A 49,337-nucleotide genomic window follows, 5' to 3' on the forward strand; every position below is an offset into this window, starting at 1 on the left:
GACGGAGTTGCCGTGGCCGGAGGCATCGCCCGAACCGCGCTCGGCCCAGCCGATGGTGGGCAGCACGTTGAGGCCTAGGCCTTTGAGGTATGTGCGCTTTTCATTAGCGGCAAAGCGCACGTATTCGCGGCCCCATTTCGCGCCCCAAAAATCGTGCCGGTCATCCTCGGTCACTGGGTCATAGTCGGCAGAGTTGGCCCAGTCGCGCCAGGCCAATTCTTCGGAGTCCTTGACCCGCATCATCTTCTGCTCGGGGGAGTCGACATAAAACAGCCCGCCGAGGGACCAGAAGGCCTGGCCGCCTAGGTTATTGCGATTTTCTTGTTCCAGGAAGATGACGTGCTTTCCGCCCTTGAGGGCCTCGTAGCCGGCGACCATGCCGGCGAGGCCGCTGCCGACGATGATGACGGAGCCAGTGACCAAGTTAGTTTCTTTCATGACAGTAATGATAAAAGAAACCGGACTCGATTGTGTGACTTGGCTCGCACATTATCATCTTTACGCCGAGGCTGTGCCCTCGGCGTAGGTCGTGTTCACCTTCTCCACGAGGGTCAACACATCGTAGGTCGCCACAATCTCATCCTCCTGGTTGTAGAGCACGGCATCCCAGCAGACCTCGCCGTAGTCATCGGTCACGCGCGGGGTGATGCGTTTGGCGGTCAGTTCCACGCGGATGGAATCGTCATAGGTGACCGGCGTAATGAAGCGCAGGTTCTCCAGGCCATAGTTGGCCAGGACCGGGCCCGGCGCAGGCTCCACGAAGAGGCCCGCAGCCCAGGAGACCAGCAGGTAACCGTGTGCGACGCGGCGCGGGAAGAAGGGATTGGCCGTTGCGGCCTCCTCGTCAGTGTGGGCGTAGAAGGTATCGCCGGTCTTCTCCGCGAACTCGAGGATTTCCTCGAGGGAGACGTGGCGCAGGTCGGAGGCGAACTGGTCACCGATCTGTAGCGTAGCCAGGTCCTTGCGGAAGGGGTGGGTGCCCTGGCCATTCTCCACGTCGGCGCGGGTCACGCGCTGCACGGCCGCGCCGCGGTGCCACTGGCCCGTGATGGCGGTGAGGTGATCCGGGGTGCCCTGAATAGCGGTGCGCTGCATGTAGTGCAGGATGCCACGCACACCACCCAGTTCTTCGCCGCCGCCGGCGCGACCCGGTCCGCCGTGGACGAGGTGCGGGAGGGGAGAGCCGTGGCCGGTCGAGGTCTTCGCATCATCACGGTCAAGGAAATGCAGGCGGCCGTGGTGGGCAGCAATGCCGAGTGCGTACTCGCGTGCCAGCTGCGGGTCATGCGTAATAACGGAGGCAACCAGCGAACCAGAGCCCAGGGCGGCGAGCTCGATGGCCTCGGCGGGGGAGTCGTAACCCAGGAAGGAGACGACGGGGCCGAAGGCTTCGGTGTCGTGGACCGCTGGGGTGCGATTATCGGCAAAGCGCAGGATAGTGGGGTTGAAGAACGCGCCCTCGGCCTCCTCGCCGCCGTAGACTACCTCGCCGCCGCCGGCCTTGAGCTTCTCGACGGCCTCCGCGACGTCCTGCTTCTGATCCGCGGAGACCAACGGACCCATGGTGGCGGAGGCATCGCGCGGATCGCCCACGACGACCTTGTCGCGCAGGCGTGCGCTGAGGGCTTCAATGGTGGCGTCGACAAGCGCATGCGGGACGATGGCGCGGCGGATGGCGGTACACTTCTGACCCGCCTTCGAGGTCATCTCGCCGAAGACTGCCTTGACGAAGGCCTCGAACTCCGGGGAGTCCGCGGTGACATCGGTACCCAGAATGGCAGCGTTGAGGGAGTCAGCCTCCGCGCTGAACTGGATGCCGCCCTCGATGACGTTGTGGTGTGCGCGCAGGGTATTCGCGGTATCGGCAGAGCCGGTAAAGGCCACGTGATCGCGGTAGTCCAGGTGATCCAACATGTCGCGGGCGGAGCCGGAGATGAGCTGCAGGCTGCCTTCCGGCAGGATCCCGGAATCGATCATGAGGCGAACACAAGCCGCGGTGATGTAGCCGGTCGGCGTAGCGGGCTTAACAATCGAGGGCACGCCCGCGATGAAGGCCGGGGCAAATTTCTCCAGCATGCCCCAGACGGGGAAGTTGAAGGCGTTGATCTGTACGGCTACGCCAGGGATGGAGGTGTAGATGTGGCGGCCGATGAAGGAGCCGTCCTTGGAAAAGACCTCTGCCTCGCCGTCCGGCATGACGGTGGAATTAGGCATCTCGCGGCGGCCCTTCGAGGAGAAGGTGAACATGGTGGAAATGCCGCCGTCGATATCGACGAAATTATCGCGCTTGTTGGCGCCGGCCTTGTTGGCCAGTTCGTAGAGCTCTTCGCGGTGATCCTGGAGGTAGATCGCCAGCTCCTTGAGTTTGAGGGCGCGCTCGTGGAAGGTGAGCTTCTGGAGGCCTTCGCGCCCGGTGCTGCGGGCGTAGTCGATGGCGCCGGCGATGTCGAGGCCTTTGGCGCTGACTCGAGCGATGACTTCTCCAGTGGAAGCATCGTGCACGTCAGCGACGCGTGAGGGGTTGTCCGGGGTGAGCCACTGGCCGGAGAGGTAGCTGGGGACGAGGGCTTCAGTCATAGCGAAAAGTTTGGCCTTTCCATTAGTTTCCGAACGGTTGGTCAGTAAATACAGGCTAGTATAGTCTGCGTCACATTTCTAGGATTAAGTAAGGAGTACGGCATGACCGCAGAGGTATGGAAGATTCAGTTGGGTGAGCTGGACAAGAAGATGGGTGTTGAAATCCTGGAAGAGTCGGCCCAGCGAGTGGTGGCCACCATGCCGGTCGAGGGCAATACCCAGTCCTTCGGGCTGCTCCACGGTGGGGCCATGGCGTGCCTAGCGGAGGCCGTTGGTAGCTGGGCGGCGGTGATTCACGCTTCGACGCTGGGCAAGGTCGCCGTCGGCGTGGACATCAACGCAACGCACCACGCTTCCGGGCGCGCGGGTCTGGTCACGGCGACGGCCACCGCCATCAAGCTGGGCAAGACGCTGTGCTCCCACGAGATCATCATTACAGATGACGAGGGGAGGAGGCTGTGTACGGCGCGCATCACTAACGCGCTCGTGGCGTCGAAGGACAAGAAGTAGGAGCGCTAGGAAATAGTGGAGGGGGAGTGCGGCTTATTCGGAGTAGTCGTAGAAGCCCTTGCCGGACTTGCGGCCCAGCTCCCCGCGGGCGACCATGTCGCGCATGAGCTGCGGCGGGCTAAAACGCTCACCTAGCTGGGATTCGAGGTATTCGGCGATGCCGAGGCGCACATCAAGGCCTACGATATCGGTCAGCTCCAGCGGGCCGATGGGGAACTTGTAGCCCAGCACCATGGCGTTGTCGATATCGCGCGGTGAGGCCACGCCTTCCTCCACCATGCGGATGGCCTCCAGCGCGATGGCCACGCCGAGGCGGGAGGAAGCGAAGCCGGGGGCATCCTTGACCACCACCGCGGTCTTGCCCAAGCCCTCGACCCAGTCCTTGGCGGTATCCACGAGCGCCTCCGGCGTGGACTCGGCAACAACCACTTCCACCAGTTTGGAAGCTGGGACCGGGTTGAAGAAGTGCAGACCAATGACGTCGTTGGGGATGCTTTCTGCCAGCTGCGATACCGACAGTGAGGAGGTATTGGTGGCGACGACAGCCTCTGGGGCCGCTTCGGCGATATCCCGGAAGGCGGCCACCTTGAGATCCATCGATTCTGGAACTGCCTCAACCACGAGGTCGAAGCCGGCGAAGGCGGAGGCGGTGGTGGAAAAGCTGAGACGCTGATCCCAGGATTCGAAGGTGCCGTCCGCCCCGCGGTCGAGGGAGCCGCGGATGGCCTTGTGCACGCGCTCGCGAGCGGCGGCCACGGCGTCGTCGTTGATATCCACTACGGTCACGGACGCGCCGGCGGCGAGAAAGGCGTGCGTGATGCCCGCGCCCATACGGCCGCCGCCGAGAACGCCGACCTTGGCAGGAACCTGCAGTTCTGAGGACATGAGTTGATTCTCCTTGTGGGTGGAAGGTTTATTTCTTGCGGTCCAGGAAGGCCTGCATCCGCTCAAACTTGGCGGGGGACTCAAAAAGCACGGCCTGGGCGATGTTGTCCACCGCCGGGTGCGCTGCATCAGGCATAGAGATGAGCTGCTTAGTCAAACGCACGGCCAATGGATCTTGCTGGGCGATGCGCTCGGCTAGTGCCAGGGCGCCGTCGACCAGCGCATCCGGCTCGTGCAGCTCGCTGACCAGGTGATTGGCCAGCGCCTCCTCGCCGTTGAGGATGCGCCCGGCCAGCAGAATCTCCTTCGCCAGCGGGGTGCCCACGCACTCCTTGAGGCGCCAGGTGGCACCCGCGGCGGCAGCGATACCCAGGCCGGCTTCAGGCTGGCCAAACTTGGCAAAAGGAGTGGACACGCGGAAGTCGGCGGCTAAGGCCAACTCCAATCCGCCGCCGAGGGCGTAGCCATCCACCGCTGCGATGACGGGGGCGGGCAGCGAGGCGATGCGGTGGAAGATGCCGGAATTGATGCCGCGGAGGGCGTCCTCGCGGCGGCGCTCACGAAGCTGCGCGATGTCCGCCCCGGAGGCGAAGATCCCGCGGGGGCCCTTCGGGGTATCCACGGTGCAGCCGGTGATGATGAGGATGCGGGGATCGGACTCGAGCTGCGCGCAGAGTTCGTGGAACTCCGCCACCATCTGCTCATCGATGGCATTGCGGACGGCGGGGCGGTTGAGCTTGGCGAGGACAATCTCGTCATTCTCACCGCGCGTCGAAATCTCAATGGCAGTAGTCATTTAGACCCTCTCAATCGCAATTGCGGTGCCCTGGCCCACACCCACGCACATGGTGGCGATGCCGCGGCTCAACCCGTCCGTTTCCAGGCGGTTGAGCAGGGTCAAGGTGATACGGGAACCGGAAGAACCCAGCGGGTGGCCCAGCGCGATGGCGCCGCCCCAGGTATTAACCTTGTTCTCATCCAAGCCCAGCTCGCGGATGCAAGCGATGGACTGGGAGGCAAAAGCTTCGTTGAGTTCGACGGCATCCACGCTGTCCAGCTCCCAGCCGGCGCGCTCCAGCACGTCGCGGGTAGCCGGGATGGGGCCGGTGCCCATGATCTCTGGGCGCACACCGCGTGCGGAGTTGGCCACCACGCGGGCGCGGGCGGTCAGGTTGTGCTTCTTGAGGGCCTCGTCGGAGGCGACAATGACGCAGGAGGCGCCGTCGTTCAGCGAAGAGGCGTTACCTGCTGTGGTGACGTCACCCAGGGAGGTCACCGGGCGCAGCTTGGCCAAGACCTCCATCGTGGTGCCCGGGCGGGGGCCTTCGTCGGTGTCGACGACGGTGACGTTGCCCTTGCGGTCGGTGACCTCGATGGGCACGATTTCCCTGGCAAACTTGCCGGCCTCGATGGCAGCGAGCGCGCGCTCCTGGGAACGCACTGCGAAGGAATCGGCGTCCTCGCGGCTAATACCAAAGACGTTGGCCACCTCCTCGGCGGTCTCCGGCATGGAGTAGGTCATCTTCTCCTGCTCCGCGAACTTCGGGTTGGCAAAGCGCCAGCCAATGGAGGTATCAAAAACCTGGCCTGGCTTAGCAAAAGGCTTGTTTGGCTTCTCCATGACCCAGGGGGCGCGGGACATGGATTCGACGCCACCGGCGATGACAATATCCGCCTGGCCGGACTCCACGAGGGCGGTGGCCAGGGCAATCGAGGACATGCCCGAAGCGCACAGGCGGTTGACCGTGATGCCCGGTACGGTGTCCGGGAACCCGGCGAGCAGCCAGGACATGCGAGCAACGTTGCGGTTCTCTTCGCCGGCGCCGTTAGCGTTGCCGATGATGACTTCATCCACCGCGGAGGGGTCGAGTCCGGCCTCCTCCACCGTCTTCTTGATTGCGGTGGCCATGAGGTCATCTGGGCGCACCGAGGATAGTGTGCCGCCGTAGCGGCCCACGGGGGTGCGGAAGCCGGATACCAGGTATGCAGTCATGTGATTCCTTAACTGTGGTGGGTTAGCTGTCGTGTGTTCTAGAAGGTCTGGAGGTTTTAGCGGCCGTGGAAGACCGGCGGGCGCTTCTCGTTGAAAGCGGCGAAGCCTTCGTAGTAGTCCTCGGTATCGCAGAGCTTTCCCTGAGCGATGTTCTCGGCATCGACGCTGGCCCACAAACCGGTGCCGTTATCGCGGATGTCCTGGACCAGGGTGCGGCTGGTGAGGAAAGCTTGGGTGGCGCCGTGGGCTGCGCGCTGGGCGACGCCCCGGGTAAACTCCAGCAGCTCCTCCGCAGGTACCGCGCGGGAGAAGAGCCCCGCGCGCACTGCCTCCGCGCCGGGGATGAGGTCACCAGTGATGATGAGGTCCATCGCGCGGTGCGTTCCTAGGCGCTCGACGAAGAGGGAGTGCCCACCTGAATCGAGAGTGGCGCCCAGGTTGGCAAATGGGGAGCCGAACTTGGCGTCTTCGGCGACGTAGACGACGTCACAGGCCAAAGCGAGACCGAGGCCGACACCCAGGCAGGGGCCGTGCACGGCGGCGAAGGTGGGGGCAGGAAAGTTGTCGATCTTCTTGAGCACGGGAGTGACAACGTCCGCGAGGTAGGCAGTGGCATCGTCTTCACGCGGGTTGAGCCCCTTGATGTTACGGCCCGCGCAAAAGCCTTTGCCCTCACCGCGCAGGATGAGCGCGCGGGGCCTAAGCTCTGCGGCTTCATCGAGGGTGCGGGAGAGCTCGGCAAGGTCCTCCTCCGCGAGGGAGTTCAAGGCCTTCGGGTTGTTGAGTACGAGTTCGACGACTCCGGCTTCGGCGTCGTGGTGCAGGTCGATCATGTGTGTTTCTCCTAGGCGTCGAAGTCGAGGACGATGTTCGGGGTGGTGGGGCGCGACTGGCAGGTCAGGATGTAGCCGGCCTCGACCTCGTCGGCCTCTAAGGCGTAGTTCTCCGCCATGTCGACCTCACCCTCCACCAGCTTGGCGCGGCAGGTGCCGCACACGCCGCCGGCGCAGGCGAAGGGGACGTCGGAGCGCACGCGCAGGGTGGCGTTGAGCAGGGATTCGTTGGCAGAGACCGGGGACTCAACGGAGCCGGAGAGGCCATCGAGCTGGAAATTAATGCTGACGTTATCGCCTTCCGGATCCACCTCGACGTGGCGCCCAGCCTGGTTCTGGTCTCCGGAGGGCTTGCCGGTGGTGAACAGCTCGTAGCGCACATCCTTCTCACCGACATCACGGCTGGCCAGCTCATCGCGTACCAGCTGCACCAAGTCGAAGGGTCCGCAGAGGAACCACTCGTCGACGTTGTCGGTGCGCACCACGTTATCCAGCAGGGTCTGAAGTTTTTCAGCGTCGATGCGCCCGGAGAATAGCGGATTGACGCGCTGCTCGCGGGAGAGGACGTGGTGCACGGCAAAACGCGTGGGGAACTTGTCCTTGAGGTCACCGATCTCTTCGGCGAACATGACGTCACCGCCGCCTTTGTTGGCGAAGATGAGCTCAAAAGTGGTGTCGGGGGAGCTGTGGAGCACCGTCTGCGCAATCGCCATGATCGGCGTGATGCCGGATCCCGCAGCGATGGCCACGAGGTGCGGATTCTCGAGCTTCTCCAGCTCCTCGCGGACAGCCTCAGGATTGTTCAGACCGGTCAGGTGGGTCTTCGAGGTGAATGCGCCCTGCGGATTCATGACATCCATGGTGTCGCCGGGCTGCAGAGTGTCGTTGGCCCACGTGGAGAACACGCCACCGCGGTCGCGCTTGATGGCGACGCGCAGCACGCCGTCGCGAGGCACATCGCAGATGGAATAGGAGCGGCGGACTTCTTGGCCGTCGATAGTTGCCCGCAGCGCAACGTACTGGCCGGGGATGTAGTCATAGTCGTCCTGGAGCTCCGGAGGAATAGCGAAGGAAACCTCCACGGAGTCTGAAGTCAGGGCGCGCACCTCGGACACGGTCAGGGTGTTGAACGTGGCCTTCTTCTTTGCGGGGGCAGACGGGGTCGTGGTCATTAGTGCACCTTGAAGTAGTCGAAGGGTTCCAAGCAGTCCTGGCAGTTATAGAGAGCTTTGCAGGAGGTGGAACCGAATTGGGCAAGCTTACGTGTGCGGCGGGAGCCACAGTGGGGGCATTCGATGGCCGGCGGCGGTTCGAGCGTGAGCGGGATAGGACCTTCCGGCGTGGCCCGGGTTGTACCGCTGGGCGGGGCAATGCCGTAGTCCTTGAGGTTTTGCCGGCCGGTCTCCGTCATCCAATCGGTGGTCCACGCCGGGTGGAGAACGAGGTCGACACGCACCTTGGCGTAGCCGGCGTCGGTCAGCGCTGTGGTGATGTCCGTCGTGATGTGCTCCATGGCGGGGCAGCCGGAATAGGTTGGGGTAATCGTGACCACCGCAGTATCGCCTTCCAGGCGTGCATCTCGGAGAATACCAAGGTCAGCGATGGAAATAACGGGGATTTCCGGATCGGGCACCTCGGCGGTGACGTCCCACACGTGGGCGTCGTCAGGCTGCGTGGGGCGCAGCGGGTGGGACTTATCTGTGATGGACACGGTGAAACCTTGGTCCTTTCCTTTTCTCTACCAGGTCGCGCCGGGGTGCTGGCGAGCTAGGGACTGCATCTCCGCGAGGATGAAACCGCGGTGCTCGGAGAAGCGTCCGGTGCGCTGCCCGGAACGGGCTTGCTTGACCTCCGGGATAGCCAGACCTGCCTTGTCTAAGACGTAGGCGATGCGCTCATCGAACTGCTCGCGCAGGCTCGACGGCAAGACGGCGATGCCTTCTGCCGCCAGCTTCTCGTGGAGCGGGAGATCCTCGAAGAGCTCGTCAAGGTAGGGCCACATGTACATCAGGCCCTCCGTGATACGGCGGTGAGACTCCTCGGTGCCGAGGCCTAGGCGCAGAACCCATTGGTTGGCGTGGTCGACGTGGTACTCGACTTCCTTGATGGCCTTGGCTGCGATAGCCGCAATGGTTTCATCTTTCGACTCCAGCAAAGCCGTGTAGAGCCCGTATTGGTAATAGGAAAAGAGCAGCTGGCGGGCGATGGTGTAGCCGAAGTCGCCATTCTCCTGCTCGACAAGGCGGGCGGAGCGGAACTCCTCCTCATTGCGGAAGTAGGCCAAGTCATCCTCGGTCTTGCCCCATGCGGTGCCGGCATAGGTGAGGAGGAAGCGGGCATGTCCAATGAGATCGAGAGCGATATTGCCTAGGGCGATATCCTCCTCCATCTCTGGTGCCCGCGAAATCCACCAGCCCAGGCGCTGGGCCAGGATGAGGGCGTCATCGCCCAACGTGAGCGCATAGCGCGCCGTGTCCTCGGGTGCGACTGCGCCGGAGGCGGCGATGTCTTCTGCGGTGATGCCGTTGCCCTGCGATTGCTTGGTCGCAGAATCGGCGGCTGCAAATCCGGTCACAGGTGCGGCACTCCTTCCGACTTGTCGTAGTACGTGGCGTGGCGGTAGCTCTTACCTTGCGGGGACTCGAAGAATCCGCCCTTGGAATCAGGGTCGGAAGAGGCAATGGCCTCGCTGGGTACGACCCAGACGGAGGTGCCTTCGTTGCGGCGGGTGTAGAGGTCACGGGCGTTGCGCAGGGCCATCGTGGCATCCGGTGCGTGGAGCGAGCCGGCGTGGACGTGAGAAAGGCCGCGGGAGGAACGTACGAAGACCTCCCACATGGGCCAGTTAGAGCTAGACATGGAATCTTCCTTAAGGTCTCGAAACTGGTTGGGCAGTGTGCTTAGGCGTTAAGCAATGAGCGAGCTATCAGCCGAGTGGTGCTTCTCGGCGTAGGCTGCGGCAGCCTCACGGACCCAGGCGCCATCGGCATGCGCTTGGCGGCGACGCTGCATCCTCTGCACGTTGCAGGGACCCTCGCCCTTAATGACGGCCTTGAACTCGGACCAGTCAAGCTCACCAAAGTCATAGTGGCCGCGCTCCTCGTTCCACTTCAGGTCTGGGTCCTCGAAGTGCAGGCCAAGGGCCTCGGCCTGTGGAACGATCATGTCCACGAAGCGCTGGCGCAGCTCATCGTTGGAGAAGCGCTTGATGTTCCATGCCATGGACTGCTTGGAGTTGGGTGAGTCATCATCCGGCGGGCCGAACATCTGCAGTGCCGGGCCGTAGAAACGGTTGATGGCTTCCTGAGCCATCTGCTTCTGCTCGGGGGATCCGTGGGACAGCTCGTAGAGGATCTCCCAGCCTTGACGCTGGTGGAAGGACTCTTCCTTACAGATGCGCACCATGGCTCGGCCGTAGGGAGCATAAGAGGCGCGGCAGAGCGGCACTTGGTTGCAGATGGCAGCACCATCCACCAACCAGCCGATGGCTCCGATGTCGGCCCACGTGCGCGCCGGGTAGTTGAAGATCGAGGAGTACTTGGCGGTGCCGTCGAGCAGCTGCTGTACCAGCTCGTCGCGCGAGGTACCCAAGGTCTCCGCAGCGGAGTAGAGGTAAAGACCGTGACCGGCCTCATCCTGCACCTTGGCCATGAGGATGGCCTTGCGCTTGAGTGAAGGCGCGCGGCTGATCCAGTTGGCCTCCGGCTGCATGCCGATAATTTCGGAGTGCGCGTGTTGGGAAATCTGCCGCGTCAAAGTCTTGCGGTAAGCAGCCGGCATCCAGTCGGTGGGCTCGATGCGGGAGTCTTCGGCGATGAGCTCGTCGAAGCGCTGCTGTGCTTGTGCTTCATCCGCGGCCGGAACGGCGGTGAGTGTTTTTTCTGATGGGGTCATGGGAGGAATCGTTCCCTCTCTACTCAGTGTCGGCTGGGTGATACTTACTGACTGGTTGGTCAGTATATGGGCCATGTGTGAGCTATGTCAACCACGTTTGTGAGCTGCGCCCTACTTGTTGCGATTCTGGGGCTTGGCGGGCAGCACGCGGAATGTGCCGCGGAATTCGGCGATGGGCTTTCCCTTGATGCTGAGGGTGACATCGACGACGCCGTTGCGGCCCCAGGCTTGGCGGGTCACCCCAACCCCGTCAACGACGTCACCTTCGAAGGCGGGGGCGATGTAGTGGATTGAGTTGTGCGCGGCAACGGCCAAGTCGCCACCGGAATTGCAGGTGCCGGCGAAGATGGAATCGGCGAACATGTACAAATAGCCGCCTTGTGCCGTACCGTGCCCATTGCACATTTCAGGGCGGATGGTGAAGTGGCCTTCACACCTGCCGAGGTCCAGCGCGGTAATTTTCGCACCAATTTCCGCAGTGGCGCGGTCGTCATCGAACATGGCGCGTACGTGGGTGAACTCGGGGCCTTCGGCGACGCCGGGGGCGAGGATGGGGTGCTCGGTGCTCATGGGAAATCCTCCTTGGGAAGGGTCTTCCGCAGTGCTGCCGAGGGAGCGAAAAGGGGTGTGGTGGCTCACTAGTCTAACGGTGCTCGGGGCTCTCTGCTTGAATGGACTGCGTGAAGAATGAGAAATCCGCTGTCCAGGGCGCGGCCCGTGGCCGCCCCGGCTACTCCCGTGAAGATGTCATTCGTGCAGCCGTTCGTGCTTTTACTGCCCGCGGCTACGACGCCACGTCGATGGATAACGTGGCGAGCGAATTGGGGATTTCCAAGTCTGCGCTGTATCACCACATCTCGTCGAAAGAAGAGATCTTGGAACTGACGGTAGTGCAGGCGCTCAGCCGTTTGGAGGCGGTCGCGGAAGAGATGGCCGCGGCCGATGTGTCGGCGGGGGAGAGGGTCCGCGGGCTATTGCGTGGCTCGATTGAGGTGCTGTGCTCCGACCCGAAGTCTGTCGCGCTCTTGCTCCGTTTGCGTGGAAACTCCGAGGTGGAGCGGAGTGCGTTGGAGCGCCGCCGTACGCTGACGCGTTCCGTGGTTCCGCTGGTGGAGGCTGCTCAGGAGGAGGGGGCTATCCGCTCCGACATTGAGGCTCCGCTGTTGACCCGCATGATTTTCGGAATGATCAACTCGACGTCCGATTGGTACGAACCAGAGGGGCGAATTGATGCCGAAGAACTGGCCAGCACGTTTGAGAGCGTGATCTTTGGTGGTCTAGCACCACAGGCGCTGCAGTAGCCCCGAACGGGTGTTTTGCTCGGGGCGTTATTGCTCAATTCGGGGGTGGGGGCTTCGTTTGCTTGCGAAACCGCCGTGGCCTGCGGAGATGTGTCGCAGTTCAAAAACTTGGCCTAAATGTGTTGTTTATCACCGCGATGGTCTGTAGTGTACGTCACAAGACTTACCCAACCGAACGGTAAGTAAGTTTCGCACATGTTGTGCGTTGTCCCAGCTAACCAACTTCTTGCAGCACTTTCGATGGAGCTTGAGGGGTGTGGAATTTCCCTCTCCTCGAAATGAAAGGCAAATGACGTGACCGCAACGTTTGACATTTTCTCTGACCACCATGGCCCCCAGATGGGCATTGAGTACGCCTCTCGCGATGAAATTATCGCGCTGCAGACCGCACGCGCGAAGAATGAATTGCGCCACGCGTACTACAACGTTCCCCACTACCGCCGTGCATTTGATGAGAAGGGCGTTCATCCGGATGACTTCAAGGAGCTTTCGGACTTTGCGCTGTTTCCATTTACTGACAAGGAAACTCTCCGTGCGGAGTACCCCTTTGGGATGTTTGCCGTAGGACAGAACCAAATTTCCCGCATCCACGCTTCTTCCGGCACCACCGGTCGCCCGACCGTCGTGGGATACACCGAAAATGATGTTCGTATTTGGGCCGAGCTGGTAGCCCGTTCGCTGCGGGCTGGTGGCCTGCGCAAGAGCGATAAGGTTCAGATTACGTTCGGCTATGGACTCTTTACGGGCGGCCTGGGTGCCCACTATGGCGTGGAGGCCTTGGGTGCTACTGCAATCCCGACCTCCGGTGGCCAAACGGAACGCCAGATCCAGATCATGCAGGACTTCCAGCCGGACGCGATTCTGGGTACGCCGTCTTACGTGCTCAACCTTCTTGACCGTATGCGCAAGGAAGGCCTGGACCCGCGCGAATCCTCCCTGCGCGCTGGTGTCTTTGGCGCCGAGCCCTGGAGTGAGGGTATGCGCCGCGAGCTAGAGGAAGGCTTTGGTATTACGGCCACCGATATCTACGGTCTCTCCGAGGTGATGGGTCCGGGTGTGGCCCAAGAATGCGTGGAGACCAAGGATGGCCTGACCGTCTGGGAGGACCACTTCTACCCAGAGATCATCGATCCGGAGACCATGCAGCCGGTTCCGGACGGTGAGTACGGTGAGCTGGTTATCTCCTCCCTGACCAAGGAAGCCTTCCCGATCATCCGCTACCGCACCCATGACATCACCCGCCTGCTCCCAGGCACCGCGCGGTCGATGCGCCGCATCGACCGCATCTCCGCCCGTAACGATGACATGATCATCCTGCGCGGCGTGAACTGCTTCCCGTCGCAGTTCGAGGAGATCATCACCGAGGACCGTCTGCTTCGTCCGCGCTACCAGTGCGTGCTGAGCAAGCGCGGCCGCATGGACCACCTCACCCTAGTGGTTGAGCACTCCTCGGACGCGACCCCCGATCAGATCGACGCTTCTGCCCAGTGGTTGAAGAAACAGATTAAGGAGCGCATCGGCATCAGCGTTGGCGTCGAGATTACTGACCACGTTGATTGCGGTGAGGGCAAGGCCAAGAGGATCGTCGACAACCGCGATCAATAGACCGCTCTCGGTTTTTCGGGCGTGCCCAGCTCACTATTTGTCTCCTTAGTTCACTGGCTTTAACTGTATCCGCCGTGCTTCTGCACCCATAGAGAAAAGACTTCCACTATGTCTGCACCAGTCACCCAACAGCCTGCCCAAGGGCCGGGAATTACCACAGAGCACAAGCGCGTGCTCGCCGGATCGATGGTCGGCACCACCATTGAGTGGTTCGACTTCTTCATCTATGCCCAGGCCGCCGGCCTGATCTTTGCCACCCAGTACTTCGATCCGGTCTCCAATGAAAGCGCTTCGCTCGCGCAGATCATTTCCTGGGCGTCACTGGGTATCTCCTTCCTCTTCCGCCCCCTCGGCGCCATCCTGGCCGGTCACTTGGGTGACAGGCTCGGGCGCAAGCCGGTCCTCGTCGTCACGTTGGTCGGCATGGGCCTGGCCACCATGCTGATGGGTGTGCTGCCCACCTACGCCTCCATTGGCATGGCAGCGCCTATCCTGCTGGTGCTCTTACGTATCCTCCAGGGCCTTTCCGCCGGCGGCGAATGGGGTGGTGCGGCGATGTTGGCCGTTGAGCACGCCCCGCAGGGCAAGCGCGGACTGTTTGGTGCTTTCCCACAGGTAGGAGTGCCCCTCGGCATGTTCCTAGCCACCATCTTTATGCTGGTGCTCTCCGCCGTCCTCACCCCGGAGCAGTTCCTTGCATGGGGCTGGCGTATCCCGTTCCTGTCCTCCGTCGTGCTCATTCTTCTGGGCTACCTGATCCGCCGGGCGGTGGAAGAGTCCCCGGCCTTCGCGGAAATGGAGGAGCTGAAGGAAAAGTCCACCGCACCGCTCGCGGTCCTGTTCAAGGGGCACCTGGGAACCGTCATTAAGTGTGCGCTCATCTTTGCCGCCAACAACGCTATTGGTTACTTCGTCATCGCCTACTTCACCGCTTATGGCACGAAGGTGGTGGGTTATACACGCCCTCAGGCCCTCGCGGTAGCCTTGGTTGCGTCGATAGGCTGGTTCATTGGAACGCTGTACTTTGGCCACTTCTCCGACAAGGTTGGGCGCCGCACGACGTTTATTGGCGGCTACGTTGTCTTGGCGTTGTACATCACCCCGGTGTTCTTGGCGGTAGATTCGGGCAACGTCATGCTTTTCGGTGCAGCTGTGTTCCTGCTGGGCGTCATCTTGGGTGCGAGCTACGGCCCGCAATCGGCGATGTACGCGGAGATGTTCCCGGTTAAAGTGCGCCTGTCGGGCGTGTCCATCGGCTATGCCTTCGGTTCCATTATCGGTGGCGCCTTCGCCCCAATGATTGCGGAGATGCTCTACTCCAAGTTCGAGACTTCCATGGCCATCGCTGCTTATGGCATTGTGATTTCTATCGTCTCCCTTATTGGTGTGCTCGCCGTTCCCAAGGGGATTCAGAACCGCGATCTGCACGTCTAGTCGCGTCACATCCTTTTCTGCCCTTTACCCTTCATCGCTCAGCCTCCTTCCGGATTCATCGTTGCGGACAGGTGCTAGGCGTTGAGGGGTAGTAGTGGTTTTGAGGTCCTAGCCATGGGGTTTCGGAAGGGATAAAGAACTAGAAATAAGTATTCAAAACGGTACCTATAGGTTGGCAGTTAGGCTATGCTTCTCGCTAATACTCGTCGTACGCGGCCCGTATAAACAATTCCTAGGGTCTCGCCGTGCGCGATATTTGCTCAAGAAGAAAGTTCTCTCATGACCACATCAACCCCGCATAAGACTCGCTCGACACGCGATACTTTTAATACGCGCTTTGTCTTCCTCATGGCCGCCATCGGATCCGCCGTCGGCCTAGGTAATATCTGGCGCTTCCCCTACGTTGCCTATGACAACGGTGGCGGCGCCTTCCTCATCCCGTACATGGTTGCCTTGCTCACCGCCGGTATTCCCATCCTGTGGTTCGACTTGGCCATTGGTCACCGCTTCCGCGGTTCTGCACCGCTGGCATTTCGCCGTATCAGCAGCCGCTGGGAGGGAATCGGCTGGTTCAAGGTCGGCGTGAACTTCTTCATCGCCATCTACTACGCCGCCATCATTGCCTGGGCGGCGCTCTACACCATCAAGTCTGTGAACCAGGCGTGGGGCGAGGATCCATCAACGTACTTTATGAGCGACTTCCTCCAAGCAAACCCGGAGGCAACCTACTCGGGCCACGTCGTCCCCGCCATTCTCGGCGTCATGATCCTCGTGTGGATCGTCTGCATAGCCACGTTGGCCACGAGCATCAACAAGGGCATCGGTAAGCTGACCTCCATTTTCCTGCCGGTCCTGGCCGTCATGTTCATCATTCTGGTGATCCGCGCCTTCTTCCTCGACGGCGCCGCCGAGGGTCTCAACGCCTTCTTCACTCCGGATTGGTCCGTGCTGAGCAACCCATCGGTGTGGATCGCCGCCTATGGGCAGATTTTCTTCTCCCTGTCCATTGGTTTCGGCATCATGATCACCTACGCCTCCTACCTCAAGCCGCGCACCAACCTCACCAATACGGGTCTGGTTACCGCCTTTGCAAACTCCTCCTTCGAGGTTCTCGCCGGCATCGGCGTTTTCGCCACCCTGGGCTACATGGCTGCCCAGCAGGGCGTGGCCGTGGATGAGGTGGTGTCCTCCGGTATCGGCCTGGCCTTCATCGCTTTCCCGACGATCATCAACCTCATGCCGCTCGGCGGACTGTTTGGTGTCCTCTTCTTCGGCTCCCTCTTCCTGGCTGGTGTGACCTCGTTGATTTCTATCATGGAGGTCGTCGTCTCTGCTGTGGCAGATAAGTTCAACGTCTCTCGCCGCGTTTCTGCCATCACCGTTGGCGGCACCATGGCGGTCGTGTCCTGCTTCCTGTTCTCCACCTCCTCGGGCCTGGTCACCCTGGACATCATGGATAAGTTCACCAACAACCTGGGCATCGTCTTCGGCGCCATCTGTGCCCTAGTGGTCGTCGGCTGGGTCACCGGTCGCCGCCGCGAGATCCAGCAGCACCTCAACGCCGTCTCGCACTTCAAGGTCGGTGGCTTCTGGCAGTTCCTGACCTTCATCGCCACCCCGCTGCTGCTCGTCTACTTCTTGGTCAACGAGATCATCACGATTGCCCGCGAGGGCTATGAGGGCTACTCCTCCACCCAGATTGGGCTCTTCGGCTGGGCAGCGCTGGGCGTCATCCTGCTCGCCAGCTTCGTCATGCCGCTGGTGGCCTTCCGCGGCAACAAGTACCTGGACGGAATGGAGACCTCGGACTACGGCGTTCCTGTGGGCGGCCGCCCGGCCGGCACACCGAACCCGCTTGCCACGGGTAAGCCTGCCGCACCGATCACGGACGACAAGTAACGGCTATTAAGAAAGGAGAACGACAATGACTACAAGCGCAATCCTGCTCTTCATTCTCTTCGTCGTCGTCATCTGGGGCGGACTGGTGGTGTCTTCCATCTGGCTGGCCCGCAGCGACGATAACACCACGGGCGAGCTGGGTGATACCCCCGGCACTGACGACGAATCCCTGTCGCACCGCGTACACCACTAAAAGGGAGCGGGCGGCACACCGCTGCCCAGCTTAAATCTGTCCCAGCCTATATCTCGACCACCGTGCGCCCATGTCGGGAGCCCGCGCGGAGCTCTTGAGCGGCGGTGGCAACATCAGCCAGCGGAACCGTTTCGGTAATAGAGTTCAGCATGTCGAGGTCGAGGTGTTCGTCGAGAAGCTGCCAGGCCTCCTCGCGCACCTCGCGGGGCGCGTCGACCGAATTGCCGCCGGCCAGCACGATGCCGCGCAAAATGAACGGCAGCACCGAAGCGGGAAGGTCCGGGCCGGCTGCCATGCCGGTGGCCGCAACCACACCACCCCAACGCACCTGCGCCAGCACATTCGCTAGGACGGTGGAGCCGGCGGTGTCAATGGCGCCGTCGTACAGCGCCTTCTGCAGCGGACGGCCGGTCTCAGACAGCGCTGCGCGGTCGAGCACGTGATCCGCGCCGAGTGAGGTGAGGTAGTCCGACTGGGATTCCACGCGGCCGGTGACGGCGGTGACCTCGTAGCCGGAAGACTTGAGCAGCTGGACCGCGATGGAGCCCACGCCTCCGGTGGCGCCGGTCACCAAGACATGGCCCTGCGTGGTGCCGTGCGTGCGCAGCTGGTTCACGCAGATAGCGGCGGTGTATCCGGCCGTGCCGATGGCGGCGGCATCGTGAGCGCTGAAGCGTTGGGGCACGGGGATGGTGGCTTCAGCGTTGACGCGCTGGCGGGTGGTGTAGCCGCCATGGCGGAATTCGCCCAAGCCATCGCCGCAGGAGACGACAAGCTGGCCGGGGTCCAGGCGAGAATCAGAAGTCTCCGACACAGTGCCCACGACATCGATGCCGGGGACGAGGGGATTGATGCGCATGACCCCTTTATCGCCCTCCAAGGCCATGGCGTCCTTGTAATTGAGGGAAGAAAACTGCACATCCACGACCGTGTCGCCTTCCCCGAGCAGGGGCTGTTCTTGGAAGGAATGGGTTACTCCGGAATCCGCGCGGGTGACAATGAGTGTGCTCATGGGCACTATCGTACAGAGGATGTGAAGCAGCGTTTTCTGGCTTTTGCTTCAGCTGGCTTCCAGAGAACATAGTTAGGGTGAAGCGCATGACTGGGATAGAAGCTCAACACCCGCGCAATAGGCTGCGGCCCGCGCCGGATTCATATCCGCACCTGCGTCGTGATTCCTTCCTGGTCACGGCCCTGTCCTTGGTGGTCGTGATGTTGGCGACGGTGGGCAAACCCTTTATGGATATCCCCGGCGTGGTGGATGGTTCCGCACATGCGGTACGCCAGGTTAATACACAGCTCTTTGGTGGTTTTGAGAACGCCTCCGTGTGGTACGGCGCGTGGACCGATCTGATAGGAAACATCGCTCTTTTCATGCCGCTGGGCGCGGCGATCTACGTGGCCGGGCGCGACCGTGCCAGGATTCGCTGGGGCCTGGGCGGGGCGATGCTGATCGGCCTCGTAGTCAGCCTCTGCATTGAAAGCGCCCAGTACATCTTTGCCCTGGGCTTTAGCGATGTCGATGACCTTCTCTACAACACCGTGGGCTCTGTTTTCGGCGCCGCACTCATGGCGCGTATGGGGCGCGAAGAACAGATGAAGATCCTGCGCCGCCTAGGTTTTCTCCTTGCGCTGGCAGCGGTGGTGCTCCTCGCCATGGTGGCGTTGTAGCGCCTAGTGGGTAGAGCGAACGAGCTTGGCGACGTCCCCTGCTACCTGCCGCGCATAGGGTGACACACCAGTAATCGTGGCTGAGCCCGGACCAGTCCACGAGCCATAGCCCACGGGGAAGAAACCTTCCACCGTGGGCTTTCCTTCTGCCAACAGCCCAGGGAACGGGCGTAGCGCTGGGCGGAAGCCGGTGGCCCAGATGAGGTCGCTGAAGCCCTGCTCGGTGAGTTCATCGAGGGAATCGAACATCGGGGTAGTGCCCAACAGCCCGCTATCCCGGGCCTTGAGGACGGGCGGAACCATGACGATATCGCCGAGCTCCGACTCCGATCCGGGATCGGGCTCCCCCTTTGCTAAGGCGAGCATACGCTGCCGGTTGCGGCTAAAGAGCACGCGGCCATCCACGTCATCCGGCATCCACCGCGGCGGATGCGTGGTAAACCACGTGGTGTCCACGCCTTTCAAGGCAAGCTCGGCGGCGATTTGGGCTCCCGAGTTGCCTGCGCCCACGACGGCGACGCGCTGGGTTTCTGGCTGCGTTCCGGGGAGAAACGGCGCAGGGCCGGGGTAGCTTGCCGTGTGCCACTGGCGCCCTTGAAACTCACCGGGGTAGAAGGGGATGAACGGCGCGGACCACGTGCCCGTCGCGGCCACGACGGTGCGGGAGCGGAACTCACCGTGAGTGGTGAGAAGGCGGAAGAAGGGGTCGTCGTCAAGCACGCGCTCCACCGCCACCCCGTGCCGGACCGGTAGGTCATAGCGCTGCTCATAGCGGGTGAGGTAGTTCACCACGTGGGAAGCCGGCGGGAAACCCGGGTAAGAAGGCATGGGCCAGCCGGGCAGCGTGGAGGATTGGGCATCGCTAAAGAGCGTGAGTGAGTCCCACACGTGCTGCCAGGCCCCGCCGGGGGAGGAGTTGGCATCGAGGATGAGGAAATCGAGCTTCTGACGGCGCAAGTAGTAGCCCGTGGCCAGGCCAGATTGGCCGCCACCCACCACGATGCAATCGTAAGTACACATTTATTGGATGAGCTTTCGTTCGCGGGCAGCGGAGACGGCCGCCGTGCGGGTTTCTACGCCCAGCTTTTGATAGACGTGGATCAAGTGGGTCTTGACCGTGGCCTCGGAGATGAAGAGCTGCTGGGCAATTTGCTTGTTGGAAGCGCCTGTGGACAGCGCCTGCAGGATCTCCAGCTCGCGCGCGGACAGCGCGGTCTCCGGTTGCGCCAAGCGCTCCGCTAGGAGGTTGGTGACCTCAGGGGCCAAGGTGCGCTTGCCCGCGGCCGTGTCGAGCACCGCGGTGTGAAGCGTTTCTTCGGGGGCGTCCTTGAGCAGATAGCCTAATGCGCCGGCCTCCACGGCGGCCAGAATATCCGCCTGTGTGTCATAGGTGGTGAGGATGAGCACCGGTGGCCCATCGAGCTCGCGCACGCGCCGGGTGGCGGCGATGCCATCGACGTCTGGCATCTGAATATCGCAGACAACCACATCGATGTGGGGAACATCAGCATCCGTCAGCTGCTCGACGGTCGAGCCGTCGGAGCCTTCCAGTACCACCTCGATGTCGGGGAAGGCGTTAAGAATCGCGCGCAGCCCGGCGCGGACCACGGGGTGATCATCGATGAGCATCACGTTGACCATTGCTGCTGCTTCCTGTTGGGATTCGCACCGCGAGCGCGGTGCCGGCGGGTGAAGATTCTACCTGGACGCTGCCGCCGACGCTGCGAACACGCTGCTCCAGGCCGGTTAACCCGAAGCCACGTGGCCCTTCGATGCCGCGGCCGTCATCGACGACATCGAGGATGATTCCATCCTCGAAAGAGCCGAGGGTGACCACGGCCTTGTCGGCATCGGCGTGTTTCATGACGTTGGTCAGCCCTTCCCGCGCGGCGCGCAAGATGACGTGGGAAAACTCGGTGGGGACGTCCGCACTGCCAGTGAGCTTGAGCCCGAAGCGGGTGCGTAGCCCCAGGCCCTTGGCTTGGGCTTGGAGCTCATCCACGAGGGAGCGCAGTTCCGCGTCGAGGGAGGAGGCAGGGGCTGCGAGCTCTTTGACGAAGCGCCGGGCCTCGGCCAGATTATCCTGGGCCACCTTTTCAATGAGTGCGAGCTGCTCGGTCACGTCCTGTTGCGCGGACGTGTTCTTGGCGGCGCGGCTGAGCAGGACGATGGAGGACAGCCCCTGTGCCACGGTGTCGTGGATTTCGCGGGAGAGCCGCTCCCGTTCCTCAAGGCGCCCGGCTTGGTGCTCACTGGCGGCCAGCTCCTCCTGGGTCTCACGCAGCTGCTTGGCGACGGCCGCGTGGTGCGCCGCCTCCGCCTGAACCCGGCGGGCGGCGTGGTAGACGGCCACGGCGAAACAGGTGCCAATGAACGGCCCGATGGCCGCGGCCGCGGTCCAGAATTGCGGGTGGATCCACGCGGGGACGAAGGCGGCGACGGCCCACAGCACCACGCTGGCGACGATTCCCGGCCAGAAGGGAAGCGCATGGATAAAGACGAAGACCAGCGGGAACTCGAGCCACATGAAGTCTTGGGCGTGCACCATAAGCCCGATCCACAGCAGGCACAGAGCGGCGAGCCACAGCGTGGTGGGGACGGGGCGGGTGATGGTGCGGGAACCGAAGATGGCAAACCCCGTGTAGACCACTGCGAGTGCGATGGAGAGGCCGAGGGCGCGGGCGTCGAGACGGCCATCGGCCCATGCGCGCAGCACTCCAAACACGAGGAGAAAACCGAACATGGTGTGCAGTCCCACGGTCCACAGTTTGTTGCTCATCATCACGGCAGTCCAGCTTATCCGCTGGCTGGTCGAGGGCGAATCAACCAACTGGTTGAGTGGAGGTTCAACTGGCTACCCGATTACTTTCAGCGCACGCACACGCAGGATTAATAGTATGTTCCTGGCATTAAGAGAGATAGTCACCGCCCGCGGTCGGTTCTTCCTGATCGGCGGCGTCGTGGCTCTAATTACGTTGTTGCTCGTTATGTTGTCCGGCCTGACCCAAGGCCTGTCCAAGCAGAATACTTCCGCCCTTGAGGCACTCGGGGAGCAGACTCCGAACGTGACCTTTTCGACGGAAGATCCCTCCTTCACCGAGTCGGAGATCTTTGCCGAGGATGTGCCTGCCTCTGGTATTCCGCTGGGTACTTCGCAGACCAAGCTGGAGGGCCACGGCGGCGTGGCGGTCTTCGGCCTGCCCGAAGGTACCCAGATTCCTGGCTCCAGCACCGTGATTCCGGAGGAAGGCATGGTCTTGAGCCAATCCATCGATGAAGAGATGAACGCGCCCTCCCGGGGCACCCTCGGCGGTGTGGATTTGGACGTCACCGCGGTGGTTGAGGATGAGTACTACTCCCACTCCCCGGTGGTGTGGGTCTCTACCGAAACCTGGCAGCAGGTCTCCCATTCTCCTGAGGACATGGTGGGCGTAGCCGTGCTGTCCCCGGAGCCGACCGACACCTCCGTGTCTATGGGCAAGGCCCTGTCCGGTCTTCCGGCTTATAGCTCGGAGCGCGGTTCGCTGCTGACCATGCAAGCCTTCCTCTACGGTATTTCCGCGCTGGTCACTATCGCTTTCCTGAGCATCTGGACCATCCAGCGCACCCGTGACCTGTCCATCCTGCGTGCCCTTGGCGCCAGCGTGAAGTACCTGCTCAAGGATGCCATCGCGCAGGCCGCCATCATCCTGGCGATTGGCGTGGGGGTCGGCGCGCTCGTCGGCTGGCTGCTGGGCCTTGCCGCCCAGGGCGCTGTGCCCTTCGAGGTCTCCGCCGTGACCGTCATCGTCCCCGCACTCGGTATCTGGCTGCTCGGCATTGCCGGTGCCTTTCTTGCCACCCGCCGCGTATCCAAAATCAATCCGCTTGACGCCCTAGGAGGCAACGCCTAATGACTACCACCGCTTCTTCCCCTGCACTGTCCCTTCGCGATGTCGTGGTGACCTACCCGGATGGTGAGTCCCGCGTCACGGCGCTGGATAATGTCAGCCTCGACGTCAAGCCGGGCGAGCTCACCGCCGTCATCGGTGAGTCTGGGTCCGGCAAGTCGACCCTGCTTTCCGTAGCCGCCGGCCTCATTGAGCCGGACTCCGGCACCGTGGAGCGAACTGGCTCCCGAGGGCTCATCTTCCAGCAAGCAAACCTGCTAGCCGCCCTGACGGCGCGCGAACAGCTGCTCATCATTGACCACATGGAGGGCCGCAAGCCGCGCCAGGATCGTGCTGATGAGCTGCTCAGCTTCGTGGGCTTGGAGGGCTTTGGGAACCGCCGCATGAACCAGCTTTCTGGCGGCCAGCGCCAGCGCGTCAACATTGCCCGTGCTCTCATGGGCCAGCCTTCCGTGTTGCTTGCGGATGAGCCCACCTCCGCCCTCGATTCCAAGCTCTCGCGCGACATTGCCAAGCTCCTGCGCGGTGTTACCGAGGACTTCGATACCGCAACCCTGTTCATTACCCACGACCGCAGCTTGCTCGACTATGCCGACACTGTGGTCGAAGTCAAGGACGGAAAGCTTTCCGAATACTCCGAGCTAGCAGCCTAGGAACCTCCTCATCTCTCACATGTTCATACAAAGGGGTAAATTAATACCCCGTTATGATTCGACCCCGCAAGCCCCGAGTAAGCCCAACTGACTACCCGCGCATGCAGCAGTGGACTGCGCTGCATGCGCTCATGTTGAGCATTACCGTGGTGGCCTGCGGGGTCTTTATTGTTGCCGCCCGCAGGATCAAGGGAACCTCCCGCGAGACCTTCATCCGCCGGATGGTGGGCTGGGCCTTGCTGGTGGCGGGTATTGCGTGGACGATCATCTCCTTAGACCCGAAGCAATTCGATATCCGTGAGTCTTTGCCTTTGCACCTGTGTGACGTGCTGCGTCCGATCCTGGCGCTGGGCCTCATTACTGGCAACGAGCATGCCCTGACCTTGACCTACTTCTGGGGCATCATCCTCAACCCGCAGGCCATCATCACCCCGGATGTCATCTACTACTTTTCCCCGCGCTGGCTGCGGTTTGCCACCTACTGGTTTTTCCACATCGTGGCACTTGCCGCGCCCCTGGCACTAACCTTTGGTCTTGGTTACCGCCCCACCTGGAAGGGGTACCGCTTCGCCGTCAAGGTCACGCCCGTGTGGATGGCACTGGCCATGGCGGTCAATGCGAAGACCGACGGCAACTATGGTTTCCTTAACCACGCGCCGGGCAGTCCCTCCATCATCAACCTATTCGGCCCATGGCCCGGTTACATCGTGGTGGAGACCCTTGCCGTCGCGGCAGCATGGGCGGGGATGACGTGGCCGTGGGAAAGCACCTCGCTGCGCCGCGGCACGGTGGCGGTCGGCCCGCGCGGGCTCATGCGCAAGTCCGTCGGTACTGCGTCCGGGATCCTGCGCCGGGCCACGGTACGTTTTCGTAGATAGTGGCCCGGAAATCGCAAAATTCTAGGGCTTCGTTGCGAAAACGTACCAAGACGGCGGCGGCCAGGTACGGATCGATCAAATAAGACCCCAGATCTTCGTGTCGTATTTTTGGGGTGCTATTTGATCGAAACGTACTCAGCGGCGGAGCTAGCGCTCGGCGTTGAGGAGCCGCGCGATGGCCTGCGGGATGGCCGCGGCGATCTGGGAGGCAGAACAGGGCGCGAAGCCCTCGGGGGTCTCGGCCGCGATGGCTGCCGCATGCGCGTGGATGGCCCCGGCGTGGAGAACTTCGGTGATGATTTCGGTGGGGGACGGGGAGGAAGCGGTGGCGGAAAGCTGGGCGATGACCGCGCCCAGAATGCCGGAAAGCACGTCGCCGGAGCCGGGAGTTGCGGCAAAGGAGTGACCGGCGTTGAAGGAATAGAGCGGCTGGCCCGGCGCGGTGATGCGGGTCAGGCGGCCTTTGAGCAAGATGATGCTGTCCAGTTCCTCGGCTAGCTCGTGGAGGGCGCGGCTCCAGCCGGTGGCCGCATCGGGAGCAGAGCCGAAAGCGGCCTCGTAGAGGCGGCGGAACTCGCCTTCATGCGGGGTGAGGATGATCATCGGGTGTTCGGTGACTGTCTGGCGCAAGGAGGTGTTGCGTGCCAGAAGCGTGAGGGCGTCGGCATCGATAACGGTGGGCAGTCCCTGGGACAGGATTGTGCGCAACTCGGTGGCCGCCGCCGTATCGGTACCGCGGCCGGGGCCCACGACCCAGGCTTGGGCCTGTCCGGCGGAGGCCACGTCGGGATGGCAGACCAGCTCGGGCAGCAGAGATGCGATCGAGTTATCGCCGATGAAGCGCACCATCGAGGGGGTGGCACGCACCGCTGCGGTGGCGCAGAGGATCCCAGCACCCGGATAGGTATCGCTGCCGGCAGCCAGAGCAACGACGCCCCCGGAATACTTATCCGAGCGCGCGCCTGGTGTGGGATCAACGATGGGGCCGGTGCAGCCAACCGGCCAGGGGCGGGAAGCGCGCCCGCCAGGAAGATCGAGTTCGCCCGATTGCCACGCAAAGGCCGTCGGCACGGAAGGTTCGTGCGCGATGAAGCCGGCGGGTTTATCCAGTTCGGCGAGGGTCTCAGCGAAGGAGGACGCGCCGGGTAAGAAGAGATCAGAGACCACGACCTGCCCGCATTCGGCGGCCAACGCGTGGCCGAGACGCGGCGAGCCGAAGGTGACGGTGACATCGGCGTTAACGGCATCCGCAGCGCAGACTCCCGTGTCGGCATCGACGCCGGTGGGCATGTCGACGGCCAAGACTACGGCCCCGGCAGCGGTGGCCTTGCGGTAGAGCGAGAGCGCGGTGCCGCTTAAGCCCCGGGCGGAGCCGAGGCCAGCGATGGCATCGATTACCAGTGAGCTGTCTGAGGGCGCGCTGCCGTTAGGCAGCGCGTCGGCAGAAAGGACCGTACCACCGGCGGCACGGAACGCAGCGAGGGCCTCCTCGTGGCAGCGTTCCGGAACCAGGGCATGGACCGTAACCCCGCGCGAGGCCAGCTCCGCCCCGGCAAAGAGCCCATCCCCGCCGTTGCCGCCGGAGCCAGCGAGAATGAGCACCGTCCCAGGCTGTTGCTCCAGCATCACCCACGCGGTTTCTGCCACTGCCGCGGCGGCCAGCTTCATGAGCTGATCCTCATGAGACTGTTGTTCCAGCAGTCGGTTCTCAGCGGCACGAACAGTGGTAACGGTATAAGCAGGGCGCATAACCCACACCCTAGCGCGCGGGTTGGCAGGTGGGGCACCAAAAGAGGTTGCGGCCCTGCATGACCTGCTCCCGGATCTCGGTGTCGCAGACGTGGCAGGGTTGCCCGGCGCGGCGGTAGACGTAGACCTCACCGCCATGATCATCTTTGCGGGGCTCGCGGCCCATGGCCTCCGGGGTATGGGCATCGCGGACCGTATCGATGCGGCCGTGCTCGACGCCGTAGTTCATGAGATCGACCAGGTCAGACCAGATCGCGTCAAACTCCGCACGGTCGAGCTGGTTGCCCGGAATGAAGGGGGAGAGCCCTTGGCGGAAAAGGGCTTCTGCGCGGTAGATATTGCCCACCCCAGCGAATAGGCCCTGGTCCATGAGCATGGCACCGATGCTGCGCTTTGAAGCATGCACGCGGGCCCATAGGGCATCGGGGTCGGCGTCCTTCCGGAGTGGATCCTGGCCCACCTTCGCCACCTTGGCCTGGTACTCATCCTCGGTGATGAGCGTGCAGAACTGCGGGCCGCGCAGGTTCGCGGCTGTCGTTCCGTTATCAATGCGCAGCCGGATTTGCCCCCACACATCGGCAGAAGGCTCAAAGCGCAGGGAGCCAATGAGGCCTAAATGGATATAGATAACGTGACGCGGGTTATCCGCATCGAAGTGGAGAAAGAGATGCTTGCCAAAGGCTTCGGCGAGTAAGAGGGGTGAGGCGCTGACAAGCGCGGCCTCCGCAGCGAACCGGCCTTGGGGGCTGCTCACGGCTAGCGGCTTGTTACGGAAATCCGCATTGAGTGTGCGGGCAAGGCGGTGAATAACGTGTCCCTCAGGCATGTCAGGAAGTCTACGCGGGGGCTATGCTGCTGTAGACTTTTCGGGTACTACCCGTTGAACGGAAGGGCCTAAATACTATGGGGCGCGCGCTCGGTTTTGATCGTGAAAAATATATTGAACTGCAGTCGGAGCATATTAACGCTCGGCGCAAAGAAATCGGCGGGAAGCTCTACCTTGAGATGGGCGGCAAGCTTTTCGATGACATGCACGCCTCCCGCGTGCTGCCCGGTTTCACCCCGGATAACAAGATTGCGATGCTCGAGCGCATCAAGGATGACGTAGAAATCCTCGTCTGCATCAACGCCAAGGACATCGAGCGCCAGAAGATGCGCGGTGACCTGGGTATCCTCTACGAAGATGATGTGCTGCGGCTTGTCGACGTCTTCCGGGACCGCGGCTTCCTGGTCAATAACATTGTCATGACCCAGCTCGAGGATGGCAATAGCCAGGCGGAGGCCTTCATCGAGCGCCTTGAGCGTTTGGGGCTCACCGTGGCGCGCCACCGCATCATTCCGGGCTACCCCGCCAACATCGACCTCATTGTCTCCGAGGATGGCCTGGGCAAGAACGACTACGTGGAAACCTCTAGGGACCTCGTCGTGGTCACCGCGCCGGGGCCTGGCTCCGGCAAGCTGGCCACCGCGTTGTCGCAGGTCTACCACGAAAATCTGCGCGGTGTGCCAGCGGGCTACGCCAAGTTCGAGACCTTCCCCATCTGGAATCTGCCACTCGATCACCCGGTGAACCTTGCGTACGAGGCCGCGACGGTGGATCTCAACGACGCCAACGTCATCGACCACTTCCACCTCTCCGCGCACGGCGAATCCACGGTGAACTACAACCGTGATGTCGAGGCTTTCCCGCTGCTCAAGTCCCTGCTGGAGCGACTGACCGGCACCGTGCCCTACCAGTCCCCGACGGACATGGGCGTGAACATGGTGGGCTTTTGCATCACCGATGACGAAGTCTGCCGCGAAGCCTCCCAGCAGGAGATCATCCGCCGCTACTTCAAGACTTTGGTGGAGGAAGCCCGCAACGGCCTCGACACCACGCAGTCTGAGCGCGCGGCCGTAGTCATGGCGAAGGCCGGCATCAAGTCCACCGACCGTCCGGTTGTGCTCCCAGCGCGTGAGAAAGCGGAGGAGACCGACGGCCCGGCAGCCGCGCTGCAGCTTCACGACGGCACCATCATCACCGGCCGCACCTCCCCGTTGCTGGGCTGCTCCGCAGCCGCGCTGCTCAATGCACTCAAGCACCTCGCTGGCATTGATGATGACCTGCACTTGTTGTCCCCGGAATCCATCGAGCCCATCCAGACGTTGAAGACAAAGCACCTGGGTTCACAGAACCCGCGCCTGCACACCGACGAGGTGCTCATTGCCTTGTCGGTATCGGCGGCGAAGGACGAGAATGCCCGCCGCGCGCTCGATGCACTGAAGGAGCTTCAAGGCTGCGATGTTCACACCACCACCATCTTGGGTTCGGTGGATGAGGGCATCTTCCGCAACCTGGGCGTCCTGGTGACCTCCGATCCGGTCTTTGCCCGCAAGAGCGCGCTGTACCAGAAGCGTTAAATCCCACTCGCCGGACGTTGACTGAAAGCGCCACCACGTAAGGCATTTCCCCAGACCTAAAACCCGCAACCTGCAGGTGGGCGTCGCCAAGCGCTTGCCGACGCCCACCTGCCCACCTGGGAGTTTCGGGATCGAGGTCTGGGGCTTTGGCTTAAAAGCGGTTGTAGTGCTGGGCCCAAAAGATTGGGGATCTTGCCACTAGCAGGCCTAGACTTGCGGGCGTGACTATTGGCAAGATTCTCCTCTACTACTGCTTTACTCCCATCGAGGACCCCACCGCGATCATGCTGTGGCAGCGATCCCTGTGCGAGAAGCTCGGGCTCAAGGGCCGCATCCTCATCTCGGAGCACGGTATTAACGGCACCGTGGGCGGGGACATGGATGCGTGCAAGCGCTATGTGCGCGAAACCCGTGAGTACCCGGGATTTAAGAAGATGGAGTTCAAGTGGTCCGAGGGTAGCGCGGAAGACTTTCCGCGCCTCTCGGTCAAGGTCCGCGATGAAATCGTGGCCTTCGGCGCGCCGGGCGAGCTCAAAGTGGATGAAAACGGCGTCATCGGTGGTGGTGTCCACCTCAAGCCCGAAGAGGTCAACAAGCTGGTGGAGGAGCGCGGCGAGGAGGTCGTCTTCTTCGACGGGCGCAACGCCATGGAGGCGGAAATCGGCAAATTCAAGAATGCCGTGGTGCCGGACGTGCGCACGACCCACGACTTCATTGCTGAACTTGAATCCGGCAAATATGACTGGATGAAGGATAAGCCCGTGGTTTCCTACTGCACGGGTGGCATTCGTTGCGAGATCCTCTCCGCCTTAATGAAGAACCGAGGCTTTAACGAGGTTTATCAAATTGACGGCGGCATCGTCCGCTATGGCGAGAAGTACGGCAACGATGGCCTGTGGGAAGGCTCGATGTACGTCTTTGACAAGCGCATGCATCACGAGTTTGGCCAGGGCTTAGAGGATCCGGGCTTTATTCAGCTCGGCCACTGCGTGCATTGTGGGAAGGGGACGAATACCTTCCATAACTGTATTAATGAGGACACGTGCCGCAAGCAGGTGCTCATCTGCGATGACTGCATCCAGCACGTGGAAACGCAGCACTGCGGCCGGCCGGATTGCGCCGAGGTGGCTGCCGCCCAAGCGCAGGGTTAGTTTTCGAGCACCGGGGCCAGCAGGATCTGGATATCGTTGATGCACCAGATCATGAAGTTGCCGGCCATGACCCAGAAGATGGCCATCCAGCCGCGCCAGCGCACGTAGGCTTTGAGCTTGCGCACCATGATGACTGCGCAGCCGATCATGCCAATGAACGGGATGATTAGCGTCGTCGTGGCGAACACGGTGCGCTGGGTCCTCGTGCAGAGCCAAGCGGCGTATTCGGCCTGGAGGCAATTGGTTGTGGTCCCGGCGACCTTGAAGAGGCCCGCGAGGAGAAGCGCATAGAGCGCCGAACCGACGAGGATGAAAATCATAAACCACAGCGCTTGGCGCGAGGAACGGCGGTTGGCCTCGGCGACGGTGAGGGGATCGGGTTCGTCGGCAAGCTCGTCAAAGCTGCGGGGCTCTGGGCGAGGCAGGTTCGTATAGTCCGCGTCGGACGTGAGATCGTTTTCGGGGTGCTCGGCTGCCATGGTTTGTCAGTCTAACGTGCTTCTTTATCGTAGGTACTGGGACAGACCAGTACTGGAACGCCCAAGTGGGGAAGCAACTCGGTGGCGGTGCTGCCAATGAAGACGCGTTCGATGGGCCCCATGGGAGCGGAACCCAAGCAGAGCAGGTCGCCCTTCTTCCACTTCAGTGAATCCACCGCGCCGGACCAGCCATGGCCACTGCCGATGGCCGTCGTGACCGATACCTCCGGGTAGGTCTCCGCGATGAGATCGTGGGCGCGGTCCAACAGTGAGAGCGAGTGCTCACGCCAATTCGGTGCATCGGGGGGAAAGGTCGGAGAATATTCGAGGGGGACGTCGACCAGCCCCTTGGCGGAAAACGCCAGGATACGCAGGGGGATTCCGCCGCGCTGCGCAATGCATGCGGCATGCAGCAGGGCGGGGTCGTCGGCATTGCCCAAGTCCGTAAAGGCGAAATTGATGCGGGTGACGCCGTGCTTGGACAGCTTGATACCACGCGGGATGAGCCCCACGGGGAGGGGCGAGTAGTGTAGAAGCGCGTCGGCAGTAGATCCCGAGAAGAAACGGCCCTTCGGCGCGGATTGATTGGCTCCAAGGAGGATGACGCTCGCCTTGAAGTCCTTAGCCGCCTGTTCCAAGAGCTGGGGGCGAGAGGGCCCTGCCAAGAGAACGGAGACATTCTTATCGAGCTGCTCCTTGTCCACCCCGGCTTCGTTCAAGGCCTGCTTGACAGCGCGTTCGCAGGTCGCGCGTTCCTTCTTGAACCACTTCTTGTAGGAACCGCTGAGCTTGCTGAGCGACGTCACGGTGAGGGGCTGCGAAATGGTTGAAACCACGCGAATCCGAACGGAGGTGGAACGTGCGAGCCACGCGGCAAACTCGATGGCCTCCGTGCCGGTGGAGCTAGGACTCCACGACACGAGGACGCGGAGCGGAGGGAGCTGGTCGTCCGGGGAGCATGGCCCTTCCGCAGGGTGTGAAGAATTCTTAGCCATTCAATAAAAAGTTCGGGGTCGTTTTCTTCATTATCGACCCTTCATGCCGGAAAATAAAATCCGCTCTACCGGCACTTTTTGGTCTATTTCCCTTCCATGATTGGACGGTAGACATCGGCAAGCTTGGAGATGAGATTGACCAAAGCGTCAGCGTCCTTGATATCCTCTGGGTCGAGCCAGCGTAGGATCTCAGCCAAAGCCGCCGCGCGCTGGCGGGAGACGATTGTCAGCTCGGATTCCCCAAGCTGGGTAAGGGCGACAAGTACGCCGCGGCGGTCTTTTTCATCGCGGTGTCGTTCCACGAAGCCTTGACGCTCCAATTGGTATAGCGCATTGGAGGCGGTGGGCATTCGGATGAGTTCTGCTTGCGCGATAGTACTGACACGGGAGGGGCCGCGCATGCGCAGCTGGTTCATGATGGAGACCTGCGACGTTGTCAGGGACGTGCCCTCCGTGGTGCGCTGGAAGATGAGCATGAGCTTGTTGAGCGCCGGCTGGATCTGGCGGGCGACTTCCAAGGCGTCCTCATAGGGGACCGGGGATTCAATAGTTTCTTCACTCATGGAAAGTAAGTGTAGCTAGAGATCGCCCGCTTCGGTAGTTAGTTATTTGAAAAATTAGGTTTGCTATCACGAAGTGTTTAGCGGCGCTCTAGATTGTTGGCGTCGCCGGCACTACACTGTCCGGCGTGAATTCTCCGTCTAAGGCAGAGTCGGCAAAGGCAAAGCCAGCCGTGGCCTACCGCAATGAGGTCTCCTATGAATGGGAGCGCGCGCAACATCTGAGTGAACTTCGTGCGGGGAAGCTCGGGCGCGAAGAGGTATGCGATGCCGATTTTCTCCTTCGTGCCGCGGCGAAGCACCACGGCGTCGACATGCACAAGCCGTGCCCAGTCTGCGGTGAGGACATGCGGCTGACTCGGTGGGTGTACGGAGATGCCTTGAAACGCCGAGCAGGCAGCGCACGGAGCGAAGCAGAAATCGCGGAGATAGCCGCCGAGGGAATCGAATTCACCGTGCACTTCGTGGAAGTGTGTCCGGCGTGCCGCTGGAATCATCTGCTTCGAGCCGCCACGGTCTATGCTCTAGGGTAGTTTTGGCTTCCCAGTTCGCGCCGGTAAGCTGCATATATTTACAGTTTCTGTACAGGATTGATGAGGACACGGATCAGTGACCGAGAAGGAAACCTCTGGGCGAAAGGCCGGTAAACGTCGGAAGAGCCCCTCGCGCAGCGCACGACATTCATCCAGCTCTAAACGCCGCTGGCCGTGGATCGTGCTGGCTGTTTTGTTTGTACTAGTGGGCATTCCTGCCCTGCTCTTCGGCTACGCGTATACGCAATACGACGTCCCCGGGCCCAAGGAGCTGCAGCCGAGCCAGATCTCCACCATCGTCGCCGGCGATGGTGAAACTCAACTGGCCAAGCTCGTTCCGCCGGAAGGCAACCGCCGTCAGGTGACGTTGGAAGAGATCCCGGATTATGTGGAGGACTCGGTCCTCGCTGCCGAGGACCGTGAGTTCTGGACCAACTCGGGCTTCTCCTTTACTGGTCTGGGCCGCGCCGTCTTGGGCAAGCTCACGGGTGATAGCACCGCCGGTGGTGGTTCCACCATCACCCAGCAATACGTGAAAAACACCCTAGTTGGTGACGAGTATTCCTACGTCCGCAAGATCCGTGAGCTCATCTATTCGGTGAAGATGACCAATGAGTGGGCCAAAGAGGACATCCTGAACGCCTACCTCAACACCGTCTATTTCGGCCGCAATGCCTACGGCATCGAGGCTGCCTCCAATGCCTACTTCAATAAGGACGCCAAGGACCTCACGAAGGAAGAAGGCGCGCTGCTCGCGGGCGTTATCCAGTCACCGTCTGTCCTTGATCCGTGGGTAGATGAGGAACGTTCTCATGCTCGTTGGGACTACGTCATGGATGGCCTCGTTGAGATGGGTGACCTGGATCAGGCTGAACGCGATCAGTTGGTCTTCCCGGAAACTCGCGATCCGTCTGAGTATTCCGCTTACACCGAAGCGCCAGGCGCTTATGGCCACATCAAGAACCAGGTCATCGATGAGCTGTCCCGTGTGGGCATCACCGAGGATCAGCTGGCCACTGGTGGCCTGAAGGTGACGACAACCATTGATATGACCGTCCAGAATGCGTCGACGGATGCTGCTCATGCAGAGCTGGGAGTGCTGCAGGAAGATGCACGTGCAGCGGCGGTCACCATTGACCCGGCTACGGGTGCCGTGCGCGGCTACTATGGCGGCGATGATTCTGGCGGCTGGGATTATGCCAATTCCCCGCTGCAGACAGGTTCAACCTTCAAGATTATGACCCTGGCCGCAGCGCTCCAGCAGGGCATCGATCTCAATACTTATTACTCCTCGGCGCCCTACCAGCTGCCTGGATCGCAGCTCGTGACCAACGACGTGGGTGCCGGCTGCGGTAGCTGCTCCATCGCTGAGGCAATGAAGAATTCTTATAACACGTCCTTCCTGCGCCTCCAGGATGACTTGGAAAACAAGACGCAGGACACCGCGGATATGGCGCATGCGTTGGGCGTGCCGCGCAGTCTTCCGGGGATTGAAAAGACCCTCACTGAAAATGGTGGAACGCCGTACGAGGGCATCGTGCTGGGCCAGTACCAGTCGCGTCCGCTCGATATAGCGACGGCAATGGCCACCTTGACCAACCAAGGCATATGGCATCAGCCGCACTTCGTGGAAAAGGTAGAAAACGCTGCCGGCGAAGTCCTCTACGAGAACCCGACCGACGGCGGTGAACGCCGTGTCTCCGCCAACGTGGCCAACAACGTGATCTCCGCGATGCAGCCAATTGCCGCATGGTCGAATGGCGCGCTAGCTGGCGGGCGCCCGTCTGCGTCTAAGACTGGTACCACGCAGCTGGGTGACACCGGTCAGAACAAAGATGCGTGGATGGTCGGTTCCACGCCCCAGCTGGCTACAGCAGTGTGGGTAGGCACGGCCGACAACACCTCCGCGATTTTCAATCAGTGGGGCGGCATCATGTACGGCTCGGACGCACCGACGAAGATCTGGAAGTCCATCTTGGACACTTCTCTGGCTAACGTCGAGCAGCAGACCTTCCCGCAGGCCTATCCGATCAACTACGGCGTCGGCAGTTGGGGTTCGGGCTATGTCTATGACCCGAGCCAGACCACGACGTGGGACCAGACCCCGGCAAGCCCGGAGGGCGAAGCCGCTGAGGGCGAGGGCGAGGCAAAACCAGAGGAAGGCCAACACCATGACGAGGGGCATGGTGATGCCCCGGCGCAGCCGGCCCAGCCTGAGCAACCGGCCGAACCCGCAGAGCCCGAGGTCCCTTCACTTGATGACATTCTCAACGGAGATGGACTCGACCAATTACTTGGTCAATAGGAGATTGATCGCCCGGTGAGCTATCACACTACTTCGCGGATCGTGTCTCTCTCATCTGAGTCTATGACCCATAACGCGGTCGACGCCCTGGGTGGGCCGACGGGGCGCTTTGCTCGTTCGGCTTATGCTGGGTGGTGGACACCCTTGCGCGTGGTTATCACCCTGGCGTGGACGTTTTTGGCGTTTGGGTTTTTGAGTAAGGCAACCTGTGCGGGTAGTCGCCGGGGCGAGGATGGCCTCATCAGCCTGAACTGGGATGGCAACCGCCAATACACGGCCTTTTGCTATAACGACATCGTCCCTCTCTATGGTGGGCGCGGACTCGATCAGCCGGGCTTCCCCTATGCCTATTCCTGGGTTGAGGGCGATCTCACCCGCTACATGGAGTACCCAGTACTGGCCGGCCTCTTCCAGGGAGCCGTCGGGTGGCTGGCGCGCACCACCTATCCGGCCGTCGAGTGGCTTGGGATGGCAGATGTCAGCTGGTACTTCGGACTGACCGCGTTCATCATGTCTCTCGTGTGGGTCGGCACCGTGGTGATGGTTTTTCAGCTCACGGGGAACCGGGCATGGGACACCATCCTCATGGCGGCCAGCCCGCTCGTGGTTATTCACGCTTTTACAAACTGGGACATTCCGTCGGTGGCCTTCATGGTGGGTGCGCTAGTCGCAGTGACGAAGCGCAAGAATTGGCTTGCCGGTATCCTCATCGGCCTTGGCACGGCCTTTAAATTGTGGCCCCTGTTTATCCTGGGTGCGTTTTTAGTGTTGGCCATCCGCCATAAACGGTGGGCACCTTTCTTCAAGATGCTGGTCGCCACCATTGCCACGTGGCTCGTGGTGAACCTTCCCGTGGCACTGGCCTACCCCGAAGCGTGGGGCGAGTTCTTCAGGCTCAATCAAGAGCGCGGTGCGGAGTGGACCACGATCTATGCGCTGTTGAGTCGCGTGACGGGCGTGGGCTTCGAAGCCGAATTCCTCAACACCTTCTCCCTCGTGGCCTTCCTGGCGTGCTGCGCTGCCATCGCCATTGTGGGGCTTACTACGCCGCGTGCGCCACGGGTAGCTGAGATGATCTATCTCATCATCATGGCCTTCCTGATCTTCAACAAAGTGTGGTCGCCGCAGTACTCACTGTGGCTCGTCGTACCGGCACTTTTGGCCCTGCCACGTTGGCGCCTCATCTTTAGCTGGGCGCTTGCCGACGCCCTCCTCTGGCCCATCCTTACCTGGCACATGCTTGGGGCTGAGAATAAGGGCCTGCCGCACGAGATGCTGGATATCGCCGTGATTACTCGTGATGGCTTCATCATTGCCATCGGTGTGCTGATCATCCGTCAGATGTGGGGCAAAGCGGAAGATAAGGTCCGTGCGGCGCACGGCGGTAGGGATCCATTGGCGGGGGATTTTGCGCTATGACTATGACGATCCTGGGCATCATCTCCATCACGCTGGGTTTTATCTGCGTGTTGAGCGCCTATTACCTGTTTCAACGCTCTCAAGACCGCACCTGGCCCATTGTGCTGGGGCTGCTGGCTCTCTTGTTCCTCACTGTGATTCCTGCTGGTTCGGCGATCTTTGTCGCGGCGACACACTAGATGCGGCCGAGGAGATAGGGGATTTCCTTTTCCGCCGGTCAGTGCGGTACTGTGTGAGGGTTGCTTGACGCAACAGACCCTCCTGTCATATCCGCAAAGGTGATATGGCCGATACCAATTACTAGACCATAGGAGGTGATGAGGTCCGTGCGTCACTACGAAGTCATGATCATTCTGGATCCTAATCAGGATGAGCGCACCGTAACCCCGTCCCTAGACAAGTTCCTCGAGGCAATCCGCAAGGATGGCGGCAAAGTCGAAAAGGTTGACGTGTGGGGCAAGCGCCGTCTTGCATACCCGATCAACAAGAAGGAAGAGGGCATCTACGCAGTCGTGGAGCTGGAGTGTGAATCCCACTCCGTTCTCGAGTTCGATCGCCGTCTGAACCTGAACGACTCCATCCTGCGTACCAAGGTTCTGCGCACCGACAGCAAATAGCGGATACTGGGTTTCGAGCAATCCACGTAACCGATATTAAGGAGTAAAGACATGGCTCAGGGAGATACCAACATCACGGTTGTCGGCAATATCGTTGCTGACCCGGAACTGCGCTTCACCCCGGCGGGTGCCGCAGTAGCGAATTTCCGTGTTGCCTCCACCCCGCGTCGCTATAATCAGCAGACTTCCCAGTGGGAGGATGGCGAGGCCATGTTCCTCACCTGCAACGTGTGGCGCCAAGCCGCAGAAAACGTTGCGGAGACCCTGACCAAGGGCATGCGCGTTATCGTTAATGGCCGTTTGCGCCAGCGCTCTTACCAGACTCGTGAGGGCGAGAACCGCACTGTTTTTGAGATTGAGGTCGATGAGGTCGGCCCGTCCCTGCGTTATGCAACCGCCCAGGTTAACCGCAAGTCCGGCAACGGCGGCGGCAACTATGGCGGCCAGCAGCAGGGTGGTGCTAACTACAGCGGTGGCAACCAAGGCGGTTTCTCCGGAAACCAGGGTGGTTTCTCTGGAAACCAGTCCCAGTCCTCTGCCCCGCAGCAGTCCCAGCAGTCGGCTCCGAGCAACGATCCGTGGAATTCGGCACCCCAAGCAGGAAGCTTTGGTGGTGCGGATGCAGAACCCCCGTTCTAAAACTGTCACGCAAGTATTCATTTAACTCAATTGAAAGGCAGGGATCATGAAGCTGATCCTCACCGCTGCCGTTGAGAACCTCGGCGCCCCCGGCGAAATTGTAGAGGTTAAGGACGGCTACGGACGTAACTACCTGCTTCCGCGCGGCCTGGCTATCGTTGCCACCCGCGGTGCTGAGAAGCAGATCGAGGGCATCAAGCGCGCCCAGGAAGCTCGCGCAATCCGCGACCTGGACCATGCACGCGAGATCCGTACCCAGCTGGAGGAGCTCAAGGACGTTAACGTCCCGGTGAAGACCTCCGAGTCCGGCAAGCTCTTCGGCTCCGTGTCCGCAGAGGACATCGTGAACGCCGTTGCCGCCGCTGGCGGCCCGAAGCTGGACAAGCGCATTGTTGTGCTTCCCAAGGGCCTGGTCAAGAAGACCGGCAACTACCAAGTCGAGCTGAAGCTGCACGCTGACGTTATCGGCAAGGTGAACTTCTCGGTCGTCGCTGCCTAAGAACTAAGGCGCACGACGGTCACCCTCCGTCCGCCCGCGTGTGAGGCGCGGCGCCGGTACGCAGGACGTGACCTTAAGACAACAGCAAGGCTTGAGGCCGTGCTCCTCCCACTATGTGAGGTGGTGAGAGGAAGCACGGCCTTAGGCCGTTTTGTGGGCTTTTGGGGATAGAGATTTGGGGAAAGACTCAAACTGTGGATAACTCGCATTACCTGTGGATAACTCGGTGGTGAGTTAACGGTGAATTTACTCACGGCGCACGGTGTTAACCCGCTGGTAGGGGCGATATTCAGTTGGGGGGCCTACTTTTCCACCGGTTTTGTGCGGATTTTCACACTAGGAAAAACCTATCCTGACCAGTGGAAATAATCATCGCAGGTCACAGCGCTGCCAAGTTATCCACAGCCCTGACCTCTGTCTTTGCACACCATGTCTTTGCTGACCTGGGAATTCCACAGGTCTCTGTGGATAACTATGGGAGTTATGCCCAAGGGGTAGTGTCTTGACCCTCAGCTAGACTGTTGTGTACAACGCGCGGTTGCCGCTCGGCACTGCATCGAAGCCTGGCCGTCCGGCGCGGAGAAGAGTGAGAATTTCAGGCACACGGCCAGGGTGGGATTAATGAACGGTGGGATTAATGAGCAATGACTAATGCCAGTTTTGATGATGACCAGGTTCCACCACCACCGGAGCCGGTAGAGGAGGAACCCCGCCGCTCCTACCGGCAGGAGGAGCCTAAGCGTTACGGCGAATTCCGTCAGCCGCCCGCGGACCGTGAGGCAGAACAAGGCGTCCTTGGTGCTATGCTCCTGAGCCCGAACACGGTCATGGAGGTCATTGAAGAGCTGGAGCCGGAGGATTTTTACTATCCTGCGCACACGCTCATCTACCAGGCCATGATTGACCTTTATGCCGCAGGCACCGACATTGATGCGGTGATTGTGGCGGCCCGACTCGATCGATATAACAACCTCGAGCGCGTTGGCGGTGCGCCCTACCTGCATACCCTGTTGGCCACGGTGCCAACCGCTGCCAACGCCCGCTATTACGCGGAGATTGTCGCGGAGAAGGCGGTGCTGCGCAAGCTGGTGGACGCTGGAACAAGAGTCGTCCAACTCGGCTTCCAAGGCTCCGAAGACATGGAGATTGAGTCCGTGCTGGACCGCGCCCAGCAGGAAGTTTTCGCTGTCGCGCAGAAGAAAACGACCGAGGATTACCGTGCGCTGAGTGATCTCATCGATCCCACCATTGATGAACTCGCCGCCCTGCAACAAAACGGCGTGGAGTCCGGCGTGCCCACCGGTTTCATCGACCTCGATAACCTGACCAATGGTCTGCGTGCCGGCCAGATGATCATCGTCGCCGCCCGCCCTGGCGTTGGTAAGTCCACGCTGGCCATGGACTTCATGCGCTCGGCATCACTGCAGCATAACAAGACCTCCGTGGTCTTCTCCCTGGAGATGTCTGCCTCAGAGATCGTCATGCGCCTGTTGTCTGCGGAGGCGGAAGTGAAGCTGTCGGATATGCGCGGTGGCCGCGTGTCCACGGAGGATTGGGCCAAGATCGATGACACCCTCAACCGCATCCAGGATGCGCCTCTGTTCATCGATGATTCCCCGAACCTCACCATGATGGAAATTCGCTCGAAGGCCCGCCGCCTCAAGCAGCAGCACGGTCTAGACCTCATTGTGCTGGACTATATGCAGCTGATGTCTTCAGGCAAAAAGGTGGAGTCCCGCCAGCAAGAGGTTTCGGAGTTCTCGCGCCAGCTCAAGCTGTTGGCCAAGGAGCTGGAAGTTCCGCTCATCGCGATTTCGCAGCTGAACCGTGGTCCAGAATCCCGTACCGATAAGAAGCCGCAGCTGGCGGATCTGCGTGAATCCGGCTCGCTTGAGCAGGACGCCGATATGGTTATGCTGCTCTACCGCCCAGACTCACAAGACCGCGATGATCCCCGCGCCGGTGAGGCGGATATCATCCTGGCCAAGCACCGTGGCGGCCCGATCGACACGGTGAAGGTGGCGCACCAGCTGCACTACTCCAAGTTCGTCAACATGGCGCACGGCTAAATTACAGGTCCACCACGGCGTTGGGGTCACCCAACCGTGGGCCGAGGATGACCAAGACCAAGAAGACCGCAGCCGCGGCGAGCGCCAGCCATCGCCACACCGGGAAGAAGCGCTCGCCACAAAGCCGGGCAAATGCCGCGCCGATGAGCGCGCCGATCGTATTGAAGATGAGGTCATCAATATCAGTGCGTCCGAGCGCGAAGGCATACTGGACTGTTTCCAGCGCCAAACTCAGCGCGAATCCCCACGCGGCCGTTGCCTTGATTGATCGGCACATGCTGAAGACGAGCATGCCGAAAGGAATGAAAAAGGCGGTATTGCCCGCATACTCAAAAAGCGGGCCAAACCAGGTGCCTCCGGAGAACTCATCAAGTGGCACCAAACGCAGGTCACGAACTCGCTGGTTCTCCGGCTTCCAGAGGTAGCCAATCTGATAGAAGGGCTTAAGCGTGGTGAGCGCGGCCATGACCGCGATCCACGCGCCAAGGGCGACCCTATTGAGCAAGGGTCCTGCCCTTGAACTCTGGCAGTGTCAGTGCTGCTACAGCTGCGAGGCCGAAGGCTGCTGCGAACAGCGCGAAGAGCGAGCCCGTTCCTGCCACCGCGATGAGCGGCGGAACGATGAGCGGTGCCAGGATTGATGCGAGTCGGCCGAAGCCAGCTGCCGCACCGGTACCGCGCCCGCGCAGGGCGGTGGGGTAGAGCTCCGGGCCGATGGCGTACAGCGCACCCCACGCGCCAAGGTTGAAGAAGGAGAGCAGGCAACCGGCCAGGATGATCATGGCTTCAGTGTTAGCGAAACCAAAGAACCCGGCGGACAGGGCGGAACCCACGAGGAATATCGCTAGGGTCGAGCGGCGGCCCCAGACCTCAATGAGCCAGCCGGCTGCGGCGTAGCCGGGTAGCTGGGCGAGGGTGATAATCAGCGTGAAGCTGAAGGACTTCACCAGGGAGAAGCCATCCGCGACGAGCAGTGACGGAATCCAAATGAAGGCGCCGTAGTAAGAGAGGTTGACGCAGAACCAGATGGTCCACAGCGCCAGCGTGCGCCCACGCAAGGACTTTGACCAAATGCTGGTGGCGGTGACATCTTCCTCGGAGTAGGTCGGTGCCGGGGTCGTGCGGTCAATGTCCGCCTCATCCACCTCGGCCTCAAAGGAAGCGACGATTTCTTCTGCTTCCTCGTGGCGGCCCTTCGACTCTAGGAAGCGCACTGATTCAGGCAAGTGAAGGCGTACATAGAGAGCGTAGAGCGCGGGCACCATGCCGAGCGCTAGGGCCCAGCGCCAGCCGCTTTCCGACGCCCCCACCACGAACGTTCCAATTACCGCAGCGAGGATCCACCCCACCGCCCAGAAGGCCTCCAGCAGAACGACCATGCGCCCGCGCACCTTGAGCGGTGCGAACTCGGAAATCAGCGTGGAGGCCACCGGCAGCTCAGCGCCGAGGCCAAGTCCGATGAAGAAGCGCAGGATGATGAGGAGCGTGAGGCCCGTTGCCAGGGCAGAAGCGCCCGTGGCAAGGCCATAGACCAGCAGGGTCAGAGCAAAAATGTGGCGGCGGCCGAACTTATCGGCCAAGAGGCCGCCGAAGGTGGCGCCCAAGGCCATGCCGATGAAGCCCACGGACGCCAGCCAGGAGGATTGGGTCGGTGTGATCCCCCAGTGCACGGCCAAAGCGGCCATGATGAAGGAGATGAGGCCCACGTCCATGGCGTCGAGCGCCCAGCCGATGCCGGAGCCGAAGAGGAGACGTTTGTGTTTTCCAGTGACGGGAAGGCGGTCGAGCCTCTCCGTGCGTGAGATAGAGCGATGATCAAGACGATTCATGCAGGCTAAGCTTACTCCTCGGGGGTAAAGCTTTTCAGCCGCAGAGAATTGGTCACCACAAAGACTGAGCTCAGGGCCATTGCCAACCCCGCCAGTAGGGGGTTGAGCAGGCCAAACGCTGCCACAGGAAGAAGAATAATATTATAGGCGAAGGCCCAAAATAGGTTGCCCTTGATGATGCGCAGGGTGCTGCGCGCGAGTCGCACTGCCTCGGCAACGGAGCGCAGGTCGTTGTTCATCACCGTGATATCGGAAGCTTCGATGGCCACGTCTGCTCCCGCGCCCATCGCGATTCCGAGGTCCGCCTGCGCGAGCGCTGCGGCGTCGTTGACGCCATCGCCCACCATGGCCACAGTGCGCCCCTGCTCCTGCAGACGAGCAATAGTATCCACTTTGTCTGCGGGCATGACCTCCGCTGTCACGTTGGCATCATCAATGCCAACGGCTCGCGCCACTGCACGCGCCGCGCCGGCGTTATCCCCGGTGAGTAGGTGGGGTGTAAGTCCTAGCTTGTGCATTGCTGCGATGGCGGCGGCGGAGGATTCCTTGATGCGATCCTGCAGCTCGATGGAGCCTGCCAGGGTGTCATCGACGTAGACGCCGACTTGGGTCCCGGTGCCCTCATAGCCCGCAGGCGGCCGGCCGACTCGCACGTGCGCGCCCTCAATCGTTGCCTCGATGCCTTGGCCGGGAAGCTCGTGGAAGTCTTCGGCTGTGGGGAGCTCGCCGTCGTAAGCCGTGCGGATGGCGCGTGCGATGGGGTGCTCGGAGCCCTGCTCTGCGGCCGCGGCGAGACGAAGAACGTCCTGCTGCGTGTGCCCTGCCGTAGATTGGATTGCTCCCACCGACATCTGGCCTTCCGTGATGGTGCCCGTTTTATCTAGAACGATGGTGTCGATCTGGCGCGTCGATTCCAAAATCTCCGGGCCCTTGATGAGGATTCCCAGTTCGGCGCCGCGCCCGGTGCCCACGAGGATTGCGGTGGGCGTCGCCAAGCCCATGGCGCACGGACACGCGATGATGAGGACGGAGACGGCGGCCACGAAGGCTGGGGCGATACCACCGAACAACAGGTGTGCCACGAGGGCGAGGAGAGCGATGCCGATGACGATCGGGACAAAGACGGCGGCGATGCGGTCCGCGAGACGTTGTACAGGGGCCTTCGAGGTCTGGGCCGCAGTGACCAGCGCGCCCATCTGGGCCAAAACGGTGTCGGAGCCAACGCGGGTGGCGCGCACCTCAAGGCGCCCAGAGGCGTTGATGGTAGCGCCCGTCACCGTGCTGCCGGGTGAAACCTCAACCGGCATTGACTCGCCGGTGAGCAGGGATTCATCCACGGCGGAATGACCGCTGAGAACCACGCCATCGGTGGCGATCTTCTCGCCGGGACGGACCACAAAAACATCGCCTACGTGGAGCTCGCTGGCGGGAATGCGGGTTTCGGTGCCGTCGCGAAGCACGGTGGCTTCTTTAGCCCCCATAGTCAGCAGCGTGGTGAGCGCCTCGGAGGAGCGCCCCTTAGCTTTGAGCTCAAACCACCGTCCAAGCAGCAGGAAGGTGATAACCATGCCGACGGATTCGAGGTAGATGTGGTCCATCTGCGCGTCATTGGAGCGTAGCGTCATGTGCATGGTCATACCGGGCATTCCGGCATCGCCGAAAAAGAGCGCGTAGAGGGACCAACCGAAAGCGGCGGTAGTGCCCAGTGTGATGAGAGTATCCATCGTGGCAGCGCCATGCTTCAGATTGGCCCAGGTAGCGCGGTGGAAGGGTGCTCCGCCGATGACGTAGACGAGTGTCGTGAGCATCAAGCAGGCCCACTGCCAGTGCTGAAACTGCAGGGCCGGGACCATGGAAAGCAGCATCACTGGTAGGGAGAGTGCCGCAGAGAGCAGGGTGCGCTGAAGGATGTCGGAGGCTTCGCTCTCGCGAGCATCCTCCGCCGTGCTTGCTGGTTCCTCCCCCTCACCGTCCATGGTGAAGGCTCCGTAGCCCGCGCCTTCGACGACGTCGATGAGATCGGCGGGCGTCGTCGTTGCAGGGTCATAACTCACGGAGGCAGACTCCGTGGCGAAGTTGACCGTGGCTTCAACGTTGTCGAGTTTGTTGAGTTTGCGCTCGACGCGGGAGGAGCACGACGTACAGGTCATCCCAGTGATGCCGAGGGTGAGGCTGGTAGTCATGGTGTTTAGGCCAATTCGTAGCCGGCTTCGGCGACGGCAGCGGCGACTTGGTCGTCGCTAAAGCCCTCCCCGGTCACGGTGACAGCACCGGTGGTGTGGTCGGCAGTGACGTCGGTGACGCCCTTGATCTCTGAGATCTCTTCCTTCACGGAGAGTTCGCAGTGGCCGCAGGTCATGCCGGTAACGGTGTAGGTGGTGGTGCTCATGGTGATGAATCCTTCTTTCTTCTTAGCGGTTAATGCTACTGCCAAGAATATACCCCCCTGGGGTATACGCGCAAGGAATAATCGAGTCTTGTGTACCGTTGAGGGTTGATAGAACCGACAAATATCCCCGAGACTGATAGGAACAACATGGCAACGATTGACATCACTGAGGACACGTTCCAGGAGACCATCTCCGGCGAGGGCATCACGCTCGTTGATGCCTGGGCGGAATGGTGCGGCCCGTGTAAGCGCTTCGGTCCGGTTTTTGAGAAGGCATCTGAGGAGCACCCTGATGCCACGTTTGCCAAGCTGGATACGGAGGCAAACCAGGATCTATCCGCAAAGCTGCAGATTCAGTCCATCCCTACCTTGATGGTGTTCCGTGACGGCATCCTTGTCTTCCGTGAGGCTGGTGCATTGCCGCCGGCAGCCCTGGAGGATCTCATCAGCCAGGTTAAGGCGCTCGACATGGATGAGGTCCGTGCCCAGGTGGAGAGCCAAGAGGCGGAATAGTCCCGAACTTTTCTCCGTGGCGCTGTAGGCTCAGGTGGGCCTGCCGCGCGCGCTTTCCTGTGAGTATCGCTACACTCGCAGGAAAGCGTCTTTTTATATAGGCCACTAATAAGAGCTGCATTAAATACTGTTGCAGGAACCACTAAGGAGTGAGTGCGATGGCAAATCCATTTAGCAAAGGCTGGAAGTATGTGATGGCTTCTTTCGATCAGAAGATCGACGAGAACGCTGACCCCAAGGTCCAGATCCAGCAGGCCGTGGAAGGTGCGAAAGAGCAACATCGCCAGATTTCCGAACATGCGGCGGAGATTATTGGACGCAAAACCCAGCTGGAAATGCAGCTCAACCGCCTGGTGAAGTCCCAGAAGGACTACCAAGACCAGACCCGCCGGGCGCTGGAGCTGGCGGATGCTTCCGAGGATCCGCAGAAGGCCGCCGAGTACAACCAAGCGGCAGAGGTCGTGGCGAGCCAGCTGGTCGCCGTAGAGAATGAGTTGGCCAATCTGAAGTCCCAGCACGAGGCCGCCGCCCAAGCTGCCGAGCAGGCGAAGGCCCAGCAGCAGCAGTCGGAGGCCCGCCTTAAGGAGCAGCTCGCGCAGGTGGACCAGTTGCTGTCCCAGGCTGATCAGGCAGCGATGCAGGAGAAGAACGCTGAGGCCTTGGACTCTATGAACGAGCTCAAGCCCGATGATTCCACGCCAACGTTGGATTCGGTACGCGCCAAGATTGAGAAGCGCTACGCCGATGCCCTCGGCGCTCAGGAGCTGCACCAGGCAACTGGTGGCAGCCGGATTCAGGAGATTTCGGCCGCGGGTCACGATACGGCCGCCGCGTCCCGCTTGGACGAGATTCGCGCCGAGATGGCCAAGAATAAGGAGATCGAAGGTTCCCCCTTCGCTAGCGACCAAGCGCTTGAGACTGGCACCGAAGCTGGTGTTGGTTCCGAATCGGAGACCACCGAGGGCAAGCAGTAGCCACCGCGGACCACATCACCGCATAGAAAAGGGACCTTTGAGAGCGGGCCGCGTAGCGCGGCCTGGGAGTTTCAGCGCCTTATGCTCTCAAAGGTCTCTGTGGTGTTTTAGCTATCTTGCCGGCGGATATTGATGAGCACGCCGCGGATGCCCGAGTGGAAGCCATCGCGCAGGTTGACGCGCTGGGTTTCGGTGAGCGTGTACTCGTGCAGCGTTTCACAGGCGAACTGCAGCAGCGGGCGGTCGATTTCCGGTGGCAGCCCGCCGCCCGATAGCAGGTGAGCCTGGTCGCGTTGATCAGCGCTCGCAGCGTTGTCGAACCACCACGAGGCATATTGCTGTCCCACATCAAAGGGAGACTGGAACCCGGCGGAGCTCCACACTTCTTCAGGGAGCGGAACGTACTTCGAACGTAGCTTGCGGCGCGGTGCCATCATCGACGGCTTTGGCGCGGCCGGCTTGGGAGCAGGCTTCGAGGCTTCGGTGCCTGCTTCCGACTCTTTGTCGGCAGGCTCCTGAGCAGCGGTTCCAGGCTGGGAGGGCTCCTCGTCCTCGGCGGGGACGCTGGGTGCTGCTGACTCGGGGTGAGCGGCCGTGGCCGCCACATCTTGTGCCGCGGCAGAAGGAGTGGCCGGCCCGGGTTTCGGTGCGGAGGGGAAAGCAGCTTGTGCCTCGGTAGGTTCTTCGCATTCCGGAGCGAGCTCGCTAGCGGCATCGCTCACGTCCTCGCTGCCGTCCTCGGAATTCTGGGGTTCGCGGATGGTCGGCGGTAGCGGGCCTTCGAGAACCTCGAGCTCCATTGCATCGGCGAAGTCCTCGCGCGGATCAAGGATTGTGGTGGAATCACACGCATGGCGCAGAGCGGAGGACATTGAATCCCAGCCGAAGCCGTAGAGGTGCACGCGCACGCCGTTATTGACGGCTTCCTGCACTCCGGGGATCATGTCGGCGTCGCCGGAGACCAAAACAAAGTCCGTGACTTGGCCCTTCATAGCGGAGACGATCATGTCGGCGACAAGGCGGGTATCCACCGCTTTTTGGGTGCGGCGCTCGCCCCATTCGATGAGTTGGCCGGTACGCAGCTGCACGCCATCGCAGACGCGCAACGCTCGCTGGTAGCGGTGGGGCCCAGTATCCGGGATTCCGTCATACCAGTATTGGCGGTGAATACGGTTTCCAACCTGGTTCTCAATCATGGAACCAAGGGAGCTGACTACTTCGGGTAAATCAATCTCTAGCTGGGCTCGGGCACCCGTTTCCCATGAGTTATAGAAACTGGCGAGTAGATATGACGTGTCGACGAAGACAAGTGTTCGTTCAAGCATGGCTCCTAAATTCCGTTCTATTTCTTCTAAATAATTTTCTTAGGTCACTTCTGTGAGGTCTTCCAGCCTAAGGCCGGTGTGTTCCAGTGTGCCCCATTAGTCACAAAACGTCGATAACCTTGAGGGAATTCCCAGGTCAAAGTCAGGGCTCGATGCAGTCTTGCCAGGACTAAAGGATGGTTATATGGTTAGTTACATGAGTAACCAACCAGCTAAGGAGTCGGCATGGATAACTCCGCGCAGCCGCTCTTCCGTCAGATAGCTGTGCTCATTGAGGACGCCATTATCGAAGGCACCCTCACCGAAGGGGCACAGGCGCCGTCCACGAACGAGCTGGCCGCCTTCCATAGCATCAATCCCGCCACCGCCCGTAAAGGCCTTTCTCTTCTCGTGGATCTGGGGATCCTCGAAAAGCGCCGGGGCATCGGGATGTTTGTCACCTCAGGTGCAGCCGAAATGATTCGCGCGCGGCGTCGCCAAGAATTTGCAGCCGAGTACGCCGCGCCGCTGATCGACGAAGCCGTGCACCTGGGCTATACCCGCCAGCAGCTCCATGACCTCATTGATCTTGTCGCAGAAAGCCGAGGACTCTACTCATGATTTCCACCCCACACTTCACCTTCGGCGACGGCCTCACACATGGCCTCGTCGGCCCCAACGGTATTGGTAAGACCACGTTGCTACGCAAGATTGCCGGACAGCTGAATGCTTCCGGCATCAAGGTCGATGGTGACAAGCCCTATGACAATGAAAAGGTGCTCAACAAGGTTGTGCTTATGGGTATCGACAACCCCTTGCCCGAAGGCTGGAACGTGAAGAAAGTCTTCACCGTAGCCAGCCTGCGCTGGCCCACCTGGAACAAGGAGCGCGCCGAGGAATTGGTGGAGCGTTTCGAGCTCCCGATGAAGAACTACTCGGGGCTTTCCCGCGGGCAGAAGTCGGCGGCGAGCTTCATTGTCGCGGTGGCTTCGGGGGTGCCGTACATGCTTCTCGACGAACCCTATCTCGGCCTCGACGCTTCCAAGCGGGAAGTATTCTACGAAGTCTTACGCGAGGAGCATGGCCGCACCATCATTGTCTCCACCCACCACCTCAACGAGTTATCCGGTTTGCTCGATACCGTGGCTTTGATGGGGGAGAGCCCGATCTCCGGACCCATCGATGAGTTCATTGAGGGCGTCGTCCAACTCACCGGCTCTGCCGAAGCCCTCGATCGCGCGCTGGGGCGCCTGCAGCTTCCGGTCCTTGAGCGCGAAACCTCAGCCGTGGCAGACCGCGCGCTTGTCGACGCCCGCCCCAACCACACCACCAACGTCTTCGACATGGCCCAGGAGATGGGTTTGCGTGCCAGCGAGGTATCCCTCGAACAGGCAGTGTTGGCATTGGGGGAGGCATGATGCAGCTCTATAGACATATGGCGCTGAGCTGGAACAGCTTCTTTTTTGCCTTGTGGATTGTTGTCCTTCCGGTGCTGGGAATGGATCGCGGGCAAGGGTGGGCCATTGGTTACTCACTCTTTATGGTCCTTATGGTTTACCTTTCGCAGCCTGATTTCACGCGTTATCTGACCTTTGGGTTGAGCACCCGGGTGTGGAATGGGCACCGGCGAATCAATGCTTCCCTGACGCTTGTGCTCATTCTTGTTAGCGCGCCCTTCGCCTTTCCGTGGTGGACTCTCATCGCGCCAACGGCAGCGTGGATATTCTGCGTGGCCAAGCGCGTCGAGCCATCGCGCATGACCGCGAGCTCCCTCATCGTAGGCAGCGATGGTGATTCTTCGACGGGCTGGTTCTCAGCGTCCCCGGTCTCCCAAATTGTGTTGCGTCCTCAGGTCCGCGCGTGGATGTGGACTGCGATCGGTGTAGCCATCGCAATAGCGATAGCCATCGTGGTGAGCAAGCTGTGGGATAAGGGCGTGGGCATCGTGGGTGTCATTGTTACGTTGATTGTCCTGCCGCTAGTTGCTGATTCAATCCGCAGCTCACTCAAAGATGCAGTGGCCTTTGGGCTGCCGCGCGGTGCCTGGGCTAAGGCCACTGTGCTGTGCACGGCAATCCCCGTGGTCCTATCGCTCGTGGCCGATCTGGTAGCGATGATGTGGACCGGCAATCCAGCGGGGTTCACCATCGTGTGTCTTGCTACAACGTCACTACTTTTAAGTTTCGCCATTACCGACAAACCGACGTGGCTTTACACAACTGCGCTAGCGGGAGCAATCGCCATACTGTTCATAGCGTGGCTTATCAATCCCAACGTTGCGATGGGGTGGACGTTCACAGGGATGGCAATCATCTACGTTGTGTGGGTTGCCGCGTATCTCCGGATGGCTAAAAAGACCAACGTGTTTAGCCCGGGCCTCATGGGCTGGTTTGGGTCACGCTGAGCGCCAACCAATGTCGGCGTTAAACGGTTGTCTTTGTGCACTTCAAGAAGGGATAAAAACCTTCTTTGAAGTGCATATTTGTGTTTTTTCAAGGACGTATGTAACTTTATATGAGTCAGCGCGACCGACAGCGCCCCACAGGAACAGAGGTTCTTGGAGAGAGGCGGTAGGAAAACAGGCCCTGACAACAAATATTTTCTTTACTCGCAGTACTGCGTTTCGCTTAAAGCGGGCCGTATGGCTGTGTGGTGACGATGTCTGAGAACTCAATAGTGTGCCAATGTACTTTTTGT

Annotated in this window: 51 protein-coding genes (1 of these 51 only partly in view); 25 read left to right on the plus strand and 26 right to left on the minus strand. The window is 61.1% G+C overall.

The genetic code is table 11. The features are described from left to right. Both HMPREF3147_RS03700 and paaZ read right to left on the minus strand, forming a co-directional pair. Window positions 1-438, minus strand: the start of a protein-coding gene (locus HMPREF3147_RS03700; protein WP_070444643.1) for an FAD-binding dehydrogenase. Its footprint begins 1,263 nt before the window's first position; only the first 438 of its 1,701 coding nucleotides appear in the window; the start codon lies at window positions 436-438; its stop codon lies off the left edge, out of view. Window positions 439-498: 60 nt separating this feature from the next. Continuing rightward, the gene (paaZ, locus tag HMPREF3147_RS03705) at window positions 499-2,577 is read right to left on the minus strand and encodes a phenylacetic acid degradation bifunctional protein PaaZ (RefSeq protein WP_070444645.1); all 2,079 of its coding nucleotides are present in this window, start codon (window positions 2,575-2,577) and stop codon (window positions 499-501) included. A gap of 102 nt (window positions 2,578-2,679) precedes the next feature. On the opposite strand from paaZ, the gene HMPREF3147_RS03710 reads away from it, so the two are divergent. Further along, on the plus strand, window positions 2,680-3,087 hold the full coding sequence (locus HMPREF3147_RS03710) for a PaaI family thioesterase (protein ID WP_070444647.1): 408 nt from the start codon (window positions 2,680-2,682) through the stop codon (window positions 3,085-3,087). Between the two features lie 33 nt (window positions 3,088-3,120). Here HMPREF3147_RS03710 and HMPREF3147_RS03715 read toward each other — a convergent pair whose 3' ends face one another. From HMPREF3147_RS03715 to HMPREF3147_RS03760, 10 genes are all read right to left on the minus strand, one after another. Continuing rightward, window positions 3,121-3,972 carry a 3-hydroxyacyl-CoA dehydrogenase family protein gene (locus HMPREF3147_RS03715; protein ID WP_070444649.1) on the minus strand — a complete coding sequence of 284 codons (852 nt, stop codon included), beginning with the start codon at window positions 3,970-3,972 and terminating at the stop codon, window positions 3,121-3,123. Window positions 3,973-4,000: 28 nt separating this feature from the next. Next, window positions 4,001-4,768 (minus strand): enoyl-CoA hydratase/isomerase family protein, encoded by a 768-nt coding sequence (locus HMPREF3147_RS12910; protein ID WP_070444651.1) that lies wholly within the window; start codon window positions 4,766-4,768, stop codon window positions 4,001-4,003. Next, on the minus strand, window positions 4,769-5,965 hold the full coding sequence (locus HMPREF3147_RS12915) for a thiolase family protein (RefSeq protein ID WP_070444653.1): 1,197 nt from the start codon (window positions 5,963-5,965) through the stop codon (window positions 4,769-4,771). It abuts the gene before it with no gap. Window positions 5,966-6,021: 56 nt separating this feature from the next. After that, on the minus strand, window positions 6,022-6,798 hold the full coding sequence (locus HMPREF3147_RS03730; protein ID WP_070444655.1) for an enoyl-CoA hydratase/isomerase family protein: 777 nt from the start codon (window positions 6,796-6,798) through the stop codon (window positions 6,022-6,024). Between the two features lie 11 nt (window positions 6,799-6,809). Then, window positions 6,810-7,970 (minus strand): 1,2-phenylacetyl-CoA epoxidase subunit PaaE, encoded by a 1,161-nt coding sequence (gene paaE / locus HMPREF3147_RS03735; protein ID WP_070444657.1) that lies wholly within the window; start codon window positions 7,968-7,970, stop codon window positions 6,810-6,812. Beyond that, window positions 7,970-8,509, minus strand: a complete 540-nt coding sequence (gene paaD, locus HMPREF3147_RS03740) for a 1,2-phenylacetyl-CoA epoxidase subunit PaaD (RefSeq protein WP_070444659.1) — start codon at window positions 8,507-8,509, stop codon at window positions 7,970-7,972. Before paaD ends, paaE begins: the two co-directional genes overlap by 1 nt. A 27-nt stretch (window positions 8,510-8,536) precedes the next feature. Next, on the minus strand, window positions 8,537-9,373 hold the full coding sequence (paaC, locus tag HMPREF3147_RS03745; protein WP_070444661.1) for a 1,2-phenylacetyl-CoA epoxidase subunit PaaC: 837 nt from the start codon (window positions 9,371-9,373) through the stop codon (window positions 8,537-8,539). Next, on the minus strand, window positions 9,370-9,657 hold the full coding sequence (gene paaB / locus HMPREF3147_RS03750) for a 1,2-phenylacetyl-CoA epoxidase subunit PaaB (protein WP_039672784.1): 288 nt from the start codon (window positions 9,655-9,657) through the stop codon (window positions 9,370-9,372). Before paaB ends, paaC begins: the two co-directional genes overlap by 4 nt. Window positions 9,658-9,705: 48 nt before the next feature. Beyond that, on the minus strand, window positions 9,706-10,692 hold the full coding sequence (gene paaA / locus HMPREF3147_RS03755; RefSeq protein WP_070444663.1) for a 1,2-phenylacetyl-CoA epoxidase subunit PaaA: 987 nt from the start codon (window positions 10,690-10,692) through the stop codon (window positions 9,706-9,708). Between the two features lie 111 nt (window positions 10,693-10,803). After that, window positions 10,804-11,262 carry a hotdog fold thioesterase gene (locus HMPREF3147_RS03760; protein WP_070444665.1) on the minus strand — a complete coding sequence of 153 codons (459 nt, stop codon included), beginning with the start codon at window positions 11,260-11,262 and terminating at the stop codon, window positions 10,804-10,806. A gap of 110 nt (window positions 11,263-11,372) precedes the next feature. Here HMPREF3147_RS03760 and HMPREF3147_RS03765 point away from each other — a divergent pair, with 110 nt between their 5' ends. From HMPREF3147_RS03765 to metS, 5 genes are all read left to right on the plus strand, one after another. Then, on the plus strand, window positions 11,373-11,993 hold the full coding sequence (locus HMPREF3147_RS03765) for a TetR/AcrR family transcriptional regulator (RefSeq protein ID WP_246815718.1): 621 nt from the start codon (window positions 11,373-11,375) through the stop codon (window positions 11,991-11,993). A gap of 339 nt (window positions 11,994-12,332) precedes the next feature. After that, entirely contained in the window at window positions 12,333-13,598 is a 1,266-nt protein-coding gene (locus tag HMPREF3147_RS03770; RefSeq protein WP_253287237.1) for an AMP-binding protein, read from the plus strand. A 108-nt stretch (window positions 13,599-13,706) separates the two neighbouring features. Next, window positions 13,707-15,032, plus strand: a complete 1,326-nt coding sequence (locus HMPREF3147_RS03775) for an MFS transporter (protein ID WP_070444671.1) — start codon at window positions 13,707-13,709, stop codon at window positions 15,030-15,032. Between the two features lie 279 nt (window positions 15,033-15,311). Continuing rightward, the gene (locus HMPREF3147_RS03780) at window positions 15,312-16,931 is read left to right on the plus strand and encodes a sodium-dependent transporter (RefSeq protein WP_070444673.1); all 1,620 of its coding nucleotides are present in this window, start codon (window positions 15,312-15,314) and stop codon (window positions 16,929-16,931) included. Window positions 16,932-16,956: 25 nt separating this feature from the next. After that, entirely contained in the window at window positions 16,957-17,124 is a 168-nt protein-coding gene (metS, locus tag HMPREF3147_RS03785) for a methionine/alanine import NSS transporter subunit MetS (protein ID WP_070444675.1), read from the plus strand. Window positions 17,125-17,170: 46 nt separating this feature from the next. Here the strand turns inward: metS and HMPREF3147_RS03790 are convergent, their stop codons facing one another. Then, window positions 17,171-18,136: an MDR family oxidoreductase gene (locus HMPREF3147_RS03790; RefSeq protein WP_070444677.1), complete on the minus strand. Its 966-nt coding sequence runs from the start codon at window positions 18,134-18,136 to the stop codon at window positions 17,171-17,173. An 86-nt stretch (window positions 18,137-18,222) separates the two neighbouring features. Between HMPREF3147_RS03790 and HMPREF3147_RS03795 the strand changes: the two genes are divergently transcribed. Continuing rightward, window positions 18,223-18,795 carry a VanZ family protein gene (locus HMPREF3147_RS03795; protein WP_070444679.1) on the plus strand — a complete coding sequence of 191 codons (573 nt, stop codon included), beginning with the start codon at window positions 18,223-18,225 and terminating at the stop codon, window positions 18,793-18,795. A 3-nt stretch (window positions 18,796-18,798) separates the two neighbouring features. Here HMPREF3147_RS03795 and HMPREF3147_RS03800 read toward each other — a convergent pair whose 3' ends face one another. From HMPREF3147_RS03800 to HMPREF3147_RS03810, 3 genes are read right to left on the minus strand one after another with little or no spacing between them, the layout of a single operon-like run. Beyond that, entirely contained in the window at window positions 18,799-19,815 is a 1,017-nt protein-coding gene (locus tag HMPREF3147_RS03800; protein WP_070444680.1) for an NAD(P)-binding domain-containing protein, read from the minus strand. Next, on the minus strand, window positions 19,816-20,436 hold the full coding sequence (locus HMPREF3147_RS03805) for a response regulator (protein ID WP_070444682.1): 621 nt from the start codon (window positions 20,434-20,436) through the stop codon (window positions 19,816-19,818). Then, window positions 20,411-21,577: a histidine kinase gene (locus tag HMPREF3147_RS03810; protein WP_070444684.1), complete on the minus strand. Its 1,167-nt coding sequence runs from the start codon at window positions 21,575-21,577 to the stop codon at window positions 20,411-20,413. Before HMPREF3147_RS03810 ends, HMPREF3147_RS03805 begins: the two co-directional genes overlap by 26 nt. 115 nt (window positions 21,578-21,692) lie before the next feature. On the opposite strand from HMPREF3147_RS03810, the gene HMPREF3147_RS03815 reads away from it, so the two are divergent. The 3 genes from HMPREF3147_RS03815 to HMPREF3147_RS03825 are packed head-to-tail and all read left to right on the plus strand — an operon-like array spanning window position 21,693 to window position 24,216. Beyond that, window positions 21,693-22,688, plus strand: a complete 996-nt coding sequence (locus HMPREF3147_RS03815) for an ABC transporter permease (RefSeq protein WP_070444686.1) — start codon at window positions 21,693-21,695, stop codon at window positions 22,686-22,688. After that, window positions 22,688-23,338: an ABC transporter ATP-binding protein gene (locus tag HMPREF3147_RS03820; protein ID WP_070444688.1), complete on the plus strand. Its 651-nt coding sequence runs from the start codon at window positions 22,688-22,690 to the stop codon at window positions 23,336-23,338. Before HMPREF3147_RS03815 ends, HMPREF3147_RS03820 begins: the two co-directional genes overlap by 1 nt. A gap of 53 nt (window positions 23,339-23,391) precedes the next feature. Next, the gene (locus HMPREF3147_RS03825) at window positions 23,392-24,216 is read left to right on the plus strand and encodes a YwaF family protein (protein WP_070444690.1); all 825 of its coding nucleotides are present in this window, start codon (window positions 23,392-23,394) and stop codon (window positions 24,214-24,216) included. A gap of 147 nt (window positions 24,217-24,363) precedes the next feature. Here HMPREF3147_RS03825 and HMPREF3147_RS03830 read toward each other — a convergent pair whose 3' ends face one another. Both HMPREF3147_RS03830 and HMPREF3147_RS03835 read right to left on the minus strand, forming a co-directional pair. Then, the gene (locus HMPREF3147_RS03830) at window positions 24,364-25,965 is read right to left on the minus strand and encodes an NAD(P)H-hydrate epimerase (protein WP_070444692.1); all 1,602 of its coding nucleotides are present in this window, start codon (window positions 25,963-25,965) and stop codon (window positions 24,364-24,366) included. Between the two features lie 10 nt (window positions 25,966-25,975). Beyond that, the gene (locus HMPREF3147_RS03835) at window positions 25,976-26,791 is read right to left on the minus strand and encodes an Fpg/Nei family DNA glycosylase (protein WP_070444693.1); all 816 of its coding nucleotides are present in this window, start codon (window positions 26,789-26,791) and stop codon (window positions 25,976-25,978) included. A 77-nt stretch (window positions 26,792-26,868) separates the two neighbouring features. On the opposite strand from HMPREF3147_RS03835, the gene HMPREF3147_RS03840 reads away from it, so the two are divergent. Together HMPREF3147_RS03840 and HMPREF3147_RS03845 are read left to right on the plus strand one after the other, a co-directional pair. Beyond that, on the plus strand, window positions 26,869-28,365 hold the full coding sequence (locus tag HMPREF3147_RS03840) for a DUF1846 domain-containing protein (RefSeq protein ID WP_070444695.1): 1,497 nt from the start codon (window positions 26,869-26,871) through the stop codon (window positions 28,363-28,365). A gap of 221 nt (window positions 28,366-28,586) precedes the next feature. Further along, window positions 28,587-29,516 carry an oxygen-dependent tRNA uridine(34) hydroxylase TrhO gene (locus HMPREF3147_RS03845; RefSeq protein ID WP_070444696.1) on the plus strand — a complete coding sequence of 310 codons (930 nt, stop codon included), beginning with the start codon at window positions 28,587-28,589 and terminating at the stop codon, window positions 29,514-29,516. Here HMPREF3147_RS03845 and HMPREF3147_RS03850 read toward each other — a convergent pair. The 3 genes from HMPREF3147_RS03850 to HMPREF3147_RS03860 all read right to left on the minus strand — a co-directional run bounded on the left by HMPREF3147_RS03850 (window position 29,513) and on the right by HMPREF3147_RS03860 (window position 31,553). Then, window positions 29,513-29,995: a hypothetical protein gene (locus HMPREF3147_RS03850; protein ID WP_070444698.1), complete on the minus strand. Its 483-nt coding sequence runs from the start codon at window positions 29,993-29,995 to the stop codon at window positions 29,513-29,515. The two genes, HMPREF3147_RS03845 and HMPREF3147_RS03850, sit on opposite strands and share 4 nt — an antisense overlap. Window positions 29,996-30,006: 11 nt before the next feature. After that, entirely contained in the window at window positions 30,007-30,990 is a 984-nt protein-coding gene (locus HMPREF3147_RS03855) for a universal stress protein (RefSeq protein WP_070444700.1), read from the minus strand. Window positions 30,991-31,073: 83 nt separating this feature from the next. Then, complete coding sequence (locus HMPREF3147_RS03860) at window positions 31,074-31,553, minus strand: MarR family winged helix-turn-helix transcriptional regulator (protein ID WP_070444702.1); 480 nt, start codon at window positions 31,551-31,553, stop codon at window positions 31,074-31,076. Between the two features lie 170 nt (window positions 31,554-31,723). Here HMPREF3147_RS03860 and HMPREF3147_RS03865 point away from each other — a divergent pair, with 170 nt between their 5' ends. The 8 genes from HMPREF3147_RS03865 (at window position 31,724) to dnaB (ending at window position 39,631) form a co-directional block, all read left to right on the plus strand. Then, on the plus strand, window positions 31,724-32,083 hold the full coding sequence (locus tag HMPREF3147_RS03865) for a DUF5318 family protein (RefSeq protein WP_070444704.1): 360 nt from the start codon (window positions 31,724-31,726) through the stop codon (window positions 32,081-32,083). A gap of 76 nt (window positions 32,084-32,159) precedes the next feature. Further along, window positions 32,160-34,388, plus strand: coding sequence for a transglycosylase domain-containing protein (locus HMPREF3147_RS03870; protein WP_070444706.1), 2,229 nt, complete (start codon window positions 32,160-32,162; stop codon window positions 34,386-34,388). Between the two features lie 63 nt (window positions 34,389-34,451). Continuing rightward, window positions 34,452-35,807, plus strand: a complete 1,356-nt coding sequence (locus tag HMPREF3147_RS03875) for a glycosyltransferase family 87 protein (RefSeq protein WP_141740709.1) — start codon at window positions 34,452-34,454, stop codon at window positions 35,805-35,807. After that, on the plus strand, window positions 35,804-35,986 hold the full coding sequence (locus tag HMPREF3147_RS03880) for a hypothetical protein (protein WP_010187901.1): 183 nt from the start codon (window positions 35,804-35,806) through the stop codon (window positions 35,984-35,986). The genes HMPREF3147_RS03875 and HMPREF3147_RS03880 overlap by 4 nt, the downstream gene beginning before the upstream one ends. Before the next feature lie 147 nt (window positions 35,987-36,133). After that, on the plus strand, window positions 36,134-36,424 hold the full coding sequence (gene rpsF, locus HMPREF3147_RS03885) for a 30S ribosomal protein S6 (RefSeq protein ID WP_210384564.1): 291 nt from the start codon (window positions 36,134-36,136) through the stop codon (window positions 36,422-36,424). Between the two features lie 51 nt (window positions 36,425-36,475). Further along, window positions 36,476-37,063: a single-stranded DNA-binding protein gene (locus HMPREF3147_RS03890; protein WP_070444711.1), complete on the plus strand. Its 588-nt coding sequence runs from the start codon at window positions 36,476-36,478 to the stop codon at window positions 37,061-37,063. A gap of 46 nt (window positions 37,064-37,109) precedes the next feature. Continuing rightward, window positions 37,110-37,562 (plus strand): 50S ribosomal protein L9, encoded by a 453-nt coding sequence (gene rplI, locus HMPREF3147_RS03895; RefSeq protein ID WP_010187895.1) that lies wholly within the window; start codon window positions 37,110-37,112, stop codon window positions 37,560-37,562. A gap of 644 nt (window positions 37,563-38,206) precedes the next feature. Beyond that, complete coding sequence (dnaB, locus tag HMPREF3147_RS03900) at window positions 38,207-39,631, plus strand: replicative DNA helicase (RefSeq protein ID WP_010187892.1); 1,425 nt, start codon at window positions 38,207-38,209, stop codon at window positions 39,629-39,631. Between the two features lies 1 nt (window position 39,632). Here the strand turns inward: dnaB and HMPREF3147_RS03905 are convergent, their stop codons facing one another. From HMPREF3147_RS03905 to HMPREF3147_RS03920, 4 genes are read right to left on the minus strand one after another with little or no spacing between them, the layout of a single operon-like run. Further along, complete coding sequence (locus HMPREF3147_RS03905) at window positions 39,633-40,136, minus strand: VanZ family protein (protein WP_371325734.1); 504 nt, start codon at window positions 40,134-40,136, stop codon at window positions 39,633-39,635. After that, window positions 40,126-41,460 (minus strand): MFS transporter, encoded by a 1,335-nt coding sequence (locus HMPREF3147_RS03910; protein ID WP_010187889.1) that lies wholly within the window; start codon window positions 41,458-41,460, stop codon window positions 40,126-40,128. The genes HMPREF3147_RS03905 and HMPREF3147_RS03910 overlap by 11 nt, the downstream gene beginning before the upstream one ends. 11 nt (window positions 41,461-41,471) lie before the next feature. Further along, window positions 41,472-43,643 (minus strand): heavy metal translocating P-type ATPase, encoded by a 2,172-nt coding sequence (locus tag HMPREF3147_RS03915; protein WP_010187888.1) that lies wholly within the window; start codon window positions 43,641-43,643, stop codon window positions 41,472-41,474. 5 nt (window positions 43,644-43,648) lie between these two features. Beyond that, a complete protein-coding gene (locus HMPREF3147_RS03920; RefSeq protein ID WP_070444716.1) occupies window positions 43,649-43,849 on the minus strand; it encodes a heavy-metal-associated domain-containing protein in 201 nt (66 codons plus the stop codon). Window positions 43,850-43,996: 147 nt separating this feature from the next. Here HMPREF3147_RS03920 and trxA point away from each other — a divergent pair, with 147 nt between their 5' ends. Further along, window positions 43,997-44,362, plus strand: a complete 366-nt coding sequence (gene trxA / locus HMPREF3147_RS03925; protein ID WP_070444718.1) for a thioredoxin — start codon at window positions 43,997-43,999, stop codon at window positions 44,360-44,362. 158 nt (window positions 44,363-44,520) lie between these two features. Further along, the gene (locus HMPREF3147_RS03930) at window positions 44,521-45,336 is read left to right on the plus strand and encodes a PspA/IM30 family protein (protein WP_070444720.1); all 816 of its coding nucleotides are present in this window, start codon (window positions 44,521-44,523) and stop codon (window positions 45,334-45,336) included. A 107-nt stretch (window positions 45,337-45,443) separates the two neighbouring features. Here HMPREF3147_RS03930 and HMPREF3147_RS03935 read toward each other — a convergent pair whose 3' ends face one another. Next, window positions 45,444-46,661 carry an NYN domain-containing protein gene (locus tag HMPREF3147_RS03935; RefSeq protein ID WP_070444722.1) on the minus strand — a complete coding sequence of 406 codons (1,218 nt, stop codon included), beginning with the start codon at window positions 46,659-46,661 and terminating at the stop codon, window positions 45,444-45,446. Window positions 46,662-46,886: 225 nt separating this feature from the next. Here HMPREF3147_RS03935 and HMPREF3147_RS03940 point away from each other — a divergent pair, with 225 nt between their 5' ends. Genes HMPREF3147_RS03940 through HMPREF3147_RS03950 form a run of 3 tightly spaced genes read left to right on the plus strand, consistent with a single transcriptional unit; the run spans window position 46,887 to window position 49,044 of the window. Beyond that, window positions 46,887-47,261 carry a GntR family transcriptional regulator gene (locus HMPREF3147_RS03940; RefSeq protein ID WP_070444724.1) on the plus strand — a complete coding sequence of 125 codons (375 nt, stop codon included), beginning with the start codon at window positions 46,887-46,889 and terminating at the stop codon, window positions 47,259-47,261. Continuing rightward, window positions 47,258-48,058: an ATP-binding cassette domain-containing protein gene (locus tag HMPREF3147_RS03945; RefSeq protein ID WP_070444726.1), complete on the plus strand. Its 801-nt coding sequence runs from the start codon at window positions 47,258-47,260 to the stop codon at window positions 48,056-48,058. The genes HMPREF3147_RS03940 and HMPREF3147_RS03945 overlap by 4 nt, the downstream gene beginning before the upstream one ends. Beyond that, window positions 48,055-49,044: a hypothetical protein gene (locus tag HMPREF3147_RS03950; protein ID WP_246815719.1), complete on the plus strand. Its 990-nt coding sequence runs from the start codon at window positions 48,055-48,057 to the stop codon at window positions 49,042-49,044. The genes HMPREF3147_RS03945 and HMPREF3147_RS03950 overlap by 4 nt, the downstream gene beginning before the upstream one ends. Window positions 49,045-49,337: the final 293 nt, after the last annotated feature.

This window comes from Corynebacterium sp. HMSC05D03, from assembly GCF_001807205.1.
GTDB lineage: Bacteria > Actinomycetota > Actinomycetes > Mycobacteriales > Mycobacteriaceae > Corynebacterium > Corynebacterium aurimucosum.

What these genes read in the sequence shown, in the direction of transcription:
- paaZ (WP_070444645.1), bottom strand. Translation starts at nt 2,577, where the DNA reads ATGACTGAAGCCCTCGTCCCCAGCTACCTCTCCGGCCAGTGGCTCACC.
- HMPREF3147_RS03710 (WP_070444647.1), top strand. Translation starts at nt 2,680, where the DNA reads ATGACCGCAGAGGTATGGAAGATTCAGTTGGGTGAGCTGGACAAGAAG.
- HMPREF3147_RS03715 (WP_070444649.1), bottom strand. Translation starts at nt 3,972, where the DNA reads ATGTCCTCAGAACTGCAGGTTCCTGCCAAGGTCGGCGTTCTCGGCGGC.
- HMPREF3147_RS12910 (WP_070444651.1), bottom strand. Translation starts at nt 4,768, where the DNA reads ATGACTACTGCCATTGAGATTTCGACGCGCGGTGAGAATGACGAGATT.
- HMPREF3147_RS12915 (WP_070444653.1), bottom strand. Translation starts at nt 5,965, where the DNA reads ATGACTGCATACCTGGTATCCGGCTTCCGCACCCCCGTGGGCCGCTAC.
- HMPREF3147_RS03730 (WP_070444655.1), bottom strand. Translation starts at nt 6,798, where the DNA reads ATGATCGACCTGCACCACGACGCCGAAGCCGGAGTCGTCGAACTCGTA.
- paaE (WP_070444657.1), bottom strand. Translation starts at nt 7,970, where the DNA reads ATGACCACGACCCCGTCTGCCCCCGCAAAGAAGAAGGCCACGTTCAAC.
- paaB (WP_039672784.1), bottom strand. Translation starts at nt 9,657, where the DNA reads ATGTCTAGCTCTAACTGGCCCATGTGGGAGGTCTTCGTACGTTCCTCC.
- paaA (WP_070444663.1), bottom strand. Translation starts at nt 10,692, where the DNA reads ATGACCCCATCAGAAAAAACACTCACCGCCGTTCCGGCCGCGGATGAA.
- HMPREF3147_RS03760 (WP_070444665.1), bottom strand. Translation starts at nt 11,262, where the DNA reads ATGAGCACCGAGCACCCCATCCTCGCCCCCGGCGTCGCCGAAGGCCCC.
- HMPREF3147_RS03770 (WP_253287237.1), top strand. Translation starts at nt 12,333, where the DNA reads ATGGGCATTGAGTACGCCTCTCGCGATGAAATTATCGCGCTGCAGACC.
- HMPREF3147_RS03775 (WP_070444671.1), top strand. Translation starts at nt 13,707, where the DNA reads ATGTCTGCACCAGTCACCCAACAGCCTGCCCAAGGGCCGGGAATTACC.
- HMPREF3147_RS03780 (WP_070444673.1), top strand. Translation starts at nt 15,312, where the DNA reads ATGACCACATCAACCCCGCATAAGACTCGCTCGACACGCGATACTTTT.
- metS (WP_070444675.1), top strand. Translation starts at nt 16,957, where the DNA reads ATGACTACAAGCGCAATCCTGCTCTTCATTCTCTTCGTCGTCGTCATC.
- HMPREF3147_RS03790 (WP_070444677.1), bottom strand. Translation starts at nt 18,136, where the DNA reads ATGAGCACACTCATTGTCACCCGCGCGGATTCCGGAGTAACCCATTCC.
- HMPREF3147_RS03795 (WP_070444679.1), top strand. Translation starts at nt 18,223, where the DNA reads ATGACTGGGATAGAAGCTCAACACCCGCGCAATAGGCTGCGGCCCGCG.
- HMPREF3147_RS03800 (WP_070444680.1), bottom strand. Translation starts at nt 19,815, where the DNA reads ATGTGTACTTACGATTGCATCGTGGTGGGTGGCGGCCAATCTGGCCTG.
- HMPREF3147_RS03805 (WP_070444682.1), bottom strand. Translation starts at nt 20,436, where the DNA reads ATGGTCAACGTGATGCTCATCGATGATCACCCCGTGGTCCGCGCCGGG.
- HMPREF3147_RS03810 (WP_070444684.1), bottom strand. Translation starts at nt 21,577, where the DNA reads ATGATGAGCAACAAACTGTGGACCGTGGGACTGCACACCATGTTCGGT.
- HMPREF3147_RS03815 (WP_070444686.1), top strand. Translation starts at nt 21,693, where the DNA reads ATGTTCCTGGCATTAAGAGAGATAGTCACCGCCCGCGGTCGGTTCTTC.
- HMPREF3147_RS03820 (WP_070444688.1), top strand. Translation starts at nt 22,688, where the DNA reads ATGACTACCACCGCTTCTTCCCCTGCACTGTCCCTTCGCGATGTCGTG.
- HMPREF3147_RS03825 (WP_070444690.1), top strand. Translation starts at nt 23,392, where the DNA reads ATGATTCGACCCCGCAAGCCCCGAGTAAGCCCAACTGACTACCCGCGC.
- HMPREF3147_RS03830 (WP_070444692.1), bottom strand. Translation starts at nt 25,965, where the DNA reads ATGCGCCCTGCTTATACCGTTACCACTGTTCGTGCCGCTGAGAACCGA.
- HMPREF3147_RS03835 (WP_070444693.1), bottom strand. Translation starts at nt 26,791, where the DNA reads ATGCCTGAGGGACACGTTATTCACCGCCTTGCCCGCACACTCAATGCG.
- HMPREF3147_RS03840 (WP_070444695.1), top strand. Translation starts at nt 26,869, where the DNA reads ATGGGGCGCGCGCTCGGTTTTGATCGTGAAAAATATATTGAACTGCAG.
- HMPREF3147_RS03850 (WP_070444698.1), bottom strand. Translation starts at nt 29,995, where the DNA reads ATGGCAGCCGAGCACCCCGAAAACGATCTCACGTCCGACGCGGACTAT.
- HMPREF3147_RS03855 (WP_070444700.1), bottom strand. Translation starts at nt 30,990, where the DNA reads ATGGCTAAGAATTCTTCACACCCTGCGGAAGGGCCATGCTCCCCGGAC.
- HMPREF3147_RS03860 (WP_070444702.1), bottom strand. Translation starts at nt 31,553, where the DNA reads ATGAGTGAAGAAACTATTGAATCCCCGGTCCCCTATGAGGACGCCTTG.
- HMPREF3147_RS03875 (WP_141740709.1), top strand. Translation starts at nt 34,452, where the DNA reads ATGACCCATAACGCGGTCGACGCCCTGGGTGGGCCGACGGGGCGCTTT.
- HMPREF3147_RS03880 (WP_010187901.1), top strand. Translation starts at nt 35,804, where the DNA reads ATGACTATGACGATCCTGGGCATCATCTCCATCACGCTGGGTTTTATC.
- HMPREF3147_RS03890 (WP_070444711.1), top strand. Translation starts at nt 36,476, where the DNA reads ATGGCTCAGGGAGATACCAACATCACGGTTGTCGGCAATATCGTTGCT.
- rplI (WP_010187895.1), top strand. Translation starts at nt 37,110, where the DNA reads ATGAAGCTGATCCTCACCGCTGCCGTTGAGAACCTCGGCGCCCCCGGC.
- dnaB (WP_010187892.1), top strand. Translation starts at nt 38,207, where the DNA reads ATGACTAATGCCAGTTTTGATGATGACCAGGTTCCACCACCACCGGAG.
- HMPREF3147_RS03910 (WP_010187889.1), bottom strand. Translation starts at nt 41,460, where the DNA reads ATGAATCGTCTTGATCATCGCTCTATCTCACGCACGGAGAGGCTCGAC.
- HMPREF3147_RS03915 (WP_010187888.1), bottom strand. Translation starts at nt 43,643, where the DNA reads ATGACTACCAGCCTCACCCTCGGCATCACTGGGATGACCTGTACGTCG.
- HMPREF3147_RS03920 (WP_070444716.1), bottom strand. Translation starts at nt 43,849, where the DNA reads ATGAGCACCACCACCTACACCGTTACCGGCATGACCTGCGGCCACTGC.
- trxA (WP_070444718.1), top strand. Translation starts at nt 43,997, where the DNA reads ATGGCAACGATTGACATCACTGAGGACACGTTCCAGGAGACCATCTCC.
- HMPREF3147_RS03930 (WP_070444720.1), top strand. Translation starts at nt 44,521, where the DNA reads ATGGCAAATCCATTTAGCAAAGGCTGGAAGTATGTGATGGCTTCTTTC.
- HMPREF3147_RS03935 (WP_070444722.1), bottom strand. Translation starts at nt 46,661, where the DNA reads ATGCTTGAACGAACACTTGTCTTCGTCGACACGTCATATCTACTCGCC.
- HMPREF3147_RS03940 (WP_070444724.1), top strand. Translation starts at nt 46,887, where the DNA reads ATGGATAACTCCGCGCAGCCGCTCTTCCGTCAGATAGCTGTGCTCATT.
- HMPREF3147_RS03945 (WP_070444726.1), top strand. Translation starts at nt 47,258, where the DNA reads ATGATTTCCACCCCACACTTCACCTTCGGCGACGGCCTCACACATGGC.
- HMPREF3147_RS03950 (WP_246815719.1), top strand. Translation starts at nt 48,055, where the DNA reads ATGATGCAGCTCTATAGACATATGGCGCTGAGCTGGAACAGCTTCTTT.